Here is a 57,671-nt window from a genome sequence, read left to right on the forward strand (position 1 = left end):
CATCTCTCGCCGATGGGCTGGGCACACATCAGCTTGACCGGCGACTATCTGTGGCACCGGGCAAATCGGCTCTCCCCTGGCGAGTTCCGCACCCTCAACGATCCGATGGCCCGCCTCAAACTCGTGGCATAGCCGATGTTCTCATTATGTCCGCCAAATCGTTGTCTGGCGCACAAACCTTGAGGTGACGCCACCCGCAAGGCGTTCGACTTTGACGGTTTCAAGGCTGCAGCATCCCTGACCCAGAGCCATTTCGATCTGGTCGACCGTTATAAGCCATCGGCCTCGCTCCTGCTCAGCAACCGTTGGGACACGGGCATCGGTGAGATCGGCGTCCTCGCCAGCGTCTCCTTCCAGAAGACCGCCTTCCGCCAGGACACCATTTCGACTGAGCCCTTCTATACGCTCGACCCGTCCGTCCCCGGTGACGCCGCCGTGCTGGCGACTTTGGGCCGCACTGGTCAGACGACCACGCTGCCCCACGGCACCGGCATCGGCGAAGTCTATGGCGATCGCCGCCGCCTGGGTACCGACGTATCGGTCCAGTGGCGCCCCAACGACACGCTGGAATTGACTGCCGAAGTCTTTCGTTCGGATTACAAGTTCCGCTACGACGACTATAGTTTCTTTGCCTATACATCGAACAGCGCGATCCAGCCTCTGCCAGGGGCGCCGTTCACCTATGCCGACAATGGCGATTTCCAGAGCGGCACCTTCATCAACCTGCCCGTTGGCAACAACACCAGTGCGGAAACGCGCCGGTCGAAGACGACCGACTATTCGCTGAATCTGAAGTGGAAGCCTACCGCCAATCTGACCGTCACGGCCGATGGCCAATATGTGGACGCCAAGACGAAGAATCTGCGTTCGATCTTCGGCCTTAATGGCACCGCCGATACGCTGTACCAGGATATTTCGGGTTCGGTGCCGGTCGTGAATATCGGTTCGGCCACTGGCCTCGCCAATCCGGCGACTTACAACAGCGCCTTCTATCTCGACAACCTCAACGAATCGACGGCGTCGGACAGAACGGCAAGGCTGGACGCGGAATATCGTTTCGACGCGGGCGTCCTCTCGTCGATCAAGGCGGGCATCCGCTTCGCCGACCGCAAGAACCGGACGATCGACACCGGCTATCGCTATACCGGCCTGGCAGGGATTCCCAGCCAGTTGGAAAATGTCGATTTGAGTGATTTCTTCCGCGGCGACGCCGACCTGTTCGGCGACATCATCGCCTTCAACCGCGGCATCATCCGCAACTATCAGGATACGCTCGACACGCTGGGCATCGCCGGCGCGCCGGCCTATGTCCAGAGCGGCACCAACGAACAACGTCAAAAGACCTATACCGGCTATGCCACCGCTTTCTTCAAGACCGATCCTGTCGATGGCAATATCGGTGTGCGCGTGGTCCGCACCAATCTCGACGTGTCGGGCTTCTATCAGCAGATCGCGATCATCCAGAATCCCGACGGCACCGAAAGCAACGGTCCGGCCGAATTCAACCCGATCAATGCGTCGCGCAGCTATACGTCAGTGCTGCCCAGCCTGAACCTGCGCGTCCATCTGGCTGACGCCCTGCAATTGCGCCTAGCGGCAGCGAAGAATATTGCGCGGCCCAGCTTTGGCCAGTTGAACCCCAGCCTCAACATTACCGAACCCGGTCAGGCGCAACAGGATCAGTTGCACCTGACCAGCGGCGGCAACCCCTATCTCAAGCCGATGAAATCGGACAATCTCGACCTGTCTCTGGAATGGTATTTCTCGCGCACGGGATCGCTGACGGCGGCCGGCTTCTACAAGAATATCAAAAACTATATTCAGACCGCCGTCACGCCCCGCAACGTCACCTTCAACAACGGCAACACCTATGAATATCAGGTCACGTCCTTCAACAATGTCGCCAAAGGCAAGGTGAAGGGCTTCGAACTGGCCTATCAACAGTTTTTCGACTTCCTGCCTGGACCGCTCAGTGGCCTGGGTATGCAGGCGAACTTCACTTATGTGGACTCCAAGGCGCCGTCGCCGGCGACCACCGGCCCTGTCGTCAACGTCCCGCTGGAACTGCTGTCCAAATATAATTATAACCTTGTCGGCATTTACGAGCTCGGCGGATTGTCGGCGCGTGTCGCCTATAACTGGCGCAGCAAATATGTCGTCACGACGGCGGGTAACGGAACCGGCAATCTGCCGATCTTCAACAAGCCCTTCGGTCAGGTCGATGCATCGATCAGCTATAATGTCACGCCGCAATTCGCGCTGACGGTCGATGGCGTGAACCTGACCAACGCACGCCGATCGACCTATTTCGGCATCGACAGCCGTCCGCGCGATGTCGTCGTCAACGACCGCCGCATCAGCCTGACCGCCCGCATCACCTATTGATGCGCCATGCGGGCGTTTCTACCGTCCCTCCCCTGGCAGACCGGACCCATAATGGACTGGTCTGCCTCTTTGGGAAGAGAGAGGATGCACTGATGCACATCCAGCAAGCCGGTATCGAACGGAGCAGCCGTGCGGCGATGGTCCTGACGACCGGCCTCTTCTTCCTATGGGGGGTGGCGAACAATCTCAACGATGTGCTGATCGCCCATTTCCGGCACGTTTTTTCGCTGTCGGATTTCCAGTCCGGGTTGGTCCAGTCGGCCTTTTATCTGGGCTATTTCTGCTTCGCCATTCCCGCCGCGCTGGCGGCCGAGCGGCTGGGTTACAAGGCGACGGTGATCCTGGGCCTGCTGCTGTTCGGCGGCGGCGCGCTGCTGTTCCTGCCAGCCTCTATCCAACTCAGCTACGGCTTTTTCCTCGTCGCCCTGTTCGTGATCGCCAGCGGCCTCGCCTTTCTGGAGACGGCGGCCAATCCAATGGTCGCGGCGATGGGACCGGCGGAGGGGGCGGCGCAGCGGCTGAACCTGGCGCAGGCGTTCAACCCACTGGGGTCGATCGCGGGCGTGGCGCTGGGCGCGACGCTGATCCTTTCCGATGCGCCGCAACAGGGGGTCGCGGGCGCGGCGGCGGTGCAACTGCCCTATCTCGGCATCGCGCTGGTGGTGCTGGTCTGGGCCGCGGTGCTGACTTTCACGCGCTTTCCTCGCGCCGCGACGCAGGCCGACGGCAGCGGCGGGTCGGCGCTGGCGGGCTATGGCGCGCTGCTGCGTCGCCCCCGCTATATGGCCGGGGTGGCCGCGCAATTTTTCTATGTCGGCGCGCAGGTCGGCATCTGGAGCTACCTGATCCGCTACGCCGAAAGCGTCGTGCCCGGCATCGGCGCGCAAAAGGCGGCCTGGCTGCTCACTTTGTCGCTGGCGCTGTTCATGGTCGGGCGTTTCATCGGCGCGGCCTTGCTGTCGCGGTCCGATGGCGCGCGACTGATGGCGTTGTTCGCGGGGATCAATATCATCCTGTCGCTGGTGGCAGTCGCGGGCGGCATCGTCGGCCTTGCCGCCGTGGTGGCGACCAGCTTCTTCATGTCCATCATGTACCCGACCATCTTCGTCCTGTCGTTGCGCGGTCTGGGGCCGCTGACCAAGGCGGGCGCATCGATGATCGTCATGGCGATCATCGGCGGCGCGGTGCTGACCATGGCGATGGGTCTGTTGTCCGACCTGACCGGCACGATCCGCGCGGCGATGCTGGTGCCCGCGCTCTGCTTCGCGGTCGTGACGCTCTATGCCCGCGCCGCGTGGCGGGAGGGGGTGGCATGATCCCCGCATTAGGCATGGGCACAGCCCCGATCGGCAACCTCTATCGCGCCGTCAGTGACGCGGAGGCGCGCGCCACGCTCGACGCCGCCTGGGATGCGGGCATCCGTTATTATGACACTGCGCCCCATTATGGCTTCGGCCTGGCCGAACGGCGGCTGGGCGTCATGTTGGCGGCGCGCGATCCGGTGGGCGAAGCGGTGCTGTCGACCAAGGTCGGCCGCCTGCTGGCGCCGACCGATGCGCAGGGCGAACGCCACGGTTTCGTCGATGCCGATTCCTATGAGCCGGTGTTCGACTATGGTCATGACGCGGTGCTGCGCGCCTTCGATGGCAGCTGCGCGCGGCTGGGGCGCGACCGCATCGACCTGCTGCTCGCCCATGATCTGGGGCGGGCGACCCATGGCGACGATCATAACCGCCATCTGCGGGCTTTCCTGGACGGTGGCTACCGCGCGATGTGCGAACTGCGCGACGCCGGCGCGGTCGGCGCAATCGGCATCGGCGTCAATGAAGTTGCGATTTGTGACGAACTGCTCGACCATGTCGCGCTGGACATGATCCTGCTCGCCGGACGCTACACGCTGCTGGATCGCAGCGCGGAACGGCTACTGGCGCGCTGCGCCGCGTCGGGCGTGCAGGTGATCGTCGGCGGTCCCTATAATAGCGGCATATTGGCGCGCGATCTCAGCGGCCCGCTCCATTTCGATTATGCCGCGCCGAGCGCGGACATCATCGGCAAGGCGCAGCGCCTGTCGGACGCCTGCGTCAGCTTCAATGTCTCGCTGCCCGCTACGGCCCTGCAATTCCCGCTCCGTCATCCCGCGGTCGTCAGCGTCATCCCCGGCCTGGTCGGCGCGGGTCAGGTCGCCGACACCATGACCCGCCTCTCGACGGCCTTGCCAGACGCGCTTTGGCCCGCGCTCGACGCCTCGCTGAAAGACCCCTCCATGTTGCAGGATGATGCGCGCCTGATCCTGCTGCACCCCCACGACAATGTCCTGATCTGCGTCCGTCCGATCGAAGCGGGCGACATTCTCCCTGCGTCGGGCGGCACGATCCCCGCGCGCGAGGGCGTATCCATCGGCCACAAGATCGCCCGCGCGCCGATGCGCGCCGGCGACAAGGTCATCAAATATGGCGCGCCGATCGGGTCGATGACCGCCGATGCCGCCACTGGCGACTGGGTCCACATGCATAATATGAAAAGCGACTATATCAGCAGCCACACGCGCACCGCGCTGGAGGAGGGGGCATGATCCGGGCCTGGCTCCGGCAGGATGGGCGCAAGGGCATCCGTAATGTCGTCGCGGTCGCCTATCTGGTCGAATGCGCGCATCATGTCGCGCGGCGGATCGTCGACAAGGCCGACGATCCCGATGTGCAGTTGATCGGCTTTCCCGGCTGCTTTCCCAACGCCTATGCCGCCAAGGTGATGGAGGCGATCGCAACCCATCCCAATGTCGGGGGCCTGGTGATCGTGTCGCTGGGGTGCGAAAGTTTCAACCGCGAACGGCTGCTGGCGGTGGCGCGGGCGAGCGGCCGGCCGGCCGAACTGCTGGTGATCCAGGAAACGGGCGGCACGGCCGCGACGATCGCGGCGGGCGCCGAAGCCGTCGCGCGGGTGCGCGCCGCCATCGCCGGGGTTCCGCGCGGGCCGATGGGCGTGGAAGAACTGATCGTCGGCACCATCTGCGGCGGGTCGGACGGGACCAGCGGCATCACCGCCAATCCGGCGGTCGGTCGCGCCTTCGACCGGCTGGTCGCGGACGGTGCCGCCTGCTTATTCGAGGAAACGGGCGAACTGGTCGGCTGTGAAGCGATCATGGCCGACCGCGCTCGCACGCCGGAACTCGCCGTCGCGATCGAGCAATGCGTGCAAAAGGCGGAACGCTATTACGCCATCATGGGCTTCGGCAGCTTCGCGCCCGGCAATGCCGAAGGCGGCCTGACGACGCAGGAAGAAAAGTCGATGGGCGCCTATAGCAAGTCCGGCGCCTCCACCATCGACGGCATATTGAAGCCGGGCGATATTCCCCCGACGGGCGGCCTCTATCTGCTCGACGTCGTGCCCGATGGCGAACCGCGCTTCGGCTTTCCCAATATCTCCGACAATGCGGAGATCGTGGAGTTGATCGCCTGCGGCGCGCATCTCACCCTCTTCACCACCGGCCGTGGATCGGTGGTCGGGTCGGCCATTTCGCCGGTCATCAAAATCTGCGCGAATCCCGACACTGGCCGCCGCCTCGCCGCCGACATGGACATCAATGCGGGCCGGATATTGGAAGGTGCGGCGACGCTGGAACAGGTCGGCACGGAAATCTACGACAAGGTGTTGGCCATCGCCGCGGGCGAACGAAGCATCTCCGAACAATTGGGCCATCAGGAGTTTATTTTGACCTACAAGGCTTTCGACCCCATCGGCCCAGACTGTCTGCCGACGAAGACCGGACTGGGGGGGCGCGCATGAGCGGGCGGCTTGACGGCAAGGTTGCCCTCATCACAGCGGCTGCACGGGGCATCGGCCGGGCCACGGCGCAGCGCTTCGTGGCGGAAGGCGCGCGCGTCATCGCGACCGATCGGGACCGCGGCGCGCTCGACGGGCTGGAGGGCTGCGACCTGCGCACGCTTGACGCAACCGACGGGGCTGCGGTGCGGGCGCTGGCGGCGGAGGTCGGCGCGGTCGACATCCTCGCCAATATTGCGGGCGTGGTCCATGCCGGGACCATCCTCGAATGTAGCCAGGAAGATTGGGATTTCGCCCTCTCGCTCAACATGACCGCCATGTATCACACGATCCGCGCCTTCCTGCCCGGCATGGTGGACAGGGGCGGGGGATCGATCGTCAACATGTCCTCCATCGCCAGTTCGGTGAAGGGCATCCCCAACCGCTTCGCCTATGGCGCCAGCAAGGCGGGCGTGATCGGCCTGACGAAGGCCGTGGCGGCCGATTTTGTGGGGCAGGGCGTGCGCTGCAACTGCATCTGCCCCGGCACGATCGACACGCCCTCGCTGCAACAGCGCCTCCACGATACTGGCGATTATGTTGCGGCGCAGGTGGCGTTCGCGGCGCGCCAGCCAATGGGCCGGCTCGGCCGGGCGGAGGAGATCGCGGCGCTGATGCTGTACCTCGCCAGCGACGAAGCGTCCTTCACCACCGGCGCGGTCCATGTGATCGACGGCGGTTGGGTCAACTGATGCGGCATGTCCTGCTGATCGATCTGGCCGACGATGCGGCGGCCATCGCCCACTATGAGGCCTGGCACGCATCCGGCGCCTTGCCGCCCGCTATCGGCGCCAGCATCCGCGCCGCCGACATCATGGCGATGGACATCTACCGCAGCGGCAACCGGCTGGTCATGCTGATGGAAACCGGCCCCGGTTACGATCCGGCGGCCAAGGCGGCGGCTGACGCCGCCGATCCGGCGGTGCAGGCCTGGGAAGCGCAGATGGGCGCTGTCCAGCATCCGCTCCCCTGGGCCGCGCCCGACGCGAAATGGACGCCGGCGACCCATATCTTCTCCCTCGACGAACAGCCCTGAAAGGCCTTTGATGATGCTCGCCCGGACCCTGATCGCCGCGTCCCTGCTGCTCGCTACCCCCGCCCTGGCGCAGGGCGACACGCCCCATATCGAAAGCAAGGCCGGCCGCCACGCCCTGATCGTGGACGGCGCGCCCTTCCTGATCTTGGGCGGGCAGGTCAATAACAGCAGCAATTATGCCGCGCCGCTGGCGAAGGCCTGGCCGGTGCTCGACCGGATCGGCGCGAACACGGTCGAGGCGCCGATCGCCTGGGAGCAATTGGAGCCACAGGAGGGCAAGTTCGACTTCAGCTTCGTCCAGACGTTGCTCGATGAAGCGCGCCAGCATGACAAGCGCATCGTCCTGCTCTGGTTCGGCGCATGGAAGAATACCGGCCTTGCCTACACGCCGGATTGGGTGAAGCTCGACAATCGCCGCTTCCCGCGCATGAAGACGAAGGACGGGCGGGACCATGGCGTCCTGTCGCCCCATGGCGCAGCGACGCTGGCGGCGGACAAGCGCGCCTTCCTGGCGCTGATGACCTATATTCGCGACCATGACGCCCAGAATACGGTCATTCTGGTCCAGCCGGAAAATGAGGTCGGCAGCTATAAAAATCCACGCGACTACAGCCCCGCCGCGCAGAAACTGTTCGACGGCCCGGTGCCGGCGGCGCTGACCAGGGCGCTGCGAAAGCCCGATGGCAACTGGGCCACGGTCTTCGGCGAAGCGGCCGATCGCGCCTTCAACACCTGGCACACCGCCCGCTATGTCGAGGCGCTGGCGAGCGCGGGCAAGGCGATCAAGCCGCTGCCGATGTATGTGAACGCGGCGCTCGGCGACCCGTTCGGCAAGCCCGATCCGCAAGCGCTGTCGAGCGGCGGGCCGCAGGGTGACGTCATCGACATCTGGAAGGCGGCGGCCCCCTCGATCGATTTCGCCGCGCCCGATATCTACGACCGCGCCAGCCGCAACGTCTTCAAGCATCTCGATCTCTACACCCGGCCCGACAATGCGCTGATGGTACCGGAAATCGGGAACGCCGCAGAATATGCCCGCTATTTCTGGGCGGCGCTGGGGCGAGGGGCGATCGGTTTCGCGCCGTTCGGCATGGATGACACCGGCTATTTCAACTATCCGCTGGGCGCCAAGCGCTTCGACGATGCGACGTTAAACGCCTTCGCCGCCAAATATCGGGTCATGGCATCGGCCCCCTGGGCGAAGATCGCGTTCGATCATCCCGTCTGGGGCGCGGCCAAACCCGACGACGGCATGCCCGTCAGCACGACGATGGGTGACTGGACCATCACCGCCAGCTTTGGCCAATGGCAGTTCGGCCAGCAGGAATGGTTCCCCAAGGCTGACCTGCCCGTCTGGGCGACCGAACCGACGGGCGGCGCGGTCGTCGCCCAATTGTCGGCGAACGAATTTCTCTTCACTGGCGACCATGTCCGCCTGAACTTCGCCGCCAGTCAGGGCAGCGCGCCAGGCGGCATGATCGTCAAGGTGGAAGAGGGGCATTTCGACGAGGGCGCCTGGGTCACGGATCGCGTATGGAACGGCGACCAGACAGATTATGGCCTGAACCTGATCGACCAGCCGGTGTGGATCAAGGTGACGATGGGCCGCTACCGGTAACCATCGACTCCCTGGACAGTTGGCAGCGCCGTAAAAGCGCTGCCAACTGTCCAGGTCGCTGTCTCCGTCAGGCTTTGAGGTCGAACCGGTCGGCGTTCATCACCTTCGTCCAGGCCGCCACGAAGTCCTTGACGAACTTGCCGCCCGCGTCGGACGACGCATAGACTTCCGCCAGGGCGCGTAGCTGGGAATTGGCGCCGAAGGCGAGATCGGTGCGCGTCGCCGTCCATTTTTCGGCGTTGCTGGCGCGGTCGGTGCCAACGAACGTCTCGTCGCTCGTATCGTCCACCTGTTTCCAGGCGGTATCCATGTCGAGCAGATTGACGAAATAATCGTTGGTCAACTGCCCGACACGGGTCGTCAAAACGCCATGCTGCGACCCGCCATGATTGGCGCCCAAAACCCGCAGCCCGCCGACCAGCACGGTCATTTCCGGCGCCGACAGGCCCAGCAGTTGCGCCCGGTCGACCAGCAGCTCCTCCGTCGGCACATTATAGCGCGTCTGGAGATAGTTGCGGAAACCGTCCGCCTTGGGCTCCAGCACGTCGAAGCCGTCGGCATCGGTCTGCTCGGCGGTCGCATCGGTACGACCCGGCGTGAAGGGAACGGTCAGGTCATGGCCCGCCGCCTTCGCCGCCTGTTCGATACCCACGCTGCCGCCCAGCACGATCAGGTCGGCGACCGACGCGCCGCTCTCGCTGGCCATGCCTTCATACACCGCCAACACCCGCGCCAATGCGGCCGGTTCGTTGACGTCCCAGTCCTTTTGCGGGGCCAGGCGGATACGAGCACCGTTCGCGCCGCCGCGATGGTCCGACCGGCGATAGGTGACGGCGGACGCCCAGGCGGTCTTGACCAAGTCCTGCACCGACAGGCCGGACGCGGCGATCTTTGCCTTGAGCGCCGTGACGTCCGCTTCGCCCAGCGCCGGTCCGGTCGCGGCGGGGATCGGATCCTGCCAGATCAGGTCTTCGGCCGGGACTTCGGGGCCAAGATAGCGGGCCTTCGGTCCCATGTCGCGATGGCACAATTTGAACCAGGCGCGTGCGAAGGCATCGGCGAAATAGGCGGGGTCCGCCCGGAATTTCTCCATGACCGCGCGGTAGGCCGGGTCCATCTTCATCGCCATGTCGGCGGTGGTCATCATCGTGGGCACCTTGACGCCGGGCGTATGCGCCTTGGGCGCCAGCGTCTCTTCCGGATTGCCGACCGGCTGCCATTGCTTGGCGCCTGCCGGGCTGCGCACCAGTTCATAATCATGGTCCAGCAGCATGTCGAAATAGCTCATGTCCCAGGTGATCGGGGTCGGGGTCCACGCCCCTTCGATCCCGCTGGTGATGGTATGGTCGCCCATGCCGCTTTCATGGCCACTCTGCCAGCCCAGCCCCTGCTGCGCGATGTCCGCGCCTTCTGGCTCCGCGCCGACCAGCGAAGCATCGCCTGCGCCATGCGCCTTGCCGAACGTATGGCCACCGGCGGTCAGCGCCGCAGTTTCTTCATCGTTCATGCCCATCCGCGCAAAGGTTTCGCGAATGTCGCGGCCCGACTGGAGCGCGTCGGGATTGCCACCCGGCCCTTCGGGATTGACGTAGATCAGGCCCATCTGGATCGCGGCCAGCGGGCTTTCCAGCACCATCTCCTTGTCGGGCTGGATGCGGGTTTCATTGGCTTCGTCGCCGACCCAATTTTCTTCCGTGCCCCAGTAGATGTCTTTTTCCGGCTCGAACACGTCAGCGCGACCGCCGCCAAAGCCGAAGACGGGTCCGCCCATCGACTCGATCGCGACATTGCCGGCCAGGATCATCAGGTCGGCCCAGCTCAGCTTCTGGCCATATTTCTGCTTGATCGGCCACAGCAGCCGGCGCGCCTTGTCCAGATTGCCATTGTCCGGCCAGCTATTGAGCGGGGCGAAACGCTGCGACCCGGAGGACGCGCCGCCGCGCCCGTCGCCGGTGCGATAGGTGCCCGCGCTGTGCCACGCCATGCGGATGAAGAAGGGGCCATAATGGCCATAATCGGCCGGCCACCAAGGCTGGCTGTCGGTCATCAGGGCGGTCAGGTCCGCCTTGACCGCATCATAGTCGAGCGACTGGAACGCCGCGGCATAATCGAAATCATGGCCGAGCGGATCGCCCGACAGGCCGTTCTGCTGGAGGATTTCGAGCGACAGCTGGTTGGGCCACCAGTCGCGATTGGTGCGGCCGAGCAAGGTGCGCCGCGCCGCGGGCTCCTTCATCGGGCAGCCCAGCGGGTCAGAGGTCTTGGCATCCATGTCTTCTCTCCTGCTTCAAATCGCTGCACTATTTTGTAGGAGCATAGCCTATCGGGACAAAACCGGGAATCTCGCTTTGTCTGATCGATAATATCGGTCGAAGGCAGTCTGATGACGCGCCATGGCCGCAAGGAACTTCCGCCTTGGCCGGGCGCTGATGCGAACGGAGGTGAGATCATGGCGGCACGCGCATATTGGCAGGGTCAGATCAGGCTCGCCCTGGTATCGATTCCGGTGGAGATATACCCGGCCACCCGGTCCGGCGCGGCGATCAGCTTTCGCCAGATCCATGAGCCGACCGGCAAGCCGATCAGCTATGAAAAGATCGTGCAGGGTGTCGGCCCGGTGGATCGGGACGAAATCCTCAAGGGGTTCGAAATTTCCAAGGGCAATTATGTGCTGCTGGAAGAGGAAGAGATCGAAGCGGTGAAGATCGAAAGCCGCAAGACGCTGGAACTGGTCCAGTTCGTCGAGGCCGATGCCATCGACGTCCTCTACTATGAAAAGCCCTATTTCGTGGTGCCGGCGGACGATCTGGCGGAAGAAGCCTATGCCGTGCTGCGCGATGCGTTGCGTCAGACGAAGAAGGTGGGGCTAGGCCAATTGTCGGTGCGCGGGCGCGAACAGCTGGTGTCGTTGAAGCCCTGCGGTCGCGGGCTGGTGCTCGAAGTGCTGCGCTATGCCGATGAGGTGACGCGCGCCCAGACCTATTTCCGCAACCTGCCCGACGACAAGGCCGACGCCGATCTGCTCGACCTGGCCACCACCATCATCGAAAAGAAGACCGCTCCGTTCAAGCCGGAGGAATTTCACGATCGCTATGTCGACGCGCTCCAGCGGCTGATCGAGAAAAAGAAGAAGGCCAGGGGCAAGCGGATCATCGAGGATGTCGAGGAGCCGGCCAGCGCCAAGGGCGGCAACGTCATCGATCTGATGGCCGCGCTCAAGAAATCGGTCGGCGATGGCGGCAAGGCGTCGCCGACGAAAAAAGCGCCGGTCAAGGCGACTGCTGCCAAGCCCCGCACGCCAGCGAAGCGCAAAAGCGCCTGACCCATGGCCCGCAATCCGCTCGCCGCCTATAATGCCAAGCGCGACTTCGCCCGCACCCGCGAGCCGAAGGGCGAAGTCGCCAAGGCGGGCGGGAACAGCTTCGTCGTGCAGAAACATGATGCGACGCGGTTACACTGGGATTTCCGGCTGGAGATTGACGGGGTGCTCAAAAGCTGGGCCGTGACCAAGGGGCCGAGCATCGACCCGGCGGACAAGCGCCTAGCGGTGCGGACCGAGGATCACCCGCTAAGCTACGGCGATTTCGAGGGATTGATACCCGAAGGCGAATATGGCGGCGGCACGGTAATGCTATGGGACCGCGGAACCTGGCGGCCGGTGGCAGGCAAGAGCGCCAAGGATCTGGAAAAGGGCCATTTGCACTTCACCCTGGATGGCGAACGGATGAAGGGTGAATGGCTGCTTGTCCGCATGAAAGGGCGTCCAAAGGAAAAGCGCGAAAACTGGCTGTTGCGCAAGATCGAGGATGCCGACGCCGGCGAGGGCGACCAGTTGGTCGAACGGGCGCTGACCAGCGTGCTGACCGGACGTGCGATGGCGCAGATCGCCGCCGACAAGGCGGGCGCCCAGTCGCTAGCCGGGGTCAAGGGCAAGGCCTTCGCCGGCAAGATGCAGGCGGCGCGGGATCATAATGAGAAGGTCGCGGCCAAGCCGCGCAAGGCCGCAGGCAAGCCGCCCGCCTTCGCCAAGCCCCAACTCGCGACGCTGGTGAACGATGTGCCGGTGGGCAATGACTGGCTGCATGAGATCAAGTTCGACGGCTATCGCGCGCTCGCCGCGGTGGCGGGGGAACGGGTGCGCATCTTCACTCGCAGCGGCCTCGATTGGACCGACAAGTTCCAGCTGCTCGTCCGCGCAATCGCCGCGCTGGACCTGCCGTCCGCGCTGATCGACGGGGAGATCGTTGCCTTCGGCGCGGATGGCAATCCCAGCTTTTCCGCGCTCCAGTCAGTGCTCAAGCGCGGCCATGGCGCGCAGCGGGACGATACGCCCTTCCATTTCTTCGCCTTCGACCTGCTTGCGCTGGAGGGGCAGGACATGAAGGCGCTGCCGCAGATCGAGCGGAAGGAACGGCTGGAAGCCGTGTTGAAAGCGGCGAAGCCACCCGTCCAGGCTGCCGACCATGTGATCGGCGCGGGAGAAGCCTTATATCGCTCCCTCTGTGACGCCGGACAGGAAGGGATCATCTCCAAGCGCATCGACGCACCCTATCGCGGCGACCGCACGCGTAACTGGGTGAAGGTGAAATGCACTCGCCGACAGGAGTTTATCATCATCGGCCGCAGCGCCAGTAGCGCGCGGGGCCGCCCCTTCGCCTCGCTGCTGCTTGCCCAGCATGAGGGCAAGGCGCTGATCTATAAGGGCAAGGTCGGCACCGGCTTCGACGCAGACCTGATGGCCACGGTCGACAAGGCGATGACCCCGCTGGAAACGGACAAGGCGCCGGTCGATGTGCCGCGGACCGAAGCGCGCGGCGCGACCTGGCTGAAACCCAGGCTGGTTGCCGAAATCGCCTTCGCCGAATTTACCGCCGACGGCCGGGTGCGCCATGCCAGTTTCCTCGGCCTGCGCACCGACAAGCCGGCAAAAACGGTCAGGCCGGAAAAGCCCGCCGCCGCGCCCAAAGCGACGCCGGTCGTCAGCATCACCAATCGCGATCGCGTCATCTTCCCCGAAAGCGACCAGACCAAAGGCGAACTGGCGGATTATTATGTGGCTATCGCCCCCCTGATGCTGCCCTTCGCCGCGCGCCGGCCGATCAGCCTGGTCCGCTGTCCGCAGGGGCGGGCGAAAAAATGCTTCTTCCAGAAACATGACAGCGGCGCCTTCGGCAAGGCCGTGCGGCAGGTTCCGATCCGCGAGAAGGACGGCGGCAGCGAGGATTATATCTATGTCGAGGATGCCGAAGGGCTGCTCGCCTGCGTCCAGATGGGCACGATCGAGTTCCACGGTTGGGCCAGCCGCACCGACGCGGTGGAACGGCCCGACCGGATGATCTTTGACCTCGATCCCGACGAAGGCATGGATTTCGACCGGGTGAAAGGCGCGGCGCAGGACATTCGCGCACGTTTGTCCGATATCGGCCTCGTCTCCTTCGCCATGTTGTCGGGGGGCAAGGGCGTGCATGTCGTGGTGCCGCTGACGCCGGGCCATGATTGGGAGACGCACAAGGATTTCGCGTCTCGCTTCGCCCAGGCGCTGAGTGCGGCCGAGCCTGAGCGTTTCGTCGCGACCATGAGCAAGGCCAAGCGCAAGGACAGGATCTTCATCGACTGGCTGCGTAACCAGCGCGGCAGCACCGCCGTGCTGCCCTATTCGGCCCGCGCCCGCGCTGGCGCGCCGGTGGCGATCCCGATCGACTGGGATGAGCTGGACGGCATGAAGGACGCGCATCCCTTTTCGATCGGCGATGCGGAAACGCTGGTCGAACGCGCCGCCAGTCTCAAGGGCTGGGGCTTCGCTGCGCAGGCATTGCCCGACATCTGATCCTCAGCGGCGCGGGGTGAGGCCACCCAGCGCGATATCGACCAGCTTCTCCGCGACCTCTTCCGGGCTGAGCGGCCCATCAGGATCATGCCAGCGCGCCGGCCAGTTGAGCGCACCCGCCAGCGCGAAGGAGGCAAAGCGGACATCGACCGGCGCGATCGATCCGTCGGCGACTCCCTCCGCGATCAGCCCCCGCACCGCATCGTCAATCTCCCGCTTGCGCGCGCGAAAGCGGATGGCGCTGTCCATCGACAACACCTCCTCATTGGTGCGGATCACGCAACGGCCGAAATCGTCCATGTTGATGCAGGCATAACGCAGCAGGAAGGCGCGCAGCCGGTCATGGCCGCTGCCCGGCGCGCCGGCCGCCGTATCCGCGGCCTCCCGCAGCATCGACAGGCCGCGATTGACGCATTCGACCAGCACCTGCTCCTTATTGCCCAGATAATGATAGATGGTCGGCTTGCTGACGCCCAGGCTGGCCGCGACATCGTCCAGCGAGGCGGCATGATAGCCGCGTGCGTTGAACATTCGCACCGCCGCCAGCAGCACGGCTTCGCGCTTTTCCGCCCGGTCATGCTCGCGTTCCGCCTTGCTGCGGAAGGGGGAAGGCACGGCGGCGGGAACGGCGGGCTTGGGCAACATTGTCTCCTTGGGCGTTCGAAGCATTGACAACAAACGCTCGGACAATCAATATACCCATGAGTATAGAAAATACGAGTGAGTTTATGCTGACCGAGATTCAGGCTGCCATCCGCGATACGGTGCGCGATTTCGCGCAGGAGACGATCCGCCCGCACAGTGCTCGCTTCGAATCGGAAGGCGGCTATCCGCCCGAACTGTTCCGCGAGATGGCGGGCCTGGGCCTGTGGGGCATGACCGCGCCCGAAGCCTTTGGCGGCGCGGAAACGGACGCCGTTTCCTATGCGCTGGCGCTGATGGAGATCGCGGCGGCCGACGGGGCGCTCTCCACCATCGTTTCGATCCAGAATTCGATCCTTGTGTCCGGCCTGCTCAAGGACGGCAGCGATGCGCAGAAAGCGCGCTTCCTGCCGGACCTGATCGGCGGGCGCATGATCGGCGCCTTTGCGCTGACCGAAGCCGATGCAGGGTCCGACGCCTCGGCGGTGCGCACCCGCGCGACCAAGGTGGACGGCGGCTGGCGCATCACGGGGGCCAAACAGTTCATCACATCGGGCAAGATCGCCGGCCTGGTCATGATCGTCGCGGTGACCGATCCCGACGCCGGCAAGAAGGGCCTGTCGGTCTTCCTCGTGCCGACCGACCGGCCCGGCTATGGCGTGGACAAGGTCGAGCATAAAATGGGGCAGGGGGCTTCGGACACCTGCGCCTTGCGCTTTGACGACATGTTCGTGGAGCATGACCTGCTGATCGGCCAACCTGGACAGGGCTATCGCATCGCACTGGCTAATCTGGAAACCGGCCGCATCGGCATCGCCGCCCAATGTGTCGGCATGGCGCAGGCCGCGCTCGACATTGCGGTCGCCTATGCCAAGGATCGCAAGAGCTTCGGGAAAGCCATTATGGAGCATCAGGCGGTGGGCTTCCGCCTCGCCGACCTCGCCACCCGGCTGGAAGCGGCGCGGCAACTCGTCCTGCACGCCGCACGGACCAAGGATGCGGGCCTGCCCTGCCTCGCCGAAGCGTCCATGGCCAAGCTGTTCGCGTCCGAAGCGGCCGAAGCGATCGTGTCCGGCGCGCTCCAGACGCTGGGCGGCTATGGCTATCTGGAGGAATATGGCGTCGCCAAAATATACCGCGATGTCCGCGTCTGCCAGATTTACGAAGGCACGTCGGACATCCAGCGCATGGTCATCGCGCGCAGCCTTTAAGCAGGAGTCATAAGATGCAGAACGATCCCATTGTCATCGCCAGCTATGCCCGCACGCCGATGGGCGGGTTCCAGGGCGCATTGTCGGCGGTCAAGACCACCGATCTGGGCGCAGCGGCGGTCAGGGCCGCGGTGGCGCGCGCGGGCGTGGCGGCCGATGCGGTCGATCGCATCTATATGGGCTGTGTCCTGCCCGCTGGTCTGGGGCAAGCGCCTGCGCGACAGGCGGCGCTGGCGGCTGGCCTTGGCCTCAATACCGAAGCGACCACGGTCAACAAGATGTGCGGTTCGGGGATGCAGGCCGCGATCATGGCGCATGAGGCGCTGGCCAGCGGCGCGGCGGACATCGTGATCGCAGGCGGTATGGAAAGCATGAGCAATGCGCCCTACGCCTTGCCCAAGCATCGCTCTGGCGCGCGGATCGGCCATGACCGCATCGTCGACACGATGATGATGGACGGCCTGGAGGACGCCTATGAACCGGGCAAGGCGATGGGCGTGTTCGCGGAAGAAGCGGTGCGCGACTATCAGTTCACGCGCGCGGATCAGGACGCCTATGCCGTCCGCTCGCTCGAACGCGCCAATGCCGCGATCGGCAGCGGGGCCTTCGCCCGCGAAATCACGCCCGTCACGGTCAAGGGGCGCGGCGGCGACACGATCGTCGATACCGACGAGCAGCCGGGCAAGGCCAAGCCCGACAAGATCCCGTCGCTCAAGCCCGCTTTTGTCAAGGACGGCACGATCACCGCCGCCAATGCCTCCTCCATATCGGACGGCGCGGCGGCGCTGGTCATGACCCGCGCCAGCGTGGCGGCGAAGCTTGGCCTCAAGACTGTGGCCAAGGTCGTCGCCACCGCCGGTCATGCGCATGAGCCGTCCAAATTCACCACCGCGCCGGTGCCTGCCATGCGCAAGGTGCTGGAGAAAGCCGGCTGGTCGGTCGCCGATGTCGATCTTTTCGAAGTCAACGAAGCCTTTGCCGTGGTCGCCATGATCGCCGCGAAGGAACTGGGCATCCCGGCCGACCGTATCAACGTCAATGGCGGCGCGACCGCGCTCGGTCATCCGATCGGCGCATCGGGCGCGCGCATTCTGGCGACTTTGATTGCCGCGCTGGAGACGCGCGGCCTGAAGCGTGGTGTGGCCAGCCTGTGCATTGGCGGTGGTGAAGCCACGGCGATGGCCGTCGAATTAATCTGAAGGGGACAGCGAGATGGACATCAAAGACGTAGCGGCGATCGTCACCGGCGGCGCATCAGGCCTGGGCAAGGCGACCGCGACGATGCTGGCGCAGCAAGGCGCCAAGGTCGCGATCTTCGACCTGAATGAAGAGGCAGGACAGGCGACCGCGCAAGCGCTGGGAGGTGTCTATGTCGCTGTCAATGTTGCGGACGAGGCCAGCGTTTCGGCGGGTCTGGACGCGGCGGAAGCGGCGCATGGCGTCGCCCGCATCCTCGTCAACTGCGCCGGGATCGCTCCGGCGATCAAGACGGTGGGCAAGGAAAATGCGCCGCATCCGCTTGATGCCTTCGCCAAGACGGTGACGGTCAATCTGATCGGCAGTTTCAACATGATCGCCAAATTTTCCGCCCGGCTTGCCGCTGCGGAAGAGATAGACGGCGAACGCGGCGTCATCGTCAACACCGCATCGGTCGCGGCCTATGACGGGCAGATCGGCCAGGCGGCCTATAGCGCGTCCAAGGGCGGCGTGGTCGGCATGACCCTGCCGATCGCCCGCGACCTGGCCCAGCACAAGATCCGGGTGATGACGATCGCGCCCGGCATCTTCCTGACGCCGATGCTGGAGGCCTTCCCGCAACAGGTGCAGGACGCATTGGGCGCGCAGGTGCCGCATCCCAGCCGCCTGGGCAAACCGGCTGAATATGCGCAACTGGTGGAAAGCATCGTCCGCAATCCGATGCTGAATGGCGAGGTCATCCGCCTGGACGGCGCGATCCGCATGGCGCCGCGCTGATAAAAAAGCCCCCGGATCGGCGTGCAGTCCGATCCGGGGGCGGGCAAGACCGGCCTCAAAGGCCGGATTCCTTATCGGCTGGGCGCCAGTCGCATCGCCGCGCCGCCGCCCGGCGCCAGCCACAGGTCGTAGCGGTCGCCCTTGCGGAACGTCCGCGTCTCATAGGCGATCCTGTGGCGGGCGTCGCTAAGATAGGTCGCGCCCTCGCCATCTTTGTAGATGGTGGCATTGTAGGTCTTGCCCGGTTCCAGATAGTCGAAGTTCAACGTCACCGTCCGCGCGGTCGCGTCGTTGACGCCGCCGACATACCAATTCTCGCTGTTGCGATCCTTGCGCGCGAACATGGCATAGTCGCCCACTTCGCCTGCGATCAGATGGCTTTCGCTCCAGTCGGCCGGGACTTTCGCGATGAAATCCAGTTCCTTTGGATATTTGGCCAGCGTCTCGACAAAATCCGCTGCCATCTGGATCGGGGAGTAAATGGCAAGATAGAGGCCGAGTTGCTTCGCCAAGGTCGATGCCAGCGGGGCATGGTCCGCCCCCTCCAGGCTCAGTACGCCGGGCGTGAAGTCCATCGGGCCGGACAGCAGCCTTGTATAGACCAGCGTGGGTTCATGGTCCGGCCCGTTCGCAAATCTGCCCCAGGCATTATATTCCATGCCGCGCGCGCCTTCGCGCCCGACCCAGTTGGGATAGGTGCGGCGCAGGCCGGTATCCTTGATCGGTTCATGCGCATTGACCGCGACATGATATTTAGCCGCCGTCTCCACGACGCGCAGATGATGTTGCGCCATGCGCTGGCCGTCATGATATTCCATATGCGTTTCGCCAGGCTTGTCCCCCGGCGCGATGATGCCGCCCGCGTCGGCGACATAGCCGGTCTTGACGACATCCACGCCAAGACCGCCATAAAGCTTCATCGCGTCGTCCAACTGCGCTTCATAATTGGCGATATTGCCGCCGGTTTCGTGATGCCCGATCAAGTGGACGCCCTTTGTCTTCGCATAGGCGGCAAGGCCCGGCAGATCGAAGTCGGGGGTCGATTGCGTGTAGCTGAAGTCATCGCCATGGCCGAACCAGTCGCCGTTCCAGCCCTTGTCCCAGCCTTCGACCAGCACGCCGCGGAAGCCATGTTTGGCGGCGAAATCGATATATTGCTTCGTGCGGGTGGTGGTGGCGCCATGCTTCGGCCCTTCGGCCCAGCTCCAGTCGCCCCGGATCATGCCCCACCAGATGCCGATATATTTGGCGGGTTGGAACCAGCTGACATCGCCCAGCTTGTTGGGTTCGTTGAGGTTGAGTTCCAGATCATTTTCGACCAGCCCCGCCGCACTGTCGGCGATGCGGATGGTCCGCCAGGGCGTGTTGAACGGCAGGCCGCGGATCACCTGTGCGCCCTGCGACGAGGGCGAGAGCGTGGTGCGGAAGGTCTGGCCAGACGCGCGCTTCAGCCAATAGGCCGCATAATCGACCAGCGCGGCTTCGTGGAAGCTGAGATGCGTGCCGTCGTCCAGCCGCATGGTGATGGGCGTATGGGCGGTCGAGACAGCGTCGATCGGCGTATTCTGATAGACCTGCTCGTAGCGGTTCCATTCGCCGCCCGGAATCCACCAAGCCGTGCCCTTGGGCGCGATGTCGAACTCGGTCGTCTCGTCGGCGATCTTCATGCGGCTCAGATTGGGCTGCGCGGGCAGTTCGTAGCGGAAGCCGACGCCGTCATCGAACAGGCGGAAATGCACGTTCATCAGCCGCGCGCCCTGCACGTCGGACTGGCGGAAGCGGACCGTCACTTCATTATAGCGGTCGGTGACGAAGCGGCGCTCACCCCAGGGCTGTTCCCATCGATCATCGCCCTGGCCCTTGTCCGACCCGGCGATCGCAAAGCCGCGGACCATGTTAAGGCCGTCGGTCAGGATGAAGCCCAGCTTCGACGGCGCGATCAGCAGCTTGCCTTTGCGCGAGAGCGACCAGGTCGGGCGGCTGTCATTGTCGGTGGAGACGGTCAGGATGATCGAGCCATCGGGCGATGCGGCGGTGACGGCGGGGCGGGCCTCCTGCGCAACGGCCGGCGTCATGAAGACGAATGGAAGGGTCAGCGCGCAGGCGCGCAGCGACAGGTTCAGCATGGAGTCTCTCCTTATTCCTCGATCATCAGCGCGCCGAAGGGTGGCAGGGCGCCGGGCGTGGCGCCATTGACGGCGGACAGCAGCTTGTTGGTCGGGGCGATCTCTTCGGGCCAGGTCGCCGGTTTGGCCGACAGGTTGAACAGGCAGAGCAGCGACTGGCCGTCGGCGGCGCGGCGGAACAGCAGACGCTGGTCGTCGGCGACCAATATCTCCAGGCTGCCGTGGCGCAGCGCCGGGTTCGCCTTCCGCAGCGCGAGCATCGCGCGGGTGTGGTTCAGCAGCGATGCAGGATCAGCCTCCTGCGCGTCGACCGCCAGCGCCAGATGATCGGCACCATGGGGTAGCCAGGGTTCGACACTGGAAAAGCCCGCTTGCGCGGCATCGGCAGCCCATGGCAAAGGCGTGCGCGCGCCGTCCCGCGACAGGGTCAGCGGCCAATTGGCGATCGCTTCGGGATCTTGCAGCTTGTCGAAGGGGATATCGACCTGGGTGATCCCCAATTCCTCGCCCTGATAGAGGATCGCGTTGCCGCGCAGCGCCACCAGCAGCATCGCCTTCAGCCGTCCGAACGCCGGGCGATCCTCCGCCGCGCACCAGCGGGACAGCGCGCGCGGCGCATCGTGATTTTCGAACGCCCAGCTCGGCCAGCCCATGCCCGGTTCATCCGGCCAGCGATCGACCGTGTCAGCCACCAGAGCGGGCGTCAGCGCGTCGGCATAGAGGAAGTTGAAGCCATAGGCGCTGTTGAGGTGGGTTTCGCCCGCCGTATAGGCCTTCATCTCCGTCTCTGACAGGTCGCCGCCGACCTCCGCCACGGTGAAGATCGCGCCATATTCGTCGCAGAGCGTGCGGATTCGCTTGATGAAATCGACTACGCCGGGGTGAGACTGACTATATGTCTTGATCTGGAAATCGAAGGACCGCGTGCGCGGCTTGCCGGTGTCGGGCGCTGGCGGATTGTCGCGCAGTTGCGGGTCGTGCATCGAATGGTTGAGCGCGTCGAGACGGAAGCCATCCACTCCGCGATCGAGCCAAAAGCGCATCGCGTCCAGCAGCGCATCCTGCACCGCCGGGTTGTGGAGGTTGAGCTGCGGCTGGCTGCTCAGAAACTGGTGCATATAATATTGGCCGCGCCGCGCGTCCCAGGTCCAGGCCGGGCCGCCGAACACCGACTGCCAGTTGTTGGGCGGGGTGCCGTCTTCCTTCGGATCGACCCAGACGAACCAGTCGGCCTTTTCACTCGTCCGGCTGGCGCGGCTTTGCGCGAACCAGTCATGAAGGTCGGAGGTATGGGCATAGACCTGATCGATCGTGACCTTCAGGCCGAGCGCATGGGCGCGCGCCACCAGCGCGTCGAAATCGGCCAACGTGCCGAAAATCGGATCGACATCGCAATAATCAGCGATGTCATAGCCGAAATCGCGCATCGGCGACGTGAAGAAGGGCGAAATCCAGATCGCGTCCGCGCCGAGCCGGGCGATATGCTCCAGTCGCTGGGTGATCCCATTCAGGTCGCCGATGCCGTCATGATTGCTATCCTGAAAACTGCGCGGATAGATTTGATAGATCACCGCGCCCTTCCACCAGGGCTGATCGGTCGATGTCGTCGCAAGCGTCATGAAGGAGCTTTCCGGTTCAGGGTTTGGCGGCGCAGACGGCATAGCCGAAGGCGGGGAGAGCGAGGGCCAGGCTGCCCGGCGCTTGCGGGGTGACAGGGCAGGCGCCGATCAGCGACGTGAAGCCGCCGCTGGCCGGATCGACCGCGACAGGGCCAACATAAGGCGTCGCGGCGGTATTGAACGCGACCAGCACTTCGCGGCCCGTATCGGGGTCGATGCGCGACACCGCGAACAGGCCGGGCTTGTCCGAACTGGCGCGCAGGATCGTCGCGCCGCGCGACAGGGCTGGCGTGGCGCTGCGGATTTTCGCCAGCGTTGCGATTGCGCGATAGAGAGGCTGGTCGGTGCGGAAATTGTCCGTCGCGGTGGTTGCGTGCGTCCCGACCAGCCGTTCCGCATTATATTCGGCGACCTGCGAGGCGAACATGTCGTGCCGCGCCTGCTGATCATTGCCCGTGCCGGCGAAACCCTGTTCATCGCCATAATAGAGCGTCGGCACGCCGCGCAGCGTCAGCAACATCGCATGGCCCAGCAGGGCGCGCGCCAGTTCCTCCTCCGCGCTGATGCCGGGCTTGGCCTGACGCAGAAACCAGGCAAAGCGACCCGCGTCGTGATTGCCGAGGAAGGTCGGCAATTGCAGCGCCGCCGCCTTGCCGCCTTCGTAGAGGGCATCATCATCCCCCAGCCGCGCCAGCATGTCGGTGCCGCTCTTGCCGCTGGCTGCATCCACGGCCGCGCGCATGAAGGCGAAGTCCAGCACGGCGGGAAATCCGGCGTTGCGCGTCCAACTGGCCAGCAAAGCCGGATCATAGGCGTCGGTGGCGACTTCGCCGAAGACATGAAAATTCGGGATGCCCTTTGCCGCGGCATGGGCGCGGATGGCGGGGATAAAGGCGCGCCAGAATTCCGCATTCACATGGCGTGCGGTGTCGATGCGGTATCCATCGATGCCGAAGCGATCGATCCAGCCTGTATATATCTCGATGAAGCCGGCAACGACGCGGGGGTTTTCGGTGGCGAGGTCGTCCAGCCCGACGAAATCGCCATATTGCGAACTTTCGCCCTTCCAGTCGGTGTCGCCGCGATTGTGATAATAGATGGGGTCGTTGAGCCAGGCGGGGACTTTGACCGTCTTCTCGCCCTTCGGCACGACCGGGGTGTAGGCGAAGGCCGGATCGGTCAGCTTCGCCCAGTTGGCCGCGCTGCTGTCCCGGTCGCCGGCGAACCCCGCGTTGATCGGCTGGCCCGCCGCGCCGCCCCGGCGCAACCAGGGATAGGCCCCCTTGCTGCGATAAGACGCTGCGCTGGTCGGGCTTTCGCGATATTGGATCACATCGGCCGTATGGTTGGCGATGATGTCCATATAGACTTTCATGCCGCGCTTGTGCGCCGCATCGACCAGCGCCTTGAAGTCGGCGTCGCTGCCGAAATGCGGATCGACGGTAGTGAAATCCGTCACCCAATAGCCGTGATAGCCCGCGCTTTCCTGCCCCTTGGCGCCCTGCACCGGCTTGTTCTTGAACACCGGCGCCAGCCAGATCGCTGTCGCACCCAAGCCCTGTATATAGTCGAGCTTCGCCGTCAGCCCCTTCAGGTCGCCGCCATGATAGAAGGCGCGCGAGGTGGGATCATAGCCGGTCTGGAGCGGGCCGCCCTTCAGGCCGCCCTTGTCATTACTGCGGTCGCCATTGGCGAACCGGTCGGGCAGCACGAAATAGACGATCTCCTGCGCCGGCGTGCGGGCGCGCAGGTCGGCCAGCGTGTCGGCCATCGCCAGCGGCGCGCCCACGAGAGCCGCGCCGATCCCGGCGGCTGTCACGAACAATCTCGTGGCCGTTCGACCCATAAGGGGCACCCCTCTGCTTGAACCTTTGAAAAAAGGCCCGGCGACGACAAGGTCGCCGGGCCACTCTACACATCAGAAGCGGTAGTTGAAGCCCGCCATGAAGCGGCGGCCATAGCTTTGATAGTTGCGGATCTGGATCGATGCGCCGGTATCGACCGACACGAAGGGTTCGTCGGTCAGATTCTGGCCTTGTAGGAAGATCGCCAGCCCCTCCAGCGCGCTGCCCTTCTGGAAATCATAGCCGATCTGTCCATCAACGATGGTTTCGCTCAAGGCCCGGCGCAACTCGCGCTCGCCCCCGAAGCCGACGAACTGGCCGACGAAGGCGGAACGATAGCGCGCCGAAGCGCGGGCGTTGAAGCCCCATTTCTCGAAGAAGATCGTGGCGTTGGCGACCCAGCGCGAATAGTCGGGCAGGTCTTCCGATGCAGCGCCGACGCCCGGCTTGATGCTGGTTTTGGTATAACCCACGCCGCCGGTCAGGCCAAAGCCGTCCAGCGCGGGCGTCACGATGTCGAACGGCACCGTGCCGGCGACTTCGAAGCCATAGAGCTTGCCACCCTTGCCGTTGACCGGACGGGTCAGCGTGCCGTCAGGATCGGTGACGCCCGGCGGCAGCACGACCGGCAGGCCGGTATAATCGAACGCCGCGGTTTCCCGATAGACATAGCTTTCCAGCTTCTTGGCGAACAGTTGCAGGCTGACATAGCCCTTGGTCCCGAAATATTTCTCGACATTCAGGTCCGCCGCCCAGGCGCGATAGGGGCGCAGGGTAGGGTTGCCACCCGTGCCGGTGATGACCCCGCTGGCGGTGTTATAGCCATAGTCCAGGCTGACCTTCATATCCTCGAACCGGGGACGCTGGATTTCCCGCGCGGCCGCCAGGCGGACGATGAAATCGCTGGGAAAGCGCAGCGACAGGTTCATACTGGGCAGCACATCCCAATAATTGTCGCCCCGTGTCGTCGGCACCAGATCGGCCGCCGCCAGGTTCACGAAACCGCGCGACTTCTGTTCGGTATTCTGGGCCAGCACGCCGACATTGCCGGTCAGCTCGGCCGAACCCACTTCCGACTTGATATTGGCCATCAGATAGGCGGACATCACCCGCTCGGTCACCGAATAGGCCTTGGCCGGCACATCCTTGCTGGGGTTCAGCGTCTTGATATAGACGCCGTCGCTGAGCAGCTTGAACGGGTCGTAGGACAGGATCGGGCCGATGCCCAGGAAGCTCAGGTCCGTCGCGGCCAGACGATATTGCTCCGGCAGCACCAGCGACGTTGCGCCATTGGCCAGGTTCAGCACATATTCTTCGGGCGTCTTGGCCTTGGTGCGGTCGACATAGCCCAGGCCCGCGGTGACCTTCGACAGGAAGCCGCTCTCGATCTCCTTGCCGAACTCGATCTGATAGCTTTTGATCTCATCATCGATGATGCGGTTGTTATAATAGCCTTCCTGATGGCCCAGCGGCGCGCCTGCGCCCCAACCCAGCGGATCGGTCAACACCATCAGATTGGGGTCGCTATAGTCGAGCTGGTGGCTGGTGAAATGGGTGCCCTTGCCGTCGCTGACGAAGTCCAGCGTATCTGTCGCGCCATTGCCGGGACCATAGCCGGTGCCGGCATTGGATTCGAGCGACAATTCGCTGCGGTCGGTGCGCGAATAGCCGAAATCGAAGCTGGCCGACCAGCCATCGTCGCCGGCATATTTGCCGTTGAAGCCACCCGAAAAGATCTTCGACTTGCGCTCATAGCCATGGTTGTTGACCACCGCCTCGACACCAGTGAACGTGCCTTTATTGATGAAATCGCCGTCGGCGCCGATGCTGGCTGGGACCAGCGTCGCGCCGCTCCAGTAGAGCGGAAATTCGACGCCGCGCTTGATCTGCTTTTCCTTGAAGTCGCCATAAAAGCCGTCGAAGGTCAGCAGCAGCGTGTCGGTCGCCTGCACCTGCACCGCGCCCTGGATGCCCAGGCGCTTCAACTGGGTGGACACGCCGAACGGCTTGATGCCGCCGATCACCTTGTCGCCATCCGGTCCGTCGGCATAGCCCCAGGCTTCGAACTCCTTCGACTGATAGGGTTCGTCATTATAGGCGGCCGACAGCGACACGCCGATGCGGTCGCCCGCGAACTGGCCGACATAGGTGCCGGTCAGGCGATAGCCCTTGTCCTTACTGTCGGCATTGACCTTACCCAGATCGGTATAGACGCCGCGGGCGCCGACCGAGAACAGTTCCTTGCCATAGTCGAGCGGACGGATGGTGCGGATGTCGACAGTGCCGGCCAGACCCTGGTTGATCAGGTTGGCCTGGGGCGACTTGAACACATCGACGCGGCTGACGACTTCGGAGGGATATTGGTCGAATTCGACATTGCGCTGTTCGCCGGTGGACGTCTGGGGACGGCCGTTGAGCGTGGTCGAGGAGAGGTCGGCGCTGGCGCCGCGGATCGCGATCGAATTGGCGCGACCGAACAGTCGCTGCGACGTCAGGCCGGGCAGGCGGGCGATGGATTCGCCGATCGATGCGTCGGGCAGCTTGCCGATATCTTCGGCCGACACCGATTCCACGATCTGCGCGGCGTTCTTCTTGACGTTGACGGCGCTCTGCAACGCGGCGCGGAAGCCGGTAACGACGATCGTGTCGCTGGCCGCATCCTGCGGCGCAGCGTCGGCCTGCGGCGCGTCCTGGGCGAAGGCGGGGCTGGCGGCCGTCGCCATGATAGCCAGAAGCGATGCGCCGAACAAACGGACGCGATGATGATGATGAGCCACTTTTATCCTCTCCCCCATGGACACCGGACAGACCCTGTTCGCCGGTGCTGGAAACCCTGGCCGCAAGCATGGCTGTGCAGCGCCACGTTCCTGCGGATGGGCCGGTCATACGCCCAGTTCGCGCCACCCGGCCATAAGGCATACGTATACGCATATATGCACAGGCCCCGACTGTGGCCGTCATGTCACGATGGGCCTTGCCCGAAAGGACGCAATTGCCTTGTTTTCAGGGTGGCCCTACCATGGCTGTGGCGTATCGACCGCGCCGGGAGAGGGATATGGGGCGCCAGCCCAGTAGCAAGCCGACCAGCTTCGACATCGCCTATCTGGCCGGCGTGTCTCAGCCCACGGTCAGCCGCGCGCTGCGCGGATCGCGATCGGTCAGCCTGGCCACCCGCCAACGAATCGAGGCGATTGCGCGCGAACTCAACTATTCGGTGGACAAGAACGCCTCGTCGCTTCGATCGCAGCGTTCGAACACGATCGCGCTGCTGTTCTTCGAAGACCGCACGCCCGACGAATCGAACATCAACCCCTTCTTCCTGGCGATGCTGGGGTCGATCACGCGGCAATGCGGCGCGCGCGGGCTGGACCTGCTCATCTCCTTCCAGAAAATGGAGGACGACTGGCATGTTCGTTACCAGGATAGCCACCGCGCCGACGGTCTCATCCTGCTCGGCTATGGCGACTATACGCTCTACGCCCGGCGGCTGACCGAACTGGTCGATCATGGCACGCATTTTGTGCGCTGGGGGTCCGCGGGGGAGGACACGATCGGCCCGACGGTGGGGTCGGACAATGTTGGCGCGGGCCGCCTGGCCGGCGAGCATCTGCTCAGTCTGGGTCGCCGCCGCATCGCCTTTCTGGGCCAGGCGGACGAACATTATCCCGAATTTGCCGATCGTTACACCGGCCTGTGTCAGGCTATGGCCGCGTCCGGCATCGCCCCCGACCCGGCGTTGCAGGTCGATGCGCTGACCGCCGAGGATGCCGGCCATGCCGCCGCCCGGACGCTGATCGCGCGCGGCGCGCCGTTCGATGCGATTTTTGCAGCGAGCGATCTGATCGCGATTGGGGCGATGCGCGCGCTGGCGGAGGCGGGATTGTCCATTCCGGGCGACGTCGCCATTATCGGCTTCGACGATATTCCCGCCGCCAGCCTGACCACGCCCCCTCTGACCACCATCATGCAGGACATGAAGGGGGCCGGCGAATTGCTGATCGACACGCTGGTCGCACAGGTGGAGGATCGGCCCCTGCCGCCCTGCACGCTGGGAACCAGGCTGGTCGTGCGGCGCAGCACGGCCGGATGGGGGCAGGGTTAGTTCTGCGGCACGGCCGTTCGGCCCGGAACGACCAGATTGAGTATGACCGCGACGACCGCAGCCGGCAGCACGCCGGACGCCAGGATGATGCGCGCGGACGCGGGCAGATGCGACAGCGCGTCCGGTTCGAGCTCCAGCCCGATGCCCAGCGACAAGGCGAGGCCGAAGATCAGCATGTTGCGCTGTGTCCAGGCGACCGCCGACAGCATGGACAGGGCGGCAGACGCGACCATGCCGAACATCAATATCACCCCGCCGCCCAGCACCTCGATCGGGATGGTGGTGATGGCCGCGCCGATTTTGGGCGCCAATCCGCACAGCACCAGGAACAGCGCGCCGACCGTCACGACATGGCGGCTGACGATGCCGGTGATGGCGATCAATCCCACATTCTGGCTGAAACTGGTGTTGGGCATGGCCCCGAACAGAGCCCCGATCGCCGTCCCCACACCGTCGGCGGCTGTCGCGCCGATCAGTTCGCTGTCGCGCGCCGGGCGACCGACATTGGCTTCGCAGATGGCGGACACGTCAGCGATCGATTCGATCGCGGAGATGAAGCCCATCAGGCAGAATCCCACTATCGCGGACGCGGACAGGGCGAAGCCGAAATGGAACGGATCGGGCAGCATGACGACAGGCGCGACGCCGATCGGGGCCAGCGACACCCGGCCCATGGCGGCGGCGAGGGCATAGCCCGCCAGCAGCCCCAGCAGGACCGACGCGGTGGAACACAAGCCTCGCGCGAAAAAGCTGAGCCCCAGCGTCGTGACGATCACTACGCCCGCCAGCAGCCAGCCCGCCCCCGCGCCATAGGCCGGCGTGCCCTGCGCCATGACCCCGCCGGCGGCATATTGGATGCCGACCCGCATCAGCGACAGGGCGATCATCAGCACGACCAGACCCGTAACCAGCGGTGGCAGGGCGAACCGGATACGGCCGACAAACATGCTCAATACCGCATGAAACAGCCCGCCGCACAGCGCCGCGGCGGTCAGTTCCGCCATGGCCTCCACCCCGCGCCCGGCGCAGATCGGGATGATGACCGGCAGAAAAGCGAAGCTGGTGCCCTGCACCAGGGGCAGGCGCGCGCCCACCGGCCCTACGCCCACGGTCTGGAGCAGGGTGGTCAGCCCGGCGAACAGCATCGCCATCTGGATCATGTAGATGAGCGCGCCGGGGTCCGCCGAGCCATAGCCGAACCCGGCGGCGCCCGCGATGATGATGGCGGGCGTGATGTTGCTGACGAACATGGCCAGCACATGCTGGATGCCCAGCGGAATGGCGACGGCCAGGCCGGGGAAATGATCGGGATCGCGCGCCTGCGCCGCCGTCATGCCCATCGGCTGCCCAGCGGCGGCCTGCGGTACGGCGAGCGGCGCTGCGGTCATTGCGGCGGCGCCTGCTCGAAACGGTCCCAATGGTTCAGCAGTTCGTCCACGACTTTGGACCCGACCAGATACAGGCTTTCAAGCGATGCCCGCATCCCCGAATAGCCCTCATTCTCCCGCATCAAATTGTCGGCGGCGGCGACGCCTTCGGGCGGCATGGAAAAATTGCTGCCCGACCGCAGCACCATGACCCGGTCCTTGTCCACCCGGCCCGCGCGGGTGAGATAGGCGATGGCTTGCAACGTCCCCGTTTCCTCCATGGCGGAGGTGACGAACTCTCCCTTGCCGCTGGTGGAATAGCGGGTGAAGTCGTCCGCCCAGCGGTTGAGCAGCTTGCCATGCCAGAAGGTCATGGCGGAAAACTGGTCGCCGATCAGGACGAAGGGCGGTTTTTGCGCATTGGGATAGCCTTTGTAGCGCGCACGTTCCTGCTGGATGCCGACATCGTCGGGAATGACGACGTCCCTGGTCAGGGCGAAAGCCCAATCGACCAGCTTGGGGTTGAGCGCGAACACCCGGCCTTCGGTGATGGGCGGGCTCGTGTCGCCCGGTCCCTTCTTGTCGAGAGGGAAGAAGCCCGACGTCCAGTCTTTGGGAATTTCGCGCGCATCGATTTCATGCGCCAGGTCGCCGTCGACGCTGTAACGCGCCCAGGCGGCCGATCCGATCGATGCATCCTGCGGATCGATGCCGGCGATCCCGGCCACCAGCCAATAGGCTTTGCCGAGGTCGAAGCGCGGGTCGAGGCCCAGCGCCATGGTCGCGTTGGCGGACCGCGCGGTGCCGACACCCGTCACGATGGCCAATATCTGGCTTTCGGGATTGTAGAAGAGGTCGTGATAGCCCTGCGGAAAGGGGATGCGCGTGTCGAGATGCCGCCTTTCCTTCCACAGCTGAAATTCGCCGGGCGCATCGCCTTCATCCGCGCCGATCTCGAACATGGTGACGATGACCATGCGCACTGGCAGCGTCGCGGCGCAGGGTTTGGTCGGCACGCAGGCGAGCACGGTTTCGAGCGGCCCTGACTTGACAGTGACAGGCTCGACGGGCGGGGTGGCGGCAGGGGCCGCCGCGGCGCAGGCCAGGATGGCGAGCGGCAGGACGCAGCGGGAAAGGGAGCGCATCGGGGTTCCTTGACAATAGCGGCAGGAGCGCTCGTTACGGGGCGCTCCTGCGATCAGGCATCAGAATTTATAGACGGCGGACGCCTGGAAGCTGCGCGGCCGTTCCGGCAGGACGATGGTGCTGCCGAACAATTCGGTGAAGTTGGCGCGGAAATATTTCTCGTTGGTCGCGTTCTTCACCACCAGCCGCAACAACATCGGCCCGGTTTCGAACGATACGCCCAGGTCCACGGTGGTGTAGGCCGGCAACTTTACGGCCTGGCTTTGGCCCGAATAGACCGAATCGACATGCACCAGGCTGCCCGACAGGGCGAGACCGAAGTCGAACGCATAGGTCGCGGTGGCCGAGAACATGTTCTGCGGAATACCCGCGCGCTTGGAATCGCTCTTGCTGTTGATCGGCACCAGCCCGATCGGCTGACCGCCCAGGAACAGGGTGGGGTCGGAGACGTTCACCAGATCCTCGATGCCGAAGAAGCTGAACAGCGTGCCGTCCTGCAACGCGGTCAGATTATAGACATTGGTGTGGGTATAGGCGCCGGTCACCAGTAGGTGCCGATCGACTGACCACCGCAGTTCGGCCTCCAGCCCCTTGGTTTCGACCGACTGGTTCACTGTGATCGACTGGATGTTAAAGTCGGTGCGCTTCTGCTTGTAGACGGAGACGGCTGCGTAGAGCTTGTTGTCGAGCCAGCTGCCTTTGATGCCGCCTTCATAGAGTTTGGAGGCGGACAGGAAGGTGCCGCCGGCGACATCGGCCGGATAGATTTCCGCGCCCTGACCCGCGATCACCGTCGATTGCTTCGCGATGGTGCCGTAGGGGATCAGGCCGAAGGGCAGTTTGTAGGAGGCGCTGCCCGACCAGGACCAGGCGCCCTTGCTGCCGCTGGCATTGTTCGCCGCCAGGCCGGCGGCAGGTGCCTCCAGCTTGGTCGTGATATTCGTTGCCTTGACGTCCAGATGGTCGTAGCGCGCGCCCAGCGTCACATCCAGGCCGAAGGCGAAGTCGAGATCGACCAGCCCCGCCAGCGCCAGATCGCTATAATGGCCGACGACATAATTGGTGTAGTCGCAGTCGCATTCAGTCGACAGCAGGCGATCCGACAAGGCGTCATAGCCCACCGTCAGATCGACGCGGTGGAAATATTCATAGTTGAAGTCATCGCCATGCGCGAATTTGGTGTAGCGAACCGAAGGTGAGAGCTGGAAGGAGAATTTGCCCGCGCTGCTTTCCAAAGTCTTGGATGCGACGATTTTGTCCTCGATCACCCAACTGTCGTGGAATTGCGAGAAGCCATAGGCGTTCTCGTTAATATTTTCATAGCTGTCGTAAAACCACTGGTTCTTCAGCTCGAAACCACTGTCGGCGGTGTAGATGGCGTCGAAATAGAAGGTCGAACCGCGGTTGACCAGTCTGTCGTCCTTGCCGGTCAGCACATTGCGGCGACTGAGCTTCGTCGTGCCTGTGTTGGTCAGCGCCAGGCTGGGATAGGCGGAGGTGAAGCAGGCGTCGGTAAAACCGCTGGCGAAGGGGCTGAATGTGCTATCGGGGCAGGTGAAGTTGCCGAAGATCGATAGGCCGCCGGGCACCGATGCATTGATTTCCTGCTGCGAAATCTGCCCGTCGCCGCTGGTGTCGAGCGGCTGGGCCTGGCCGGTGATATAGGTGCCGTCATCCACCAGCGCCTGGGTCAGGCGGTTCCAGCCACCATTTTGCTGGCCTTTGTAATTTTGATACTGGCCGCCAAATTCAATGCGGACATGGTCGGACAGGTCGGTGTCGAAGGAGCCCTGCAGGATGGTCTGCTTGGTCCACATGTTGCGATAATAGCTGCCGTCATCCTCATATTGGCCGAACAGGCTGTAGCCGAATTCCTGCTCGCCGATCTTGAGCGGGCCGGAGACATTGCCCTTGACGACATTCATGTCCCAACTGCCGCGCGTATAGCTGATTTCGCCGCTCGCCTTGTCGCGCAGCTTGCCGTCGGCGACGCGCGCCGATTTGGGCACGAAATTCATGTAGCCGCCGGTCTTGGACGGGCCGAAGATCGGCGATGCCGGGCCGCGGACGATGTCGATCCGGTCCGATGCGCCGATGGGCGTGGGATAGTTGCCCGGATTGTCCAGGCGGCGCATACCGCGGAAATAGACTTCGCCGGGCGTGCCGCGAATGTCGAGCGCGCCGCCGACGCCGAAGAAACTGTTGGTGAAGGTGCCGGGCGCCTGTGCGACCAGATCATAAATGTCGGTGATGCCGAACCGCTCCATCTGCTCGCTGCTGATGGTCGATGCGGAGCGTGGCGTTTCAAGGATCGTCTTGTCGAAGCCGAAGATCGACCCGACATTCTTGATCGGCAATGCGTCGAGCGCGCCCGTCACCACGATTTCGGCGGTCGGCTCCGGCGCATCCTCTGGCGCGGGCGTCTGCGCCCAGGCGGCGGAACTCAGCCCAGGGCTTAGGGCGGTGCAGGATAGCAGCGCCAGCGTGGCGATGGCGGTCGATCCGGTCCGAAAACGATGCTGCGGCGCAGCTTTATGTGCGACGCGATGAAAAGGCAGATAATTCGCCATGATGAGCCCCCTTTATGATGGCGGCGAAGCGTAAATCCCCACGGCTTCGCCAGCCGGTTGTCCCTGCTGCCTGCCTCTCCCATGAAGATTTTTGATGCTGCAATGCGTCATGCTAATATTTCTGACACGCCGCAGCAAAGAAAATGTCTTATTTTTATCGTTCTTCTGTTCAGGGTCGGTCGGCCTATTATGGTCCGATCGACTTGCTTAGATTGAGCACGGTAACATCTTCGAAAATCTGGAAATCTTCCTCCAATTGAACTTGAAGTGCGGCTTTGGCGCTGGATCGTGCGAGGCTGCGGCAGCGATCGTCGGTCCACCCTGCCGTGCAAGGCGAGACGCGCGCGCCCACATGCCTGTCCGCCCAGATGCTCGTCCCGTCGATGAACGCCTGCTCCAGGCTGGTGCGCGCCATCTGCTTGAGGTCCGCATAGCCCATGCCTTGCTCGCGCGCGGCGCGCTGATATTCCTGGGTCATGTCGGTGCGCAATATGCCCTGGTCGTCGGTCGACAGCAGCGTCGGGACACCCGCCCGGCGATAGAGGCGCAGCGGGTGATCGTCGCCCTTCACCCCCAAAATCACCGCGTTGCTGGTCAGGTTGATTTCCACTGCAATATCATCGCGCGCCATGCGCGCGAGGGTGGCGACGGCGTCGTCCTCATAAGCGATGGCGGTGCCATGGCCGATCCGCTCCGCCCCGGCTTCCAGCGCCTTGGCGATATGGTGGCGCAAGGCAGCGGGCGGCACGAGGCCGAACGCCAGTTCGCCCGCATGGAGGGTGCGATGCACACGCGGATGCCGTTCCGCCAGGAAACGCAGCATCGCCATGTGCAGGTCATAGTCGCGCAGCGCGATCACCCAATCTTCCGGCTGGACGATGTTGATACCGACATAGCGTGGATCGCGATCGGCCAGGGCGAAGGCGAGGATCAGCGAGGTGAAGGCCTGCGCCGGGGGCAGGTCGCGCCATCCCCAGGCGAGATAGCGGATGGCGACGCCGCAGCCGGGGTCGGGCTTTGCGCCACCACAGGCCAGCGCCTTGCCCGCCGCCGCCTCGTTCGCATCCAGTTCCGCGATCGCCCGGTCGATGACGGGCTTGGCGTCCTTGATCGTCCGGCTGTAGAAAGCGGCCAGGCCGCTGGCGTCCACCGGCATGTCCGCCGCGCCCAGCGTCGCGGCGATCAGCGCTTGCGGATTGTGGATCAGTTCCAGATAGCCGACCCGATCGCCCGCCGCGACTTGCCGTGCAACGGCCAGCGCGCCGGCCTCAACCGACGGGCTGGTCGGACCTAACCGGTCGAAGCTTCCAAAAAATTGCGTATGGCCCGATGCGTCGTTGGCGCCCACGCCCTGCTGCACCCCCCGCGTCGACATGGCGTCGACCAGCCGGGCGAAGGCGAAGGGCGTCTGTTCGCTCATCCGCTTCACCGTCTGGGCTTGCGGGCAGGGCGGCGCGACGATGCGGGCGCCGCTGTCGTCCACGCACAGCCCCGCCTGCGCCGCCCAGCGCAGATAATCCTCCGCATAGGGCGTGCCGCCCAGATGATTGTGCAGGTCGCCGCCCTTGGGCATCGCTTTGAGGAACAGCCGCAGCGCGGGCGGGCTGTCCGCCAGCCTGTCGAACAGAGCGGCCGCGGCCGCTTCCCCGCTTGTCGTCTGCGCCGCAGCCGGCGACAGCACGGCCAGCGAGGTCATGAGGGCCAGGCCACGCTTCATTGCGGACCGGTTCCTGGCACATGATCCTTGTAGCTGTCCCAATGGCTCAGCAATTCATGCACCACCGGCACGCCAACGCGATAATTGGCTTCATAGGCCGCGACCTGGCCAGCGCCTTCGTCGGCGACGCTTTCGACCGCCGATCGGCCTGGCGGCGGCATGGACGGGTTGCTGCCGGTGCGTAGCACCAGCACCCGCGCCGGATCGACCAGCCCCTGTTTCGCGGCGATCGCCATGGCGCCGGCCAGCGACTGGCTTTCCATGTTGGTCATGGCGAAACGGCCCTTGCCGCCGGTCCACAGCTTCACCCAGTCGCGCGCCCATTGGGTGCGGCCGGGGCCATGCCAATAGCGCACCGACCCCAGCGTCTCGCCCATCAGCACGAAAGGCGGCTTTTGCGCATTGGGATAGCCCGCCCGGGCCGCGCGCGCCTTTTGCAACGCCGGGCTGTCGGGAATGGTCACATCCTTGGTGCGATCATAGGCCCATTGCGCCAGGCTCTGGTTCAGCTTCACCGACATGGTCAGCTTGCCGGTATCGGTGAAGCCAGCGAAACTCTCGGTATTGTGGGGCAGTTTGTTGGGCGCGTCGGCGCCGATCGCGAACAGGCCATAGGGCCAGTCTTTCGCCACTTCGCGGTCGTCAAATTCGCGCAGCGTGTCGCCCTGCACCACCCAACGCGACCAGGCCGCGCTGCCGACCGATGCGATTTGCGGATCGACCCCCGATATGCCGGTAAACAGCCAATAGGTCTTGCTGAAATCGAAACGCGGATCGAGCAACAGGCTCATCAACTGTTCGGCGACGCCGCCCAGCATCGTGTCCGGGCTGCCCCAGCACATGCCATATAGACCTGCCGCATTGCGGCGCAGCGGGTGCAGCGCGCCCCTGATCGGGATGACCTCGGTCAGCTTCTCGCGCTCGGCCCAGAGCTGAAACTCGCCAGGCGCATCGCCCATATCCGCGCCCGGCTCGAAATTGGCGACCACGATGACTTTGACCGGGATCGGCTTGACCGACGGCAGCATCGGAACGGGCGGTTCGGAAGCAAGGACAAAGGACGGACCGGCCAGCGCGGCAACCGTCGCGGCCATCGCCACCAATGCCTGTCTTGCGGATCCTGCCACCGTTGCATCCCATTATTTCGCCCTGCAGAGCGCGTAGGGGCTTGACCTGACGCGATCAAACGCAATGAATCCTACGGAGTGTTGCAAAAATTAGGGTGGGTCTATGCCGGCATTTTCGCGTTTTCTGCGTTACTTCATGGCGGTTGGAAGACTGGGTTCGATCCGCAAGGCGGCGGACGAACTCAATATCTCCGCTTCCGCCATCGACCGGCAGATTTTGAATGTGGAGGCGGACCTGGGAATGCCGCTGTTCGAGCGGCTGCCGACCGGCCTGCGCTTGACCGCCGCGGGGGAGATCATGATGGCGGCGGGAGGGCGCTGGCAAAAGAATTTGAGCGACGTGCGCGCCCAGATAGAGGATTTGCGCGGCCTCAAGCGCGGCCATGTCGATATCGCCATCATCGACGCGCTGGCCAAAGGCTATATTCCCGGCGCGATCCGCGCGATTCAGAGCCGATATCCGGGCATCACCATCGGCGTGCGGGTGCTGGAAAACGACCGGGTGCGCGACGCCATCGCCAGCGGCGAAGCGGATTTCGGCATATTGTTCGAACCGCAATCCTATCGCGACCTGACCGTGCGCTCCTTTGTCGAGGTCGTCCTGGGCTTCCTCACGCCCGCTGGCCATCCTTTTGGCGACCAGCGCGAAGCGCGTTTCTCCGCCTGCGCCGGATCACCGTTGATCGTCCCGGCCGAGCCTCTGGCGGTGTGCCAGCAGATCGCCGTGCTGGAAGGGACCAGCGGCCTCCAGATCGATCGCACGGCTAGTTCCGACAATATCCAGATGATCACCTCGCTGGTCATGCAAGGCGTAGGCATCGGCATATTGACCTCGCTCGACGTGATCACGGAAGTGCAGCGCGGCACCCTTTCCTTCACCCGCATTTCCGATCCGATCCTGCGGCCGATGACGCTGGCGCTCTGCACCGCGGCGGCGCGCACCCCTTCCTATGCGGCGGGGATCGTGCTGGGCGAGATAGAGAGCGGCTTTGCGCAACTCAGCTATCCCGTTTCGATCGAGCGCGCCGACCTCTGATCCGACTCGCAGCCGATTGCCCCCTTGGCGCGGGCGGGATAATCGGCATGGTCATGTCCATTCCCTGCCAACTGGATTCGCTTTTCATGAGCAGCACCGCTGAACCCGAACTTTTCTACATCGGCTATGACGCCTTCCTGGCCGACGTGCAGACCGTCGCGCGCCAGGTGGGGGAGGGCGACTGGACGCCCGACTTCATCATCGGCATCGGGCGCGGCGGGCTGGTTCCGGCCGTCTATATCTCGCACCAGCTCAAGCTGCCGATGCTTTCCATCGACCATAGCAGCAAGGTGCCCGGCTTTGCCGACGAATTGCTGGGCAAGGTCGCGGCCAAGAGCGCGGCAGGGGTAAAGCTGCTGTTCGTCGATGACATCAACGACAGCGGCGGCACGATCGACTATATCCGCCGCCTGCTGGCCGACAATCGCTGCGATGCTGGCAACCTGCGCTTCGCCGTGCTGATGTCCAACAGCCGGTCGCGGCAGACGGTCGATTATTGGGCGAGCATGATCGATCGCGACAGCGACAAGCGCTGGTTCGTCTTCCCCTGGGAATCGGTCGGCGCCAGCGACGATATCGTGGAGGAGGCGCTGTCCGTGCCTGAGCGCCTGTCCTGAGCGGGGACAAGAGCGTCCGCGACGGGCGGATGCGGATCTGCGTGTTTCTCGGTTCGTCGCCGGGGCGGCTGCCCGTCTATCGTGAGGCGGCGGAACAGTTCGGGACCCTGCTGGCGCAGCGCGGCATCGGCCTGGTCTATGGCGGCGGCACGGTCGGGCTGATGGGCGTGGTCGCCGATGCGGCCTGCGCCGCGGGCGGCGAAGTGATCGGCGTCATCCCCGAAGCGTTGCGCGCGCGCGAACATGACCATCAGGGGATCAGCGAACTGCATGTCGTCCAGACCATGCATGAGCGCAAGGCGCTGATGGCCAAGCTGGCGGACGGCTTCGTGACGCTGCCCGGCGGCATCGGCACGTTCGAGGAGATGTTCGAGGCGTGGTGCTGGTCGCAGCTAGGCTATCATGAAAAGCCGGTCGGGATGCTGGATGTCAACGGCTTCTACAGCGGCATGTCGGCCTTCATCGACCATGTCGTGGCGGAGGGGTTCCTGAAGCCCGAACATCGCGCCATGCTGCTGATCGAGCGCGATCCCGAAGTGATGCTCGATCGCATCGCGGCGTATCTGCCGCCCCGCACCGAACATTGGCTGGGCGACGACGATGTATAAATAATATGCGTTCCCGCGCAGGCGGGAACACGACAGGACCAGGCTAGACATTATCCGCCAGCCATTTGTCCAGGCGCACCAGATGCGCCGCCACCGTCTCTTCCGGCAGGAATGAGCCGGTAAAACTGTTGCGCGCCAGCGTCGCCAGCTTATCTTTATCCAGCCCGCGCGCGGTCGCCACCGCGCGGTAATTGTCCGCGACATAGCCGCCGAAATAGGCCGGATCGTCGGAATTGATCGTCGCCTTCAGGCCCAGCGCCAGCATCTGGTCGATAGGATGCTCTTCGATCGCGTCGATCACGCAGAGTTTGAGGTTGGAGAGCGGGCAGACGGTCAGCGTCATGCCCTCGCGCGCCAGCCGGTCGACCAGCGCACCGTCTTCCAGCGCACGGTTGCCATGGTCGATCCGATCGACTTTCAACAAATCGAGCGCTTCATAAACATAGGCGGGCGGCCCTTCCTCCCCGGCATGGGCGACCAGGCGCAGACCCTTGGCCGCCGCTGCGGCAAAGACGCGCGCGAATTTTTCAGGCGGATGGCCCATTTCCGAGGAATCGAGGCCCACCGCCGCGATCCGGTCGAGCCAGGGTTCGGCTTCCGCCAGCGTCGCGAACGCCTCCTCCTCGCTCAGATGGCGCAGGAAGCTGAGGATCAGCAGGCTGGTCATGCCATGACGCGCCTCTGCTTCGGCACAAGCGGACAACAGCCCCTCGATCACCGCAGCGAAGGGGATGCCGCGCGCGGTGTGCGTCTGCGGATCGAACATGATCTCGGCATGGACCACGCCGTCGGCCGCCGCGCGATCGAAATAGGCGGCGGCAAGGTCATGGAAATCCTGTCGCGTCCGCAGCACGTCGGCACCGGCATAATAGATGTCCAGGAAATCCTGGAGATTGCCGAACGCATAAGCGGCGCGCACCGCCTCCACATCCGCATAGGGGATCGCGATTCCATTGCGTCGGGCGAGGGCGAACATCAGGTCCGGCTCCAGACTGCCTTCGATATGCAGATGGAGTTCGGCCTTAGGCAGGCCAGCGATGAAGGTGTCGAGATCGGTCATGGCATGGTCCATAAAAAGCGCACCATGTTCCCGCGCAGGCGGGAACACGGGGTTGTCATAGGCTGGGTCGCGCGCATCAGATCGATCGCACCCATTCCGGCAAGTCGCCCAGCCGGTCGAGCATATGGAAGCAGGGATGGTCGTCCGGCACCCGGCCCATTTCATGCGCCCAGGCCCCTTCCTGCGGGATATAGGCGGCCCAGGCACCTGCCTCCAGCGCGGGGTTGATATCCGACCGCAGCGAATCGCCGGCCATCACCGCCTGGTCCGCAGCAACGCCATATTGAGCGAAGATGCGGGTGAAGGTGTCCGGCCTCTTGTCGCTGACGATCTCGATCCCGCTGAACAGTTCGCCCAAGCCCGACGCCGCCAGCTTGCTTTCTTGGTGCAGCAGGTCGCCCTTCGTCACCAGCACGACCTTGCCCAGATGTGACAACGCCTCCAGCGTCTCCAGCACATCATCGAACAGTTCGACCGGATGGGCGAGCAAGGTGCGCCCGGCCGCCAGGATGTCGGACACCAATGACTTGGAGAGATTGTCGCCCGCCAGTTCCACCGCCGTCTCGATCATCGACAGGGTGAAGCCCTTGGCGCCATAGCCATAAAGTTTGAGGTTGCGCGTCTCGCAGGCGATCAGCCGGTCGCGCGTGACTTCATCGTCAGCGAAAGGCTGCAACATCGCCACCAGCGCTTCTTCGGTCGCATTGAAATGGCGCATATTATGCCAGAGCGTGTCGTCGGCATCGAGGCAGATAAGCTTGATCGTCATTGTCTTTCCATCATGCGCGCCATCATCCACAGGCGACGCGCCGCCCCATAATATAGGTGCGCGCGACGGCCCGGTCATCGCCCAATATCTGCAATGCGAACAGCCGTTCGGCAAGGTCCGCGTCGGCGGTGCGCCGCGCCAGCAGCGGCGTGGCGGCGCAGTCCAGCACCACGAAATCGGCTTCCTGCCCCGGCAGCAGCCCGCCGACCCTGTCACCGATATGCAGCAACGCCGCGCTCCCTGCGGTTGCAAGATACAGCGCGCGAAACGGATCGAGCCGATGTCCGCGCATCAGCGCTGCCTGATAGGCGACCCCGGCGGTGTGCAGCATCGAAAAACTGGTGCCCGCCCCGACATCGGTGCCAAGGCCGATCGTCAACCCATGCCACGCCGCCTGCGCGAAATCGAAGAAGCCCGACCCCAGGAACAGATTGGATGTCGGACAGACCGCGACCCCCGCGCCGCTCTGCCCCATCCGGGCGCTAGCGCGGTCGGACAGATGGATGCCATGGGCGAATACCGACCGCGCGCCCACCAGTCCGAAGCGATCATAGGCGTCTAGATAGTCTGCAGCGTCGGGAAAACGCGCCGCCACCGCCGCACATTCGCGTATATTCTCCGCCAGATGGGTGTGGAGCAGCACATCGGCGTGATCGGCCAGTAGAGCGCCTGCGACATGGAGTTGCGTATCGGAGGAGGTCAGCGCGAAACGCGGCGTCACCGCATAGCCCAGCCGCCCTTGGCCGCGCCACCGGCCGATCAACACCTCGCTCTCCCCACGCGCCGTTTCCGGCGAGTCGGCCAACCCTTCAGGTCCCAAATCCATCAGCACCTTGCCGGAAATGATCCGCATGTTCCGGGCCAATGCCGCATCGAACAACGCATCTACCGAATGGGCATGGACGGTCGGGAAGACCAAGGCGCTGGTGGTGCCGTTCCGCAGCAGTTCGTCCAGAAACAACCCGGCGACCAGGTCGGCATGGGCGCGATCGGCAAAGGCTTTCTCCGCCGGGAAAATATGGCGGTCGAGCCAGTCGAGCAGCTGTTCCCCATGCGAAGCGATCCGGTCCATCTGCGGATAATGGACATGGGCGTCGATGAAGCCCGGCACGATCAGCCCCGGCAGCGTTTCGACCGGCACGTCGGCATGACGCGGCGCAAGGTCGGCATAGGCGCCGCGCGCGACGATGATACCGTCCTCCACGACCAGCAACCCGTCCGGCTCATGTCGCACCGCTTCGGCGCAGGTCAGCGGATCATGCGCCACCGACAGGATTTCGCCGCGAAAGGCCTGGATGGTCATGGCCGCTCCAGTTGCAGCAATTGGGCCAGCGCGGCGATGGCGATCACATCCGGTTCCTTGCCGGTCACGCCGCTGACCCCGATCGGGCAGGTCAGCCGCGCGCGGGCCGTTTCGCCCACACCGTCGCGATCTAGCCGACTATGGAAGCGTGCGCGCTTGGTCTGCGATCCGATAAGGCCGACAAAGGCGATCGGTCCCCGCTCCAGCGCCGCGCGGGTCAGCCGATAATCGAGCGCATGGTCATGGGTCAGGATCAACAGCGCGGCGTCATCGGGCGCTTCGGCGACGCACTGGGCGATGGCATCTTCCGGCACGATGGCCACGCCGTCGATCGTCTCGAACAAGGGCCGCGTGTCGAACCAGGCGAGGCGGAAGGGGAGCGCCTGCGCATGGCGGGCGATCGCCTGCCCGACATGGCCCGCACCGAACAGATAGAGCGGACGACGGCGCTGGCCGATCATCTCGGCGAAGGTCGCGCCCTCACGCGGCCGATCGCCCCGCGCTGACAGGGCGATGGGCGCGGCCTGCGCGCTGACATGGCGTTCGATCCGGCCGGGCGTCAGCGTGGACACCAGCACCCGCTCCTCCGCCGCATCGGCCAACCAGTCGAGCGCTGCGGGATCGACATGCTCGATCAGCAACCGCACCCGCCCGCCGCAACATTGGCCCAGCAATGGTCCCAGCGGATAATCCTGCACACGCCAGTTGCCCGGCGGCAATGCCAATATGGCCTGCGCCTGCTCGATCGCGCGATGTTCCAGTTGGCCCCCGCCGATCGTGCCGAACAGCCGGTCGGCGCTGACCAGCATCCGCGTGCCCGCGCCGCGCGGCGCCGATCCCTCGCTCGCCAGCACGCTCACCAGCGCGGCCGGTTCGCTCGACGCCACATCCTTCATCCATGCCAGCCAGTCGCTCATGTGGCGCGGTGACTGGCGATGGCGCGCAATATGCGTTCGGGCGTCGCCGGAGCGTCCAGCGGGGGCAGAGCGCGCTTGTCTGGCGCGACTGCGGCGATCGCCTGATGGAGCGCGGAAAAGACCGAAATGGCCAGCATGAAGGGCGGCTCGCCCACCGCCTTGGACCGGTTGATCGTCGGCTGGACATTCTCCCCATCCCATAGCTGGATCGACAGATGGCGCGGCCGGTCCGATGCGGTCGGGATCTTGTAGGTGGCGGGCGAATGGGTCAGCAGCCGGCCCTTGTCATCCCAGACCAGTTCCTCGGTGGTGAGCCAGCCCTGCCCCTGAAGGAAGCCGCCTTCGATCTGGCCGATATCGATCACAGGGTTCAACGATTGGCCGACATCATGCAGGATATCGACCGCCAGCACCCGATGCTCGCCGGTCAGCGTGTCGATCGCGACCTCCGCCACCGCCGCGCCATAGGCGAAATAATAAAAGGGACGGCCCTTATGCGCGGCGCGGTCATAGGCGATGTCGGGCGTGGCGTAATAGCCGGTGGAGGAGAGCGAGATGCGCCCCATATGCGCCTTGCGGCACAGATTGCCGAAACCCAGTCGCTCCGCGCCAATCTGGACGTCGCCGGCCACAAAGCGCACCTCTTCCTCTGCACAACCGAAACTGCGCGCGGCAAATTCGGTTAGCCGGTCGCGGATCGTCATCGCGGCGTTATAAGCTGCCATGCCGTTCAAATCCGCGCCCGATGACGCCGCCGTGGCGGAGGTATTGGGCACCTTGTCGGTCCGCGTCGCGGTGATCCGCACCTGCCCCACCGGCACGGCGAACACGTCGGCCACCACCTGCGCCACCTTGATATAGAGGCCCTGGCCCATCTCTGTGCCGCCATGATTGATCTGGATGCTGCCATCGGCATAGACATGGACCAGGGCGCCCGCCTGATTGAGGTGGGTGGTGGTGAAGCTGATCCCGAACTTGACCGGGGTCAGCGCGATCCCCTTCTTCAGCACCGGATTGCGTGCGTTAAACGCGGCGATCGCTTGCCGCCTTGCATCATAGCGGGCGTCCGCGCGCAGCCGGGCGATCAGTTGCGGCGCGATATTGTCCGTGAGCGGCATGTCATAGGGGGTGACGTCGCGGCCGGGGCCGTAAAGATTGGCGATCCGCACATCCAGCGGGTCGACGCCCAGATGTGCGGCGACATCGTCCATGATCCGCTCGATCGCCAGCATCCCCTGCGGCCCGCCAAAGCCGCGAAAGGCAGTAGCGGAGACTGTGTGGGTTTTCAGCCGCTCCGAAACGATCTCGATTGCGGGTAAATAATAGCAATTGTCGGCATGGAACATCGCACGGTCGTTGATCGCGGGGGAAAGGTCCACCGTCGCGCCGCAGCGCGAGGCAAGCCCAAGCTTGAGCGCGCGTATGCGCCCCTCCGCGTCGAATCCCGCCTCATAATCGACCCGAAAGTCATGGCGCTTGCCGGTCATCACCATGTCGTCGTCGCGGTCGCAGCGGAACTTGGCGGGGCGTCCCGTCTTGTCCGCGACCAGGGCGGCGGCGGCGGCGAAGAGGGCGGCTTGCGTCTCCTTCCCCCCGAACGCGCCGCCCATGCGCCGCACCTCGACCGTCACGTCGGCGGAGGCGCGGCAAAGCATGTGCGCGACCAGATGCTGCACTTCGCTGGGATGCTGGGTGGAGGACAAGAGATGCATCTGCCCATCCTCGCCCGGCGTCGCGATCGCGACCTGCCCCTCCAGATAGAAATGATCCTGCCCGCCCATGTCGAAACCACCGGCCAGACGATGGGGCGATTGCACCAGCGCTGCGGCCGCGTCGCCGCGCGCCATGCGCTGGGTCGGCTCGATCAGCGACGCGGCCGCGCGGGCGTCCGCGATCGTCAGATGCGCGGGCAGCGGTTCGTAAGCGATCTCGCCCAACCGTGCCGCCTGCCGGGCGGCGCGCTGGCTGGTCGCCGCCACCAGGAAGATCGGCTGGCCGATGCAGATGACCTCGCCATCCGCCAGCAGCCGGTCGTCGCCCGCGACCGGGCTGACGTCATTGGCGCCGGGAATGTCGGCGGCGGTATAGACCGCGACCACGCCCGGCGCGGCGCGCACGGCGGTCAGGTCGATGGCCGTGATCCGCGCATGGGCCTCCTTGCTTTGACCGAAAGCCAGATGCAGCATCGCCGCCGGTTCCGGCAGATCGTCGGCATAGCGGGCGAGGCCGCTCACATGCAGCGCCGCGCTGTCATGCGGGTTGGATGGCTTCGCCAGCGCCGCCAAGCCGGGATCGCGCTCAGCCATGCTCCGCCTCCAGCGCCAGCAGCGATACCGCCGCGCCCGACTCCCGATGCAACAGCCGCCACAACAGGCTGGCCGCAGCCTTGATCCGATAGGCGGCGCTGCCGCGCACATCGCTGAGCGGATCATAATCCCCACCCAGCGCGGCCACCGCCTCCGCGATCGTCGTCCGTGTCAAAGATTCGCCGGTTAGCGCTGCCTCGCAAGCCGCGGCGCGCCGCGGCGTCGCCGCCATGCCGCCAAAGGCGACCCGCGCCTCAATGATCCGCTCGCCTTCCATCCTTAGCCGGATCGCGCCGCACACCGCCGAAATATCGCTGTCGAACCGGCGGGACAATTTGCCGATCAGGATGATGTCGGTCGGCGCGGGACGCGGCACATATATGCTCTCGACAAATTCGAACGGCCGCCGGTCCTGCTGCCCATAGGCCAGGAAATACTGCTCCAGCGCCATCGTGCGCCGTCCCACGGCGCTGCGCAGCGTCAGGCTGGCGCCCAGCGCGATCAGCGCCGGCGGCCCGTCGCCGATCGGCGATCCGTTGGCGATGTTGCCGCCCACGGTTCCCGCATTGCGCACCTGCAATCCGCCGATCCGACGCACCAGTTCGCCAAGGTCGGGGTGCAGCCGGGCGAAGGCGGCATGGGCGTCGGCATAGCGCACCCCCGCGCCGATGGTCAGCCCGTCCGGCCCTTCCGCGATCGTCTGCAATTCCGCAATGTCGCCGATGAAAATCAAAGTCTCCAGCGTTTGCAGCCCCTTCGTCACCCACAGGCCGACATCGGTCGCCCCCGCCACCAGCCGCGCGTCAGGATGGGCGGCCAGCAGCTCTGCCAGCGCTTGGGCGGTGCGGGGGATGAACCAGCGCCGCGCGCCATCGCCGCCCGCGATAGTCTGGTCCGATGCGATGGCCCGCAAAGCCGCAACCATGCCCGCATCCTCGCGCGGCAGCGTCGGCACGCTTTCCGCCGCGTCCAATATCGGCCCATAGCCTGTGCAGCGGCACAGATTGCCCGCCAGCACATCGGCGACCGGCAAGTCATGGCCCCGCGCGCCGATGCAGCGGCCATGCAGCGACATGACGAAGCCGGGCGTGCAGAAACCGCATTGCGAACTGCCGTTCGCCGCCATGCAGGTCTGCAACGGGGTGAGCGCGCTATCGTCACCCAGGCTCTCGACCGTCAGCAGCGCCTTGCCATGCAGCATCGGAAGGAAGAGGATGCAGCTGTTAAGCGCCCGCCACGCGATGCCGTCGCCATCCAGTTCGCCCACCAGCGCGGTGCAGGCGCCGCAATCGCCCTCGGCGCAGCCCTCCTTCGCGCCCGTCCGCCCAAGGCGATAGCGTAGATGATCGAGCAGGGTGGCGGTGGGATCAACCTGCGCGATCTCCACTACGACGCCGTCCAGCAGGAAGCGCACGCCGCTCATCTCAACTGCCCCGATAGGTCGAATAGCCATAGGGCGATACCAGCAACGGCACATGATAATGGCCATCGTCGGAGACACCGAACTGGACAGTTATAACGTCAAGGAAAGGCGGGTCGGACAATATGGTCCCGCGCGCTCGATAATAGGCCGCGACCGCGAATGTCAGCTGATATTGGCCGGGTTCGATCGGCGGCAGGCCGGGACAGCGGCCGTCGGCATTTGTCTTCCCTGCAAACAGCAGCGCGCCCTGCGCCGACAGCAGCCGGATCGCCACGCCTTCGGCCGGGCAGCCATAAGCAGTGTCGAGAACATGGGTGGACAGGCTGGTCATGCCGTCGCCTCCTGACGCGGCCATTGGCCGACAAATTCCGCTTCGTCATAGGCGATCAGGTCGGCGACCAGCGCATCCCCGTCGTCCAGGAACAGCTGGTCGGTGACGCCGCGCACCAGCCGGGGCAGGGCGGTCTGCAACCCGGACAGCGCCGAGGCGGAGAGGCCCAGGCTGACAAGCGCCGAATAGTTGAAGGCGAACAGGCCGTGTAGCGCCGCTGCGCCCGCCTCATCGCGCGGCAGCAGTTGGAAGCCGGGGCCGAGATAGGGATGCGCGTCGATCAGCGCATTGCCCTCGCCCGGCGGCGGGGTGAAGCGATCGGCCCATCGCGCGATATGCGGCGCCAGCCCAGCCAGTTCAGGGCGCAGGCCGGGATCGCTGATCAGGCCCGTCGATAGCACCACGAAATCGAACATCTGTTCGCCCTGCGGCGTACGCACGCAGACCTGTCCATCTTCTTGTCTCACATCCAGCCACGGCGCGCCCAGATGCAGCGCGAAACCGGGCCAGGCCGCCGCGCGATCGAATGTGTCGTTGGTGGGCGGCTGGTTATGGCCCAGGAAACTCGCCATCACCCGATATTTGGTCGCGTCGTCCAGTGCGGGATAGCGGCCGGTGAAGCCGACCCGCTCCATGAAGCGAATGGGGTTGATCCGCGGCAGGTTTTTCCGACGAATGAAGACATGTGCCGCCGCCACGCCCAGGCGCATCGCCGCATGGGCATTGTCGAAGGCCGACGCACCGCCGCCCAATATGCCGATCGACTTGCCCGCCAGCGCGGCATAGTCGATCGGCTCGCTGGTGTGGGCGTAGAGATGGCGGGGCAGGGCGTCGCGGATCATCGCCGGCGTGTGCCATTGCCCGCCGCCCTGGATCCCGGTCGCCAATATGACCTTGCGCGCCAGCAGAGGCGCTTGTCCGTCCAGATGCAGCCGGTGCAGTCCACCTGCCAGCGGCTCGATCAGCGTCAACCGCGTATCGTTGCGCACCGGCAGCGCCAGCACCCGTCGATACCAGCGCAGATAGGCCATCCAGTCGCCGCGCGCGATCTTGTCGACCGCGTCCCAGCCCGCCGCGCCATGCTGCGCCTCCCACCATGCGCGATAGGTCAGCGCAGGCACGCCGAAATCGATCGGGTTCAGCATCTTGGGCGTGCGCAGCGTGATCATCCGCGCATAGCTGTCCCATGGTCCCTCCAGCCCCGCCGGGCTTTCGTCGATGATCAGGATGTTGGACACGCGCTCGCGCAACAGGCCGAAGGCCGCGGCAAGCCCGCTCTGCCCCCCGCCCACGATCACCACGTCATGAACAGGACCATCGGGATGGCCGCGCGGCCGGGTCCAGTCCGCGCCGCCGAAACCGATCAGCGACAGTTGGCGGGCGAGGTCCGCTTCCAGGTCGGGCAGGCCACTCATGCCGCCATATCCTTCAGGCGCAGGCGGACGATCTCGCCGATCTGGGCGATGGCGGTGGCGATCTCCTCGTCCCGCTCGTGGCGCAGACGCGCTTCCATGGCCGCCAATATACCCGCCTTGTCAGTCAGCCGCACGCAGATGATGAAGGGGAAACCAAAGCGCGCCCGGTAGGCGGCGTTGAGCGCATGGAAGCGCGCATAGTCTTGCGGCGTCAGCCGATCCAGCCCGGCCGACGCCTGTTCCGCCGCCGATGCGTCGGTCAGCGTCCGGTCGATCGCCGCCTTGCCCGCCAGTTCGGGATGCGCGCGAATCAGGGCCAGTTGCTCCTCGCCGCTGGCGCCGCGGACCACCGCCATCAGGTCCGCCCAGCGGTCGCCGGACGACGGGCGCGCGTCGGCCCGCGCCTCGATCCAGGGGCTATGTTCGAACAAGGCTTCTTTGGGGCCGGTCAATGCGTGTTCCCCTCCAGCGAGACGTGCGCCGACACGACTTTCCAGCCATCGGCGAACTTGACCCAGCTTTGCGTCTGGCGGCCGCGCCGGTCGCTATTCTCGCGGAAAAATTCAGCGTCGGCGGTGGCGAAGGCTCCGGTTTCATTGGCGCCATAGACGGTGATCGCGACCTTCCCCAGCTTGCGCTGCGGCGATCCGCCCCGCCCCTTGCGAAATGCCCGTATCTCTTCGATGCCGTACAGCACTTCGCCCACGCCATAGCGGTTGGTGGTCGGCGCATCGTGGAACAGCGCATCCATGGCGGGCACGTCGTCCGCCATCAGCGCGCGCTCATATTCGGCGAAGGCGGCGGTGATTTCGGCCAGCAATATGGGATCGTCTATCGTCATGCGGGGTGAAGCTCCATCCAGTGGCGGGCGATATCGATGCGACGGGCGACCCAGGCGTCGCCAGTTGCAATGACATGATCGAGGAAGCGGGCCAGCGCGCGCGCGCGGGCGGGGCGTCCGGCGATGCGGCCATGCAGGCCGACCGACATCATCCGCCCGCCTTCCTCCCGCAACTGATCGAACGTGTCGCGCAGATAACGGAAGAACTGCTCGCCCTCGGTAAAGCCGTTATAGGCGACCATCTTCATGTCGTTGGCGTCGAGCGTATAGGGGACGATCAACTGACCCCGATCATAATAGGGCAGGTCGTCGGCATAGCTGTCCGCATCATAGACGAATCCGCCTTCCTCCCGCACCAGCCGCGCGGTGTTGGGCGACGTGCGACCCTGATACCAGCCCAGCGGGCGGCGGCCGGTCAGGCTGGTGTGCAGCGCGATCGCTTGCGTGATATGGGCGCGTTCGACATCTTCGGGCACAGTTTGATAGTCGATCCATTTCAGGCCGTGGCTGGCGATTTCCCAGTCGGCCGCCAGCATCGCCTCGACCGCGGCCGGGTTCATCGCCATCGCCTTCGCCACGCCAAAGACCGTGACGGGCAGGGCGCGCTGCGTGAAAATCCGGTGCAGCCGCCAGAAACCGGCGCGCGCGCCATATTCATACAGGCTTTCCATTGCCATCGCCCGATCGGCATGGCTTTGCGCGCCCACCATTTCGGACAGGAAGGCTTCGGAGCCCTTGTCGCCATTGAGGACGTTGTTTTCCGCGCCCTCCTCATAATTGACGACGAACTGCACCGCGACCTTCGCGCCACCGGGCCAGCGCGGATCGGGCGGGGACGCGCCATAGCCGATAAGGTCACGGGGCGAGGTCATGCGTCCCACGCCTCCATCGCCACGCGGACGGCTTCGCCAGCGGGCAGCGCAAACCCCTCCTGCCGCAGGCAGGCCTCCAGCGCGCCGAGCGTGATCAGAACCTTATGCTGCATCGCGTTATAGCCCATCGCGCCGATCCGCCAGATCCGGCCCTGGAGCGGACCAAAGGCGGTGCCGATTTCGATCTCGAACGCATTTCGCATCATCGTGCGGACGCGCTCGCCGTCCACGCCCTGCGGGATGAAGACGCCGGTCACATTGGTCATGCGATGCGCGTCGTCGCCAAAGATGGTCAGCCCCATGGCGCGCAGGCCTGCGGTCATCGCGCGCCCGGCGGCTTCATGCCGGGCATAGCGGGCCTCAAGCCCTTCCCCCAGCATGATCCGCGCACATTCCCGCGCGGCATAGAGCATCGACGTCGCTTCGGTATGGTGGTTGAGGCGCTTGTCGCTCCAATAATCCATAATCATGGCGAGGTCGAAATAGTTGGAGCCGATGCGCGGGCCTGCGCCGTCGCTGATGTCGTCGCGACGGATGCCCGCCTCGACATGTTTGCGCCCCTGAATCAGCGCTGCTGCCGGATCGGAAATGGTGATCGGCGCCGAGCCGGAAGGTCCGCCCAGGCATTTCTGCAATCCGCCGGTGACGATGTCCGCGCCCCAGCGATCGGCGGCCAGCTCCATGCCGCCGATCGTCGCGGTCGCATCGACATAGAGCAGCGCGCCCGCCGCCGCGCACAGCGCGCCCAGGCCGTCAAGCGGCTGCGCCATGGTGGTGGAGGTGTCGCCGTGGATGGTGGCGACGACGCTGGGCTGCACCCGTTCGATCGCGGCGGCGATGGCGTCCATCGGCACGACTTCGCCCCACGGCGCTTCGACCGTTTCGATCCGCGCGCCGATGCGCCCCAATATCTCCGTCAGCAGCAGGCCAAAGCGCCCGAAATCCACCACCAGCACAGTATCGCCCGGCGCGACCAGGCTGACCAGCGCCGCCTCGATTCCGGCGCGGGCGGTGCCGTCGATCAGCATCGTCCACGGGTTCTGCGTGCCGAAGATCGGGCGGTAGAGCGCCATGACCTGATTCATGTAACCCGTCATTTCCGGATCAAACTGGCCCAGCAGATCGGCCGACATGGCGCGCAGCACGCGGGGATGGGCGTTGACCGGCCCCGGTCCCATCAACAGCCGCTGGGGCGGGTCGATCTCGCCGAAGAAGCCGGAAGCCAGAAGATCATCAAGCGGCGGCAATGGACTCTCCCAATTTATCTATGAAGCCCAGCATAGCCTGTAACGCGCGTTCCGCATCGGCCGGATCGACATGTTCGGCCGGATGGTGGCTGATCCCATGCCTGCAACGGATGAAGAGCATGGCGGTCGGGCACAGCGCCGCCATCACCATCGCGTCATGACCCGCGCCGGACACGAGGCGGAAGGCAGGCTGTCCCGTCCCCGCGATGGCGGCGTCCATCAGGGTCATCAGCAGGGAATCGCACGGACTGGCGGGCAGGTCGTGGACCAGCGTCGTCGCCCAATCCAGCCCGCGCCGATCGGCGATGGCGGCAATCGCCTCGATCATCGCCTCGGCCGCGCGATTGCGCCGCCCCGCATCGCCCGATCGCACGTCGAGCGTAAAGCGCACCTCGCCGGGGATGACATTGGGCGCGCCCGGCAACGCCTCGATCCGCCCCACCGTGGCGACAAGGTCGGATGCGGCATCGCGCGCTAGTGTCTCGATCGCCAGCATCGCCTCCGCCGCGCCCGCCAGCGCATCGCGGCGCAAGGGCATGGACGTCGTGCCGGCATGGCCCGCCATGCCCCGCAGCGTCAGTTGATAGCGCAGTTGCGCGGCGATGCCGGTGACGGTGCCGAGCGCAAGCCCCTGCGCCTCCAGCACCGGCCCCTGTTCGATATGCGCTTCGAGATAGGCGAGGGTGGCGCCGGCCGGGCGCGCGGCGGAGAGATAGGTGCGGACATCGACGCCGGCATCCGCCAAGGCAAGGCCATCGCCGTCGCGCAGATCGAGCGCCTCGGCCGCCAGCGTGCCCGCCACCGCCCGGCTGGTCAGCATGGCGGCGGGAAAGCGCGATCCCTCCTCGTCGCCAAAGGCGATCACCTCGATCGGGAAGGGCAGGCGACGCCCGGCGCGGTGCAGCGCCGCGACCGCCTCCACGCCCAGCATGATGCCCAGCGGCCCGTCATAGCGCCCCGCATCCCTGACACTGTCGATATGGCTGCCGATCAGCAGCGCCGGGGCGGCCGGGTCCTGCCCTTCATAGCGGCCGATCAGGTTGGCGGCGGGGTCGCGCCGCACGGCCATCCCGGCCTCCCCCATCCACCCGGCCAGCGCCGCCTGCGCATGGGCATAGGCCGGTGTGAGATAGCCCCGATACAGGCCGTCCGCCATGTCGCTATAGGGCGCGACGCCCAGCGCATCGCATCGCGCGACGGCTCTCGCTCCGCCGCTCACCATGCCGCCACCGCGCCGTCGCTGCGCGGGTCGGTCGCGCCGTCCAGCCTGCCATCAGGATAGCGCACGATCGCCCCGGCATGGCCCATGGTCGCGGTGATTGGCCCGACTTGTTCGACGTCATGACCGGCCGCGATCAGTTCGGCATACAGCCCGTCGTCAAACCCGTCCTCCAGCTTGAGCGTGGTCGACTGGTCGCCCCAGGTACGTCCCAGCAGCCAGCGCGGCGCGCTGATCGCCTCCTGCAAATCCATGCCATAGCGCGCATAACGGGTGAACAAGGCCGCCTGCGTCTGCGGCTGGCCTTCGCCGCCCATAGTGCCATAGGCCATGACCCGCCCGTCATCGAAACAGGCGAGCGCGGGATTGAGCGTGTGGAACGGCTTGCGGCCCGGCTTCAGCGCATTCCAGCCGCTTTCCGCCAATCGGAAGCTGCTGCCGCGATTCTGCCAGGTGATGCCGGTGCGCGGCAGCACCAGGCCCGATCCGAACTCGAAATAGGTGGACTGGATGCAGGATACGACCCGCCCATCGCCATCGGCCGCGGCGAACCAGCAAGTGTCGCCCCATTGCGGCGGCGGCGGCCAGGGCAGGGCGCGGGCCGGATCGATCTTCGCCGCCAGCGCGTCCAGCGCGGCGGGATCGTCCAACAGCCCTTGCCAGTGATAATCGTGGAAAGCCGGGTCGCCGACATGGGCGTCGCGGATCAGAAACGCCTGTTTGGTCGCTTCGACCAGCCCATGGACATGGTCGAACCCCTCGGCGCTCCCAGCGCACAGCCGATCGAACAGGGCGAGGATCAGCAGCGAGGCGAAGCCCTGCGTGGGGGGCGCGCTGTTATAGAGGGTCGCGCCGCTGATCCGTGTGTGCAACGGTGTCGATGTAAAGGCGTCGTGCGAGGCCAAATCTGCGGCGGTCAGTGGGCTGCCCAGCGCTTCCAGATCGGCGGCTATGTCAGCGGCCAGTGCCCCTGTGTAGAAGTTGTCCAGACCTTCCGTTGCCAGCCGTTCCAGCGTGTCGGCCAACAGGGGCTGGCGCAGCAGATCGCCTTCGCGCAGCGGACGGCTGTCAGCTTCGAAGACCGTCGCATAGGCGCCGGGCTGGCCGCGCAACTCGTCGCCCTTGGCCGCGGCGATGGCCGCGCCGCCCGCCGTGACGGCGACGCCCGCCCGCGCATGGCCGATCGCATCGCGCAGCAGTCGGGCCAGCGGCAGCGTGCCGCTCTCCAGCGCCGCCGCCCAGCCCGAAATCGTCCCCGCCACCGTGTTCGCCGCCAGCGGCCCGCGCGTCGGTACTGCTTCAAGTCCCGCATAGAGCGGCAGATCCGCCTTGGCCGCCGCGCCGCCGCAGCCATGGATGGCATAAACGCGCCCTTCCGGCTCGCGGATGACCCAAAAGCCATCGCCGCCGATGCCGGTCATGTGGGGATAGACCACCGCCAGCGCCGCCGCCACCGCGACGCAGGCCTCCACCGCATTGCCGCCGTCACGCAACACGCTGAGGCCCGCCGCGCTCGCCAGATGATGCGGCGCGGTCACCATGCCGTGTCGGCCAGATACGGTCGAAAGCGCCATCAGTCGGGCAGCGCCGCGACGAAGGCGCGCACGACATGAGCGCTGTTGACCGACGCCAGAGCCATGAAGGCGACCATCTGATTCTCGCCCGCATCACCTCCGGCCAAGTCGGACAGGCTGCGGAACACGATGACCGGCACGCCATTGGCATAGGCGACTTGCGCCACCGCGGCGCTTTCCATGTCCAGCACGCGCGCCTTCCACGCCCTGCTCAGATAGTCGCGAAATTCGGCATTGTCAGCGAAGACGCCCGCCGAAACCCCGGTGCCGCCGACCACGATCTTGGGATCATGCGGCAGGCAGGCCGGGGCCGCACCCTCATTCTGGACGCAGCGTTCCAGCTTGACGTCGCCCGCCACCTTCTGCGCCAGTCGCAGCAAGGCGGGATCGACGCCGAAGCTATAATGGCGCTTCACCGGCTCGTTCGCATTGCCGATGCGCACGCCGCGCGGGAACATCATGCCCCAATTGGCGGGCGCGTCCGCATCGACAGCTTCGGGTACCGTCCAGCCATCGCCATTTTTGCGGGCGAAGGACACTTCCAGATATTGCGCCCAGTCCTGCGGCACGATGACGTCGCCGATCGACAGGCCGGGATCGACCCCGCCCGCTATCCCTGAAAAGACGATCCGCCGCACGGTGAAGCGGTCCAGCACCAGTTGCGTGTTCATCGCGGCGTTCACCATCGACACGCCGCTCTGCATCAGCAGCACCGGCTTGCCCGCCATCCGGCCGGTCAGAAAGGTCATGCCGTTGATCTGGTGCCGCTTGGGCTTGTCGACCGACTTTACCAGCGCATCCCATTCGGGGAGGAAGGCGGTCATGACCACGGTGCGCGGCGTGCTGTCCGCCTTGCGCGCCATGGCCGGGGTGGGGAGGGCGAGCGCCAGCAGCGCGAGGGCGAAGAATCGCATCAGGCTGCTCCCATCCAGACGAAGCGAATGACGAAAAGACCGGCCAGCAGGAACAGGAACCAGTCCTTGCGCGTCGCCGTGCCGCGCAGGGCCTTGAGCGCTGCATGGGCGGTGATGCCGAAGGCCAGGCCATTGGCGATCGAGAAGGTGAGCGGGATCATCGCCACGGTGAGGAAGGCGGGGATGGCCGACATCGGGTCTTCCCATTCCACCTCGGTCAGCGGCACCAGCATCAGGCCGCCCACGATGATGAGGGCGGGCGCGGTCGCGGCCAGCGGCACCAGTTGCGCATAGGGGGCGACGAACATGGTCAGCAGGAACAGGATGCCGGTAACGACGGCGGTCAGGCCAGTGCGCCCGCCCGCCTGCACGCCCGCCGCGCTCTCGACATAGGAGGTGACGGTGCTGGTGCCCGCCATCGACCCGACGATGGTGGCGACCGCGTCGGTCATCAATATGCGGTTGAGGCCGGGGATGCGCCCCGCCGCGTCCATCAGGCCCGCGCGCTTCGTCACCGCGACCAATGTGCCGATATTGTCGAACAGGTCGACGAACAGGAAAACGAACAGGATTTCCAGCAGGCCGAGGCCATGGCTGCCGGTCAGGCCGAACACGCCGGGCAGGTCGAGCTGAAAGGCGGTGCCGGTCAACGCCTCCAGGCTATAGGGTTCGGGCTTGACCGTCACCATGCCGGTCAGCCAGCCGACGATCGTGGTGGCGACGATGCCGATCAGCATCGCGCCGCGCACATTCCACACGCTGAGCGTGCCGATGACCAAAAGCCCTAGCAGCGCCAGCGCGGCGCCGGGGGCTTTCAGGTCGCCCAGCGCCACGAAGGTCGCCGGGTTCGCGCCCACGATCCCGGCATTTTTCAAACCGATAAAGCCGATGAACAGACCGATGCCCCCCGCCACCGCCGCGAACAAATAGGTGGGGATGACCGCCACGATCAACTGCCGCACGCCGGTCAGCGTCAGGATCAGGAAGGCGACGCCGGACAGGAAGACGCAGCCCAGTGCGATTGGCCATTGCACGCCCATCTGCCCGACCACGGTGAAGGCGAAATAGGCGTTCAACCCCATGCCCGGCGCCAACGCCAGCGGGACATTGGCGGTCAGGCCCATCAGGATCGAGGCGAAGGCGGCGGCGAAGCAGGTGGCCGCCGCGACCGAGGCGACAGGCATCCCGGTCGATCCCAGGATCGCCGGGTTGACCAGCACGATATAGGCCATCGTCAGGAAGGTGGTGATCCCGGCCAGCACCTCCGTTCGCGCCGATGTGCCGCGCTGGCTGAGCGCGAAATAGCGGTCCAGCCCGCCTGTCGGCGCTTCTGGCGGATGGTGATCCGCGACCTGCGATGGCGTCATGCGATGTCCCCCGAATATGGATGTCCCGGCATGGCGACGCCGGTGATGCCCCGTTGCTCCAGCATGGCTGCCAGCCGGAACAAGGTCGGCTCGCCACCCGGCTTGCCGATCAGTTGCAGCCCCAATGGCAGCCGCCCCGGACGATAGAGCGGAATGCTGAACGAAGGGAAGCCCGTGAAACTGATCGGCTGGCTATGGATGCCCAGATCCGCGCGCGCCGGCGCCATCGCCCCGTCGATCAGGATGCGGGGATCGTTGATCGGCGGCGCGGTGCAGGGCGTCGCCGGTGCGATCAGCACGTCATAAGGCGCGATTAAGTCCAGCATGGTGGCGCGGAATCTGGCGCGGAACGCCTGCGCTTCCGCATACAGGCCATCGGGCAACAGCGCGCCGGCGATCAGCCGGTCGCGCACCTGCGGATCGAACGCCATGGCGTCGCGCGCCAGCGCCGCACGGTGCAGTCGTCCGCCTTCGCTGGCCGTAATCAGAAAGGCGGCGGACCGCGCGCGGGCGATGTCTGGCACGGTCACGACCGGCGAATCCGGCGCAATGGCGTCGATCGCTGCGCTCTGTTCGGGATCGATATTCTCGGCGAAGCGGCCGCCCAACTGGGCGAGGCGGATCGGCGCGCCGTCATCCTGCGCGGATCGGCCGGCCAGTACTTCCCATATCGTCACCATGTCGGCCAGCGACGCGGTGAACGGGCCGATATCGTCGAAACTTTCGGCGAAGGGAAAGACGCCCGTCATCGGCAGGGCGCCATGGGTCGGTTTCAACCCATAAAGGCCGGTCAGGCTGGCCGGCACCCGGATCGACCCATTGGTGTCCGACCCCAGCGAAAAGGGCAACAGCCCGGCCGCGACCACCGCCGCCGACCCGCCCGACGACCCGCCGGCTAAGCGGGTCAGGTCATGCGGATTGCGGGTCGTGCCATGCAGCGCGTTGATCGTTGCAAAGCCATAGGCGAACTCGTCCATGTTGAGGCTGGCCACCAATATGGCGCCGGCCGCCTTCAGGCGACGGATCGCTTCGGCATCCTGCGTGGCTGGCGGCGCATCGGCATAGAGCCGCGATCCGGCGGTGGTGGGCAGGCCGGCGATGTCGAACAGATCCTTCACGCCAAAAGGCACGCCCGCCAGCGGCCCCGGATCGCGACCGGCGGCGGCCAGCGCGTCGATCCTCGCCGCATCCCTGCGCGCCGGGCCGGCCATGATGCGGGTGACGGCGCAGAGCGGCGCTGCTTCCTTCGCCAGCGCCGTCAGGCACTGGTCGAGCAACTGCGTGGCGGATTGCTGACCGCTGCGCACGGACTGGGCGATCGCCATGGCTCCCGTCATGGCGCGGCGCCTTCATTCCGGTCCAGCAACAGGCCGGCATGATGATCGAGCAGCGCCATGTTCGCGACCACGCCGGGCATACAGGCGGCTGGGATCGGCAGGCCGATGGCGTCCGCGGCCCGATGAATGTCCGCTTCGCTGCGGGGCAGCGGGGGGGCAGGTGTCGAAATGAGGACAGAAGCCTGCCGCGCGAACCGCCCAGCCAGCGCCGCGCAAATAAGAAGTTGCAACTGGTGGAATATCATCAGCGGCAGGATCAGCAGGCCGACTTGCGCCGGGGGGAACAGCGCCCCGGCCATTGGAACGCCGGACACCAGGCTTTTCTTGGACCCGCAGAACAGCAGCACGATCGCATCCTGGCGCGCCAACCCGGCCAGCCGCGCAA

The 57,671-nt window shown here is 65.2% G+C and carries 44 protein-coding genes and 2 pseudogenes (2 of these 46 cut by a window edge); 17 read left to right on the plus strand and 29 right to left on the minus strand.

Translation table 11 applies throughout. From position 1 onward, the window contains the following. From EWH12_RS03770 to EWH12_RS03805, 8 genes and pseudogenes are all read left to right on the plus strand, one after another. Positions 1 to 132, plus strand: the 3' end of a protein-coding gene (locus tag EWH12_RS03770) for a Tn3 family transposase (RefSeq protein ID WP_129925765.1). 2,838 nt of this gene lie to the left of the window's left edge; 132 of the gene's 2,970 nt are visible here — the last part of the coding sequence; its start codon lies off the left edge, out of view; the stop codon is at positions 130 to 132. Between the two features lie 60 nt (positions 133 to 192). Beyond that, positions 193 to 2,385: pseudogene (locus EWH12_RS03775) on the plus strand (TonB-dependent receptor); the annotation flags it as partial. Positions 2,386 to 2,477: 92 nt separating this feature from the next. Beyond that, positions 2,478 to 3,701: an L-fucose:H+ symporter permease gene (fucP, locus tag EWH12_RS03780; RefSeq protein WP_066608008.1), complete on the plus strand. Its 1,224-nt coding sequence runs from the start codon at positions 2,478 to 2,480 to the stop codon at positions 3,699 to 3,701. Beyond that, positions 3,698 to 4,639, plus strand: a pseudogene (locus EWH12_RS03785) (aldo/keto reductase); the annotation flags it as partial. The gene fucP and the pseudogene EWH12_RS03785, both read left to right, overlap by 4 nt. A 314-nt stretch (positions 4,640 to 4,953) precedes the next feature. Beyond that, positions 4,954 to 6,168, plus strand: a complete 1,215-nt coding sequence (locus EWH12_RS03790; RefSeq protein ID WP_129925766.1) for a UxaA family hydrolase — start codon at positions 4,954 to 4,956, stop codon at positions 6,166 to 6,168. After that, positions 6,165 to 6,896 carry an SDR family oxidoreductase gene (locus EWH12_RS03795; RefSeq protein WP_207212353.1) on the plus strand — a complete coding sequence of 244 codons (732 nt, stop codon included), beginning with the start codon at positions 6,165 to 6,167 and terminating at the stop codon, positions 6,894 to 6,896. The genes EWH12_RS03790 and EWH12_RS03795 overlap by 4 nt, the downstream gene beginning before the upstream one ends. After that, the gene (locus EWH12_RS03800; protein ID WP_129925768.1) at positions 6,896 to 7,240 is read left to right on the plus strand and encodes an L-rhamnose mutarotase; all 345 of its coding nucleotides are present in this window, start codon (positions 6,896 to 6,898) and stop codon (positions 7,238 to 7,240) included. The genes EWH12_RS03795 and EWH12_RS03800 overlap by 1 nt, the downstream gene beginning before the upstream one ends. A 10-nt stretch (positions 7,241 to 7,250) precedes the next feature. Then, on the plus strand, positions 7,251 to 8,858 hold the full coding sequence (locus EWH12_RS03805; protein WP_129925769.1) for a DUF5597 domain-containing protein: 1,608 nt from the start codon (positions 7,251 to 7,253) through the stop codon (positions 8,856 to 8,858). Between the two features lie 67 nt (positions 8,859 to 8,925). Here the strand turns inward: EWH12_RS03805 and katG are convergent, their stop codons facing one another. Beyond that, positions 8,926 to 11,130 (minus strand): catalase/peroxidase HPI, encoded by a 2,205-nt coding sequence (gene katG / locus EWH12_RS03810; protein ID WP_129925770.1) that lies wholly within the window; start codon positions 11,128 to 11,130, stop codon positions 8,926 to 8,928. A gap of 177 nt (positions 11,131 to 11,307) precedes the next feature. Here katG and ku point away from each other — a divergent pair, with 177 nt between their 5' ends. Together ku and ligD are read left to right on the plus strand one after the other, a co-directional pair. Next, positions 11,308 to 12,180, plus strand: coding sequence for a non-homologous end joining protein Ku (gene ku / locus EWH12_RS03815; protein ID WP_129925771.1), 873 nt, complete (start codon positions 11,308 to 11,310; stop codon positions 12,178 to 12,180). A 3-nt stretch (positions 12,181 to 12,183) separates the two neighbouring features. Continuing rightward, positions 12,184 to 14,685 carry a DNA ligase D gene (gene ligD, locus EWH12_RS03820; protein ID WP_129925772.1) on the plus strand — a complete coding sequence of 834 codons (2,502 nt, stop codon included), beginning with the start codon at positions 12,184 to 12,186 and terminating at the stop codon, positions 14,683 to 14,685. Between the two features lie 3 nt (positions 14,686 to 14,688). Here the strand turns inward: ligD and EWH12_RS03825 are convergent, their stop codons facing one another. Continuing rightward, positions 14,689 to 15,330: a TetR/AcrR family transcriptional regulator gene (locus EWH12_RS03825; RefSeq protein WP_129925773.1), complete on the minus strand. Its 642-nt coding sequence runs from the start codon at positions 15,328 to 15,330 to the stop codon at positions 14,689 to 14,691. Between the two features lie 83 nt (positions 15,331 to 15,413). On the opposite strand from EWH12_RS03825, the gene EWH12_RS03830 reads away from it, so the two are divergent. The 3 genes from EWH12_RS03830 to EWH12_RS03840 are packed head-to-tail and all read left to right on the plus strand — an operon-like array spanning position 15,414 to position 18,512. Then, entirely contained in the window at positions 15,414 to 16,538 is a 1,125-nt protein-coding gene (locus EWH12_RS03830) for an acyl-CoA dehydrogenase family protein (protein WP_066608038.1), read from the plus strand. 14 nt (positions 16,539 to 16,552) lie between these two features. Beyond that, positions 16,553 to 17,737 (plus strand): acetyl-CoA C-acyltransferase, encoded by a 1,185-nt coding sequence (locus EWH12_RS03835; protein ID WP_129925774.1) that lies wholly within the window; start codon positions 16,553 to 16,555, stop codon positions 17,735 to 17,737. Between the two features lie 13 nt (positions 17,738 to 17,750). Next, positions 17,751 to 18,512, plus strand: coding sequence for an SDR family NAD(P)-dependent oxidoreductase (locus EWH12_RS03840; RefSeq protein ID WP_066608042.1), 762 nt, complete (start codon positions 17,751 to 17,753; stop codon positions 18,510 to 18,512). 71 nt (positions 18,513 to 18,583) lie between these two features. Here the strand turns inward: EWH12_RS03840 and EWH12_RS03845 are convergent, their stop codons facing one another. From EWH12_RS03845 to EWH12_RS03860, 4 genes are all read right to left on the minus strand, one after another. Next, on the minus strand, positions 18,584 to 20,638 hold the full coding sequence (locus EWH12_RS03845) for a glycoside hydrolase family 97 protein (RefSeq protein WP_129925775.1): 2,055 nt from the start codon (positions 20,636 to 20,638) through the stop codon (positions 18,584 to 18,586). An 11-nt stretch (positions 20,639 to 20,649) separates the two neighbouring features. Then, complete coding sequence (locus EWH12_RS03850; RefSeq protein WP_066608734.1) at positions 20,650 to 22,257, minus strand: alpha-amylase family glycosyl hydrolase; 1,608 nt, start codon at positions 22,255 to 22,257, stop codon at positions 20,650 to 20,652. A 16-nt stretch (positions 22,258 to 22,273) separates the two neighbouring features. After that, positions 22,274 to 24,103 carry an alpha-amylase family glycosyl hydrolase gene (locus EWH12_RS03855; RefSeq protein WP_129925776.1) on the minus strand — a complete coding sequence of 610 codons (1,830 nt, stop codon included), beginning with the start codon at positions 24,101 to 24,103 and terminating at the stop codon, positions 22,274 to 22,276. 72 nt (positions 24,104 to 24,175) lie between these two features. After that, positions 24,176 to 26,878, minus strand: coding sequence for a TonB-dependent receptor (locus EWH12_RS03860; protein WP_242495946.1), 2,703 nt, complete (start codon positions 26,876 to 26,878; stop codon positions 24,176 to 24,178). Between the two features lie 278 nt (positions 26,879 to 27,156). On the opposite strand from EWH12_RS03860, the gene EWH12_RS03865 reads away from it, so the two are divergent. After that, positions 27,157 to 28,203, plus strand: coding sequence for a LacI family DNA-binding transcriptional regulator (locus tag EWH12_RS03865; protein WP_129925778.1), 1,047 nt, complete (start codon positions 27,157 to 27,159; stop codon positions 28,201 to 28,203). Here the strand turns inward: EWH12_RS03865 and EWH12_RS03870 are convergent. The 5 genes from EWH12_RS03870 to EWH12_RS03890 form a co-directional block, all read right to left on the minus strand. After that, a complete protein-coding gene (locus tag EWH12_RS03870) occupies positions 28,200 to 29,591 on the minus strand; it encodes a uracil-xanthine permease family protein (RefSeq protein WP_129925779.1) in 1,392 nt (463 codons plus the stop codon). The two genes, EWH12_RS03865 and EWH12_RS03870, sit on opposite strands and share 4 nt — an antisense overlap. Next, a complete protein-coding gene (locus EWH12_RS03875) occupies positions 29,588 to 30,715 on the minus strand; it encodes a purine nucleoside permease (RefSeq protein WP_165363565.1) in 1,128 nt (375 codons plus the stop codon). The genes EWH12_RS03870 and EWH12_RS03875 overlap by 4 nt, the downstream gene beginning before the upstream one ends. A 60-nt stretch (positions 30,716 to 30,775) precedes the next feature. Continuing rightward, a complete protein-coding gene (locus tag EWH12_RS03880; RefSeq protein WP_066608067.1) occupies positions 30,776 to 33,286 on the minus strand; it encodes a TonB-dependent siderophore receptor in 2,511 nt (836 codons plus the stop codon). 187 nt (positions 33,287 to 33,473) lie between these two features. After that, entirely contained in the window at positions 33,474 to 35,003 is a 1,530-nt protein-coding gene (locus tag EWH12_RS03885) for an adenosine deaminase family protein (RefSeq protein WP_129925780.1), read from the minus strand. Then, positions 35,000 to 36,130 (minus strand): purine-nucleoside phosphorylase, encoded by a 1,131-nt coding sequence (locus EWH12_RS03890; RefSeq protein ID WP_242495947.1) that lies wholly within the window; start codon positions 36,128 to 36,130, stop codon positions 35,000 to 35,002. Before EWH12_RS03890 ends, EWH12_RS03885 begins: the two co-directional genes overlap by 4 nt. A 103-nt stretch (positions 36,131 to 36,233) precedes the next feature. Here EWH12_RS03890 and EWH12_RS03895 point away from each other — a divergent pair, with 103 nt between their 5' ends. The 3 genes from EWH12_RS03895 to EWH12_RS03905 all read left to right on the plus strand — a co-directional run bounded on the left by EWH12_RS03895 (position 36,234) and on the right by EWH12_RS03905 (position 38,391). Continuing rightward, complete coding sequence (locus EWH12_RS03895) at positions 36,234 to 37,166, plus strand: LysR family transcriptional regulator (protein ID WP_129925781.1); 933 nt, start codon at positions 36,234 to 36,236, stop codon at positions 37,164 to 37,166. Positions 37,167 to 37,252: 86 nt separating this feature from the next. After that, a complete protein-coding gene (locus EWH12_RS03900) occupies positions 37,253 to 37,783 on the plus strand; it encodes a phosphoribosyltransferase (protein ID WP_066608741.1) in 531 nt (176 codons plus the stop codon). A 29-nt stretch (positions 37,784 to 37,812) separates the two neighbouring features. Beyond that, positions 37,813 to 38,391, plus strand: a complete 579-nt coding sequence (locus EWH12_RS03905) for an LOG family protein (protein ID WP_129925782.1) — start codon at positions 37,813 to 37,815, stop codon at positions 38,389 to 38,391. A gap of 43 nt (positions 38,392 to 38,434) precedes the next feature. On the opposite strand, the gene EWH12_RS03910 is transcribed toward EWH12_RS03905, so the two are convergent. The 18 genes from EWH12_RS03910 to EWH12_RS03995 all read right to left on the minus strand — a co-directional run. Continuing rightward, the gene (locus tag EWH12_RS03910; RefSeq protein WP_129925783.1) at positions 38,435 to 39,451 is read right to left on the minus strand and encodes an adenosine deaminase; all 1,017 of its coding nucleotides are present in this window, start codon (positions 39,449 to 39,451) and stop codon (positions 38,435 to 38,437) included. Between the two features lie 76 nt (positions 39,452 to 39,527). Further along, the gene (locus EWH12_RS03915) at positions 39,528 to 40,220 is read right to left on the minus strand and encodes an HAD family hydrolase (RefSeq protein WP_129925784.1); all 693 of its coding nucleotides are present in this window, start codon (positions 40,218 to 40,220) and stop codon (positions 39,528 to 39,530) included. A gap of 22 nt (positions 40,221 to 40,242) precedes the next feature. Continuing rightward, positions 40,243 to 41,523, minus strand: a complete 1,281-nt coding sequence (gene guaD / locus EWH12_RS03920; protein WP_129925785.1) for a guanine deaminase — start codon at positions 41,521 to 41,523, stop codon at positions 40,243 to 40,245. Beyond that, positions 41,520 to 42,440, minus strand: coding sequence for a xanthine dehydrogenase accessory protein XdhC (xdhC, locus tag EWH12_RS03925; RefSeq protein ID WP_066608084.1), 921 nt, complete (start codon positions 42,438 to 42,440; stop codon positions 41,520 to 41,522). The genes guaD and xdhC overlap by 4 nt, the downstream gene beginning before the upstream one ends. Beyond that, on the minus strand, positions 42,437 to 44,746 hold the full coding sequence (gene xdhB, locus EWH12_RS03930) for a xanthine dehydrogenase molybdopterin binding subunit (RefSeq protein WP_129925786.1): 2,310 nt from the start codon (positions 44,744 to 44,746) through the stop codon (positions 42,437 to 42,439). The genes xdhC and xdhB overlap by 4 nt, the downstream gene beginning before the upstream one ends. Beyond that, positions 44,739 to 46,169 (minus strand): xanthine dehydrogenase small subunit, encoded by a 1,431-nt coding sequence (gene xdhA / locus EWH12_RS03935; protein ID WP_129925787.1) that lies wholly within the window; start codon positions 46,167 to 46,169, stop codon positions 44,739 to 44,741. The genes xdhB and xdhA overlap by 8 nt, the downstream gene beginning before the upstream one ends. Before the next feature lies 1 nt (position 46,170). Next, complete coding sequence (gene uraH / locus EWH12_RS03940) at positions 46,171 to 46,500, minus strand: hydroxyisourate hydrolase (protein WP_066608750.1); 330 nt, start codon at positions 46,498 to 46,500, stop codon at positions 46,171 to 46,173. Then, the gene (locus EWH12_RS03945) at positions 46,497 to 47,915 is read right to left on the minus strand and encodes an FAD/NAD(P)-binding protein (RefSeq protein WP_066608094.1); all 1,419 of its coding nucleotides are present in this window, start codon (positions 47,913 to 47,915) and stop codon (positions 46,497 to 46,499) included. The genes uraH and EWH12_RS03945 overlap by 4 nt, the downstream gene beginning before the upstream one ends. Further along, the gene (gene uraD / locus EWH12_RS03950; protein ID WP_066608097.1) at positions 47,912 to 48,367 is read right to left on the minus strand and encodes a 2-oxo-4-hydroxy-4-carboxy-5-ureidoimidazoline decarboxylase; all 456 of its coding nucleotides are present in this window, start codon (positions 48,365 to 48,367) and stop codon (positions 47,912 to 47,914) included. The genes EWH12_RS03945 and uraD overlap by 4 nt, the downstream gene beginning before the upstream one ends. Then, positions 48,364 to 48,756 carry an oxalurate catabolism protein HpxZ gene (gene hpxZ / locus EWH12_RS03955; protein WP_129925788.1) on the minus strand — a complete coding sequence of 131 codons (393 nt, stop codon included), beginning with the start codon at positions 48,754 to 48,756 and terminating at the stop codon, positions 48,364 to 48,366. The genes uraD and hpxZ overlap by 4 nt, the downstream gene beginning before the upstream one ends. Continuing rightward, positions 48,753 to 49,628, minus strand: coding sequence for an allantoinase PuuE (puuE, locus tag EWH12_RS03960; protein ID WP_129925789.1), 876 nt, complete (start codon positions 49,626 to 49,628; stop codon positions 48,753 to 48,755). Before puuE ends, hpxZ begins: the two co-directional genes overlap by 4 nt. After that, positions 49,625 to 50,875, minus strand: coding sequence for a pyridoxal-phosphate-dependent aminotransferase family protein (locus EWH12_RS03965; protein ID WP_207212354.1), 1,251 nt, complete (start codon positions 50,873 to 50,875; stop codon positions 49,625 to 49,627). Before EWH12_RS03965 ends, puuE begins: the two co-directional genes overlap by 4 nt. Then, positions 50,862 to 52,097, minus strand: coding sequence for an allantoate amidohydrolase (locus tag EWH12_RS03970; RefSeq protein ID WP_129925790.1), 1,236 nt, complete (start codon positions 52,095 to 52,097; stop codon positions 50,862 to 50,864). The genes EWH12_RS03965 and EWH12_RS03970 overlap by 14 nt, the downstream gene beginning before the upstream one ends. Then, entirely contained in the window at positions 52,091 to 53,668 is a 1,578-nt protein-coding gene (locus EWH12_RS03975; RefSeq protein ID WP_066608112.1) for a gamma-glutamyltransferase family protein, read from the minus strand. The genes EWH12_RS03970 and EWH12_RS03975 overlap by 7 nt, the downstream gene beginning before the upstream one ends. After that, complete coding sequence (locus tag EWH12_RS03980; protein ID WP_129925829.1) at positions 53,668 to 54,585, minus strand: 5'-methylthioadenosine/S-adenosylhomocysteine nucleosidase; 918 nt, start codon at positions 54,583 to 54,585, stop codon at positions 53,668 to 53,670. Before EWH12_RS03980 ends, EWH12_RS03975 begins: the two co-directional genes overlap by 1 nt. Next, positions 54,582 to 55,949 carry an NCS2 family permease gene (locus EWH12_RS03985; RefSeq protein ID WP_129925791.1) on the minus strand — a complete coding sequence of 456 codons (1,368 nt, stop codon included), beginning with the start codon at positions 55,947 to 55,949 and terminating at the stop codon, positions 54,582 to 54,584. Before EWH12_RS03985 ends, EWH12_RS03980 begins: the two co-directional genes overlap by 4 nt. Continuing rightward, positions 55,946 to 57,286: an AtzE family amidohydrolase gene (locus EWH12_RS03990; RefSeq protein WP_129925792.1), complete on the minus strand. Its 1,341-nt coding sequence runs from the start codon at positions 57,284 to 57,286 to the stop codon at positions 55,946 to 55,948. Before EWH12_RS03990 ends, EWH12_RS03985 begins: the two co-directional genes overlap by 4 nt. Further along, positions 57,283 to 57,671 carry the 3' portion of a bile acid:sodium symporter gene (locus EWH12_RS03995; RefSeq protein WP_066608123.1) on the minus strand. 766 nt of this gene lie beyond the right edge of the window, so only the last 389 of its 1,155 coding nucleotides appear in the window; the start codon falls outside the window, past its right edge; its stop codon occupies positions 57,283 to 57,285. Before EWH12_RS03995 ends, EWH12_RS03990 begins: the two co-directional genes overlap by 4 nt.

It is taken from the genome of Sphingobium cupriresistens (assembly GCF_004152865.1).
In the GTDB taxonomy this organism is placed as follows: domain Bacteria; phylum Pseudomonadota; class Alphaproteobacteria; order Sphingomonadales; family Sphingomonadaceae; genus Sphingobium; species Sphingobium cupriresistens.

Bases quoted from the DNA above. Each gene is read 5' to 3' on its own strand.
- fucP (WP_066608008.1), top strand. From the start codon at position 2,478: ATGCACATCCAGCAAGCCGGTATCGAACGGAGCAGCCGTGCGGCGATG.
- EWH12_RS03790 (WP_129925766.1), top strand. From the start codon at position 4,954: ATGATCCGGGCCTGGCTCCGGCAGGATGGGCGCAAGGGCATCCGTAAT.
- EWH12_RS03795 (WP_207212353.1), top strand. From the start codon at position 6,165: ATGAGCGGGCGGCTTGACGGCAAGGTTGCCCTCATCACAGCGGCTGCA.
- EWH12_RS03800 (WP_129925768.1), top strand. From the start codon at position 6,896: ATGCGGCATGTCCTGCTGATCGATCTGGCCGACGATGCGGCGGCCATC.
- EWH12_RS03805 (WP_129925769.1), top strand. From the start codon at position 7,251: ATGATGCTCGCCCGGACCCTGATCGCCGCGTCCCTGCTGCTCGCTACC.
- katG (WP_129925770.1), bottom strand. From the start codon at position 11,130: ATGGATGCCAAGACCTCTGACCCGCTGGGCTGCCCGATGAAGGAGCCC.
- ku (WP_129925771.1), top strand. From the start codon at position 11,308: ATGGCGGCACGCGCATATTGGCAGGGTCAGATCAGGCTCGCCCTGGTA.
- ligD (WP_129925772.1), top strand. From the start codon at position 12,184: ATGGCCCGCAATCCGCTCGCCGCCTATAATGCCAAGCGCGACTTCGCC.
- EWH12_RS03825 (WP_129925773.1), bottom strand. From the start codon at position 15,330: ATGTTGCCCAAGCCCGCCGTTCCCGCCGCCGTGCCTTCCCCCTTCCGC.
- EWH12_RS03830 (WP_066608038.1), top strand. From the start codon at position 15,414: ATGCTGACCGAGATTCAGGCTGCCATCCGCGATACGGTGCGCGATTTC.
- EWH12_RS03835 (WP_129925774.1), top strand. From the start codon at position 16,553: ATGCAGAACGATCCCATTGTCATCGCCAGCTATGCCCGCACGCCGATG.
- EWH12_RS03840 (WP_066608042.1), top strand. From the start codon at position 17,751: ATGGACATCAAAGACGTAGCGGCGATCGTCACCGGCGGCGCATCAGGC.
- EWH12_RS03845 (WP_129925775.1), bottom strand. From the start codon at position 20,638: ATGCTGAACCTGTCGCTGCGCGCCTGCGCGCTGACCCTTCCATTCGTC.
- EWH12_RS03850 (WP_066608734.1), bottom strand. From the start codon at position 22,257: ATGACGCTTGCGACGACATCGACCGATCAGCCCTGGTGGAAGGGCGCG.
- EWH12_RS03855 (WP_129925776.1), bottom strand. From the start codon at position 24,103: ATGGGTCGAACGGCCACGAGATTGTTCGTGACAGCCGCCGGGATCGGC.
- EWH12_RS03865 (WP_129925778.1), top strand. From the start codon at position 27,157: ATGGGGCGCCAGCCCAGTAGCAAGCCGACCAGCTTCGACATCGCCTAT.
- EWH12_RS03870 (WP_129925779.1), bottom strand. From the start codon at position 29,591: ATGACCGCAGCGCCGCTCGCCGTACCGCAGGCCGCCGCTGGGCAGCCG.
- EWH12_RS03875 (WP_165363565.1), bottom strand. From the start codon at position 30,715: ATGCGCTCCCTTTCCCGCTGCGTCCTGCCGCTCGCCATCCTGGCCTGC.
- EWH12_RS03880 (WP_066608067.1), bottom strand. From the start codon at position 33,286: ATGGCGAATTATCTGCCTTTTCATCGCGTCGCACATAAAGCTGCGCCG.
- EWH12_RS03885 (WP_129925780.1), bottom strand. From the start codon at position 35,003: ATGAAGCGTGGCCTGGCCCTCATGACCTCGCTGGCCGTGCTGTCGCCG.
- EWH12_RS03895 (WP_129925781.1), top strand. From the start codon at position 36,234: ATGCCGGCATTTTCGCGTTTTCTGCGTTACTTCATGGCGGTTGGAAGA.
- EWH12_RS03900 (WP_066608741.1), top strand. From the start codon at position 37,253: ATGAGCAGCACCGCTGAACCCGAACTTTTCTACATCGGCTATGACGCC.
- EWH12_RS03905 (WP_129925782.1), top strand. From the start codon at position 37,813: ATGCGGATCTGCGTGTTTCTCGGTTCGTCGCCGGGGCGGCTGCCCGTC.
- EWH12_RS03910 (WP_129925783.1), bottom strand. From the start codon at position 39,451: ATGACCGATCTCGACACCTTCATCGCTGGCCTGCCTAAGGCCGAACTC.
- EWH12_RS03915 (WP_129925784.1), bottom strand. From the start codon at position 40,220: ATGACGATCAAGCTTATCTGCCTCGATGCCGACGACACGCTCTGGCAT.
- guaD (WP_129925785.1), bottom strand. From the start codon at position 41,523: ATGACCATCCAGGCCTTTCGCGGCGAAATCCTGTCGGTGGCGCATGAT.
- xdhC (WP_066608084.1), bottom strand. From the start codon at position 42,440: ATGAGCGACTGGCTGGCATGGATGAAGGATGTGGCGTCGAGCGAACCG.
- xdhB (WP_129925786.1), bottom strand. From the start codon at position 44,746: ATGGCTGAGCGCGATCCCGGCTTGGCGGCGCTGGCGAAGCCATCCAAC.
- xdhA (WP_129925787.1), bottom strand. From the start codon at position 46,169: ATGAGCGGCGTGCGCTTCCTGCTGGACGGCGTCGTAGTGGAGATCGCG.
- uraH (WP_066608750.1), bottom strand. From the start codon at position 46,500: ATGACCAGCCTGTCCACCCATGTTCTCGACACTGCTTATGGCTGCCCG.
- EWH12_RS03945 (WP_066608094.1), bottom strand. From the start codon at position 47,915: ATGAGTGGCCTGCCCGACCTGGAAGCGGACCTCGCCCGCCAACTGTCG.
- hpxZ (WP_129925788.1), bottom strand. From the start codon at position 48,756: ATGACGATAGACGATCCCATATTGCTGGCCGAAATCACCGCCGCCTTC.
- puuE (WP_129925789.1), bottom strand. From the start codon at position 49,628: ATGACCTCGCCCCGTGACCTTATCGGCTATGGCGCGTCCCCGCCCGAT.
- EWH12_RS03970 (WP_129925790.1), bottom strand. From the start codon at position 52,097: ATGGTGAGCGGCGGAGCGAGAGCCGTCGCGCGATGCGATGCGCTGGGC.
- EWH12_RS03975 (WP_066608112.1), bottom strand. From the start codon at position 53,668: ATGGCGCTTTCGACCGTATCTGGCCGACACGGCATGGTGACCGCGCCG.
- EWH12_RS03985 (WP_129925791.1), bottom strand. From the start codon at position 55,949: ATGACGCCATCGCAGGTCGCGGATCACCATCCGCCAGAAGCGCCGACA.
- EWH12_RS03990 (WP_129925792.1), bottom strand. From the start codon at position 57,286: ATGACGGGAGCCATGGCGATCGCCCAGTCCGTGCGCAGCGGTCAGCAA.